Origin of the sequence: Bacillus sp. MMSF_3353, from assembly GCF_030733445.1 — a bacterium.
In the GTDB taxonomy this organism is placed as follows: Bacteria; Bacillota; Bacilli; order Bacillales; family Bacillaceae_G; genus Bacillus_A; species Bacillus_A wiedmannii.
In genome coordinates this window covers 1-51257 of record NZ_JASHJA010000026.1, presented here as the reverse complement: position 1 = coordinate 51257, position 51257 = coordinate 1, and the positions used below count along the sequence as shown (strand labels likewise).

The window sequence follows — 51257 nt, the reverse complement described above, 5'->3', positions numbered from 1 at the left end:
ATTTCGTAGATATTAACTGGATCAATTTCTACACCTTTATCTGGAATTGTAATTTCATCTTCAACTAATAAGAAAAAACGTTGGTTTCGAAAATTGAAAAGAGATCTTGCTCCAATTTCAAATGATGCCACTTTATATTCACCTCCTTTACAACTTTTTTATCGATTTAAAGTTACCTTCATATGGTATGTCAGATCAATAGATTTGGTTACGGCTTGTACTACGCAAATTACTAAATTAAGAGTCTTACCTATGTCTATCAAGTTAAAATTAAAGGATATCCCCAGAACGATAAGATTTTCGTTCTGGGGATTCCTCACATTCTTGTTCCCATTAAAAAAATGTATTAGACTAAACCTAGTTAATTTAAAAGTGTTCCTTATCCCTCATCTTTCTAATTTATTGAATATTAAAATGTAGACTAATCATGAGGTTTCATATTATAAAATAGTTTTTATTAAAATAAAGTATTAGACTCAATAGTAGCTATGCAATTATTTTACAGTTAATAAGAACAATTCTGAGAAGATGTACGTAATAAAATGGGAGAGGGATAATTTGAATCAAAATAAACCAATAGAAACAGAAGAAAAACTATCCACCATACAAAAAATGAAAAAACAACAAACTAACTGTTTTCTTTTACATTAATAGAAAACTACTGCAAAAGTTATAATTATAGTTTTATGTTTTCATATCCCTTTTGGCATTTATCTTTTAATAAGATGAATGCTTTTTTAGTACATAACAAAAAAATAATCAGAAAAACTGTCACAAAATCCGTTTTTCTGGTTTCTCTATAATATAGGCATCAAATTGAAAGTGAGGTTTAAACTAACATGTTAACAATAGAAAATGAAGAAAGTCCTGCTTCTGATATGAATTTTGAAGATTTATTTAAGCAGTACTATGCTTACGCTTTAAAACAGATCATATGGATTGTTAAAAATCAATCTATCGCTGAAGAGTTAGCACAAGAAGTATTTTTACAATTATATCGTAGCGATTGGAAAGTAATTGAAAACATACCGGGATGGTTGATTAAATCTTCTACCTATGTAGCTTATAACCATTTGCGATCTGAAAAAAGGTATCAAGCGAAGATTGATAAAGAAATACAATACCATGAAGTACAAAATGTTTCATCATTAGACGATGATTGGATAAGAAAAGAAGAGATTACAAAGGTCCAAACAATACTAAATAAAATGAATGATCGAGAACGAACCCTTTTACTAATGAAATTCTCTGGTTTTCAATATAAAGAAATTGCAGAAATACTTCAAACTGAAATATCTTCTATTGGAACATTATTAGTCCGAGCCAAAATGAAATTCCGCAAGATTTATAAACAAATAGAGGAGGCGTAACAAATGAAATGTTATGATATCGGATTTATTCAAACATATATTGATGGAGAACTTTCTCATGATACAAGAAAGGAATTCACAAAGCACCTAGATACATGTGAAGCATGCCAAGATTTATTAGTAGAAATCAGTAAATTAAACAACTGGGAAAACATAATGCTAGATGGAGAATCTTCAAATTCACCACAAGAAATCAAAATTGATGTAGAACAAGCATGGAAAACATTTGAAAGTCGTTCCAAGCTAGACAATGTTTCTAATATAAATCATAAAAAACAACAGAAGAAGGGACTATTTACAAACATGAGTAAAAAATCAAAACGTTTCATTTATACAGCAGTAGCTGCAGGAGCACTTTTCACAACAGCAATGATTCCACAAGTACAAGTGGCGGCTACAAATGTTGCCTCATATTTTTCTGATGCAATTACAAATGATAAAGTTGTAAATGAAGGAATAACAGATGAAAATGGTGTCACACAAGATATGATGAAGAATGGTAAATATATTCCTATTGATGAAAAAATTACAGATCAAGGTATTACTGTACATCTCAAAGAATTATATATATCAGATTTACGTATATCAGTTCATTATAGAATGGAAAAAGCTGACGGAAGTTTAGTACCATTTGAATTTGATACATCAGGATTAGAGCTCGCAAATGATGGTAAAATTAATGGGCAACAAGAGGAAAACCCTGAGATTAAAAATGATGGGAGACTATCATTTATCCATGATTCAGATGATCATCTTCCTTTTGAACTTATGGCAGCAGGTAAAAAATTAAATGATATAGGTATTCGTGATAATGATAGACCCGAAGGTGTTTCTACATTTGTTATAGTTAATGAAGGAAGAGACGAGTTTAAACAGCCCCTTACTTTAGATGTAAATATAAATAGAATTGGAAAAGTAATTGGATCTTGGAAAGGTCAATTTCAAATTGATACTTCACATTTGATAAATAAAACTAATTAAAATGAAAAAAAGAATAGAACAATATGTATCTAATGCTCAGTTTATATGTTTTCTTGTTTTCGTTACATTTATTTCTTATACAGTTTTTACTCTATCTTTTATTTATGATTTAAGTTTATAACCTTAAATCATAAATAAAAGATCATTACAAGAAAAAACTCCCTAAAACAGTAGGAAAATAAATAACCGGTTCCTTAACATATAAGGAATCGGTTATTTTGTATCTAAAATATGTCTAAACGTACAATTTTCTTTTTTTGATATGGTGACCCCATCGCCATCAACTTAAGAAAACAAGTCACCACAAAACGAAATTTTGTGCTAACTTGTGACAAAAAAGCTCATTTTTTCGTTTTGGGGTTATTTTAAAATCTTAGCTTGACGGGCATGTGATGGTACCCCTTTATGCGGTTTCAAAAGGAATATTTATCTGTAGCAATACTAAGTAACTATGATGGATTTGACTTTAAAAAATATGCTAACGAAATAGCAAAAATTGTTTTAGGAAAAGTAAAAAACAATAGAGCTTAGTTTTGCAATGATAAATGCTTTTTTTATTAGATAATTACTTTACCAATAATCGAGATGTTTGCGGATACATTTATTTTTGGGATACATAATTATATTTAGAGAATACCCAGTTGCAGTATTTGAGTTTTTAATAAGAAGGGATGCGAAGGAATGAACTCACAGAGACAAGGCTATGCAGGCTGGTGGCAAGGTGGACACGGTGGTTGGCCGGGTGGACACGGTGGTTGGCAAGGCGGACACGGTGGTTGGCAAGGCGGACATGGTGGTTGGCAAGGTGGACATGGGTATTAAAAAGATGCTATAAAATCATCTTTTATACAAGGTTTGTACATTTAGTTTCTTATTAGATTATATATTTTTTAAAAGCACTCTTTGAAAAGGAGTGTTTTTTTATTTTCCTTTGATTTAATTAAATCAAAGAAGTATCTTGTACTCCCTGTTTAACTTTTTCTAAATAGAAGTTTTCTATAAGACAATGAACTTGTCTTCCAAACAAATCGTTATTGTAACGCTTTTATCAAAGAAAAGTTCTTGTGACATTATTTTTATATTCGAAAATATTAATAATATATTGTGTGAAATTTTTGATGATTTAGGTTTAACATCTTTGATATAGGTGTATCACATATTGCATAACAACTAAATAAAGAAATAAAAAATTTAAAGGAGGAAAGATACCATGCACAAGAGTGAAAGGAAACCAATGGTTCATGAATATCAAAATTGATGCTATCCGTACGGACGATGCTACATTGGCAAGGGCCCGCGGATGGGTCGTATCACAGGCAGTTGCAATCCTTACCTACTACACGCCGCAAAACAATCCAATTTTGTACAATGAGGCGAAACCCTGGCTAGACCTAGTGCTAGTTCAAAAGTAATTCAGTGATTTTAAGAGTGAAACATATCTCAGTTATTCATATTCAACGGGCTTATTCAGAAAGCGAGAGAACCATAAAAACCGTTATCCTTTCAAGTATTTCACTGAAAGAATAACGGTTTTTTCATTTTTGGGGAAATTCGTCTCCTTAACTTGATGGGCATGTGGTGCTACCCCATCGCTATCAAGCAAAGGTTTTGAAATACCCCCTAAATAAAAATTTTCTTTATCTACAGGTGATTCCTTTGAAAAGTCTGCTTATTTTTTCTTAAGCTAATGAGGTATGTGGTGGTATTTCGCTATTTAGATATGCAATTAGGCATATTCTATTTATTTTAATTTCTTCTATGATAATATATAATCTGTATATTATCATATTAAATAAATAATGGGAATGATTAATGAAGAAACAGTCTCAATATATGTATCATTTAATTATTAGCATACTATCACTTTTAGCTATACTATTTTTGTTTTTTGGAAACTATAAAAGTACTATTTTTAAGTACTCATTTATCTTTATATGTTTAATTAATATGATAATAAATTTCCTTTCTTATTATAAAAAAAGAAATAATTAGTTCTCCATAAAATGAAAAAATACGCTATTCTTTCTGTAGAATCATAGGAAAGGATGGCGTTTTTTATGTCTGTTTCTGTGTCTGATGAATTACAACTATTTGCTCAAGAGATTCAAAGGTTTTTATCTCCAAATACCTTACGGAATCTTGCTAGAGATGTTGGTTTCGTTATGGGGGTACTTTAAAATCTTAGCTTGATAGACATGCGATAAGACCCCCAATTAAATATAAAAAAGAGCACTGATTTTTAGTGCTCTTTTTGTAAGCATTAAATAATGAAATTTGAAATATTCTTTAGAATAGCGAATAATTCAAATCTGTTTATTTTTAAGATTAATCAATACAGCAATACTTATGCATTTATTATATTTAAAAGGGCTATTTTATTGAAAGCAAATAATAGATAATTCTACTTTACCAATAAGGTTTACTTCTCCTTTTTCAACATCAGCATATATTATCTTCGGTAACCTCAATAATTTCACTCAATTGAATTTGGATCGTTGCTAATTTCCATGTAATTAGTAATTTTTTACATGAATACTTAGCGCGATATAAAAACCTTCCATATTTAAATGGAATTCCCTCTATCCGATTATATAAATCTATACAATTAAGAAAAACTATTCGAACTTTTAAATTCCAATTACAAGTAACGAGGTATTCTTCGAAAAAGAAGATAAAGATAGCTTTGAGTGTAGAGAGAAACTGTAATAAAAGTAAGATAGGGCAAAGACTAGTATTGAAAAATATAAAAGATGGAAGTAGCATAGGGGATTTACGCATAAAGTAAAATTGATGGTAAAGTTAACAAAATTTTCAATTAAGTCAGATAAAAGGGTGGTGTTTTTAACTTATAATAATGTTAATACAATGAAAATACGGCTGCGAATTAGTTGTTTTAAAAATCAAATTTAGATGGGAAGAGGATAATGAAGACCAGAGATAGTTATAAAATTATTGTAATTGGTGCTGGGACTGCAGGAATATCTTCTACTGCACATTTGTTACGAAATGTACCCCTATTGAAAGAAGATATAGCAATTATTGATCCATCAAAAAAACATTATTTCCAACCACTATGGAGTTTAGTGGGGGGAGGAATTGTTTCAAAGGAAAGTACGATGCGTGATCAAGAAGTGCTTATTCCAAAAGGTGCAACGTGGATTCCTAAAAGTGTTGTTAAGTTGTTTCCGGATGAAAATAAGCTGCTTTTAGATGATGGACTGCTGCTTGAGTATGAAATTCTTATTGTAGCAGCCGGTATACAAATAAATTGGAACGGCATTAAAGGCTTAAAGGAATCTATTGGGACTAATGGGGTTTGTAGCAATTACTCTTATAAATATGTTGATTCTACTTGGAGAGAAATTGAAAAATTTAAAGGAGGAAATGCAGTTTTTACCCACCCAAACACTCCTATTAAATGCGGTGGTGCTCCACAAAAGATTATGTATTTAGCAGAAGAGTATTTTTCTAATAGCGGTGTAAGAAACAAAAGTGAAGTAATGTTTTATACGGCGAACGCTAATATATTTCAGGTTCCACGTTATGCTAATACATTAGAACAAGTACTAGAAAGAAAGCAAATTATAACGAATTATAATAAAAACTTAGTAGAAATTATTGCCGAAAAAAGAGAAGCAATTTTTGAAGATACGCAAACACTGAAAAGAGAAACTGTACCATACAGTATGATCCATGTTGTTCCACCAATGGGGCCACCTAATTTTATTAAAGAGAGTGAGATAAGTGATTCTCAGGGGTGGGTAGATATAAGCCCTTATACTTTGCAGCATATACAGTATAAGAATATTTTCGGACTTGGAGATTGTACCAATTTACCCACCTCTAAAACTGGAGCGGCAATTCGAAAACAAATACCTGTCTTAAAACAAAATATTATGGACGTACTTAACGGAAGAGACTTGCATGCTAAATATGATGGATATACATCCTGCCCGATTGTTACAGGTTATAAAAGTCTTATACTCGCTGAATTTAACTATGAACATGAGCCTCAAGAAACATTTCCGTTTAATCAAGCGAAAGAACGATATAGTATGTTTTTACTTAAAAGATATATGTTGCCCTATATGTATTGGAATTTTATGTTGAAAGGGATGCTATAGGAGAAGATAGAAAGCAGTTATACAAATTGAAAAGTAATTTGAAATAACTATTTGGAGGGAATAGCTATGCTTTTAAAATATTTTTATGATGAAAAATTAGCACATGCTTCCTATTTGGTCGGTTGTCAGAAGGAAGGCGTAGCAATTGTAATTGATCCAGATCGCTATATAGAACAATATATAGAATTTGCTAAGAAAGAGGGAATGGAAGTAATTGCTGCGGCTGAAACTCACATTCATGCAGATTTTCTTTCTGGGTCTAGAGAACTTTCTAATCTTTATCATGCAAAGTTATATGTATCTGATGAAGGAAATTGTGATTGGAAATATCAATATCTTAACGAAGGTCGATACAAATTGGTTAGAGAGGGCACAGAGTTTAAAATAGGTCATATAAAATTTAATGTAATTCACACCCCAGGGCATACGCCTGAAAGTATTTCTTTTTTAGTAACTGATACAAGTCAAAATAATTATACGAATGATAAGCCAATGGGAATATTCACAGGTGATTTTATATTTGTAGGAGATATAGGAAGACCGGATTTATTAGAAACTGCTGTAGGTATGAAAAATACTGCAAAAATAGGAGCGAAACAATTATTTAATTCTATACAAAAAATAAAAATACTCCCTGATTATTTGCAAATATGGCCATCACATGGTGCAGGAAGCGCATGTGGAAAAGCATTAGGAGCAATTCCAACTTCTACATTAGGTTATGAAAAGATGTTCAATTGGGCATTTCAGTGTAATGAAGAAAGTGATTTTGTATCGACTTTATTGAGGGGACAACCAGAGCCTCCAAAGTATTTTTCATTAATGAAGAATTTAAATAAGTCTGGTCCTCCAATTCGTAAGAAGAGAGAAGTTATTGCTATTGATACAGTAGAAAAACTTCAAGAAGTTATGAGGAGTGTTCAGCAAATAGTTGATATAAGGGATGTAGAGAGTTTTGCTTCTGGTCACATCGAGAAATCAATTAACATACCTTATAACAATTCCTTTACAACTTGGTGTGGATGGTTACTAGATTATAAAACAGAAACTTTAATCATTCTAGATGAGGAAAAGGTTAGAGTGGAGGAAGTTATTAGAGACTTTGAATCTATTGGGCTAGATAATATTATTGCTTTTGTACCTGTAAAGGTAATACAAAGATTTAATAGATTAGAAAGTTACAAAGAAGACACATCAATCGAATTATATCCGCATATAAAAAGTGGAAGTGTTAAGGTAATCGACGTGCGTAGTAAAAAAGAGTGGGAGGAAGGACATCTTCATGATGCAATACATATCCCTTTAGGAAATCTATTTAAGCAGCTAGATTGTATACCAAAAGATTGCCCAATAGTTTTACAATGTCGAACCGGATTGCGTTCCGCTATAGCAGCTAGTATTTTACAAAGAGCAGGTATAAAGGGAGTAGTGAATTTAAAGGGAGGATTTCTTGCATGGAAAAAAGAAGAGCTTCCTTATATAACATGTAATCGCAATGTGTAGGGAAATAATTTTTATTAATTTATCCGATAAGGAAAATTGCGGATTACATAGGGGTATATCTATATATAGGAGCAATACAGTTAGATAGTGTATTAAAATAGGAGAAATAGATGATTTATTCTATAGACCTGAATTTATTCAGAATTATGCTGATGAGCAAATAGATATAGTTTTATCAGGACACGCTCATGGTGGACAATTTAGGTTACCATTTATCAGCAAATTAGTGGCTCCAAATCAAGGTGTTTTACCTAAATATACAACCAGTTTATATGAAAAACAAAATACGTCTATGGTAGTAAGTATAGGATTAGGCAATAGTATCATTCCGCAAAGAATTTTTAATAGGCCAGAACTTGTAGTCGTACAGTTAAATTGAACTGTACGACTTTTTGTACAGAAAAAATAGGCCATATGCATTTTATACAAGTTAACATTACAGTTTTGTTAAAAATTTTCTACGTTACATAAAGTAACAAAATTTGACCCGGAGAGTTTGTTATAGTGTAAATAATCAAAAAACTTAAAAATTAGTCGAGTGAAAAGTGTGATAAGCAATTCAGTAAAAAACTTAAAGGGGTGTATACATGCATAAAGAATATGAAATTGAAGAGTATACGGCGATTGAGGAACAAATACATTATTATTGTAAATGTTTATTAGTAAGTCATCCTGATCAAATTATAAAGTATTTAGAAAAAAGGTTAGAAAAATATGCAGAAACATTACAATATGCACATTTATATCCTGATACAGTTATTTTACCGTTACAGCAATTAGTTATCGAATATTCTTTAGATGTTGCTAGAATTAGAAAATATATGAATTTAAAAACGTAAAATGAAATATATAATTTAAATGAAACAGAGTCGACTTTAAGAAATGAAATTCTAATGTCGACTCTGTTTCATTGTTTAAGATTGAAAATACATACTAATCAATGAAGTTTGACATATAATTACGCAAGAGTAAAATGAAAGTGAGTACTCACTCATTTTGAAAAGGGGGAAGAATACATGCAGCAACCTGCTATTATTTTACGAACCGTGTCAAAAAGTTTTTGGAAAAAAGAAGTTTTACACAATCTTTCATTGCAAGTTGAAAAAGCAGAGATATTTGGTTTAGTTGGGCCTTCAGGTTCAGGGAAAACGACTCTTATTAAATTGATTGCAGGTATTAATGAGGCAACGAAAGGTGAAGTGCTTGTATACAACACGAACATGCCTAATTTAAATGAAATGAAAAGAATTGGTTATATGGCTCAGGCTGATGCATTATATGAAGAACTATCAGCATATGAAAATGCAGATTTTATTGCAACGATGTATGGATTAAAAGGAAAACATAAAAAAGAAAGAATCGAAGAGGTTTTTGACCTTGTACAATTATCAAAACATATAAGACAGCAAGTGCAGCATTTTTCAGGTGGGATGAAGAAGCGTTTATCATTAGCGATAGCACTCCTTCATGAACCTGAAATATTAATTTTAGATGAGCCAACAGTGGGGATAGATCCACTTCTTAGAAAAACAATCTGGGAAAAATTTTATGATTTGAAAAAGAAAGGCACAACTATTATTGTAACGACGCACATTATGGATGAAGCTGAGTTTTGTGAGCGTTTAGGGTTGATTAGAGAAGGAAAGCTAGTTGCGACTGGAACACCTGAAGAATTGAAAAAACGGGTATCATCAGGACGGATTGAAGATGTCTTTTTGTTGGAAGAGGTGGCCCTATCATGAGAGTTACTGGTGTAATCATTCGTATTATTCGCCAATTTTTTCGAGATAAACGTTCGTTAGCGATGATGTTTGGGGCACCAATGTTATTACTTTGGTTATTGTCTCTAGTGTTTACACAAAAAGACTATGTACCGCATATTGCTGTAGTTGATGTGCCTGCTCCTATTGTAAAAACAATGAAAACTCAAGAAGCCTCAATTTATGAATATGGCAAAGAGAAAGCAATTTCAGAGTTAGAACAGCAAAAGGTAGATGCAGTAATTTATTTAGAGAATGGGAAAATGAATGTTTTATTAGAAGGAAGTGATTCATCAAAAAATCGTGCTGTACTTCAAGTTTTACAAAAGAGTTCAGAAAAGAATGATGTATCAGTTATGAAGCCTGAAGTAAATTACTTACATGGCTCTAAAGACTTTACAATGTTTGATGGGCTTGGCCCCGTATTGATTGGTTTCTTTACATTTTTCTTTGTATTTATATTATCTGGAGTTTCTTTTGTTAGAGAACGTTTAAGTGGTACATTAGAGAGGTTATTGTCCACTCCAGTGAGAAGATGGGAAATAGTTGTAGGATATATTATTGGTTTTGGAATCTTTGCATTTATACAATCAATTATAATCGTGAATTTTTCAGTTTATATTTTAGACTTGTATGTAGCTGGCTCCATATGGCTAACGCTACTTATTACATGTATGCTTTCTTTAACAGCACTAACTTTAGGGACATTTTTATCAGCATACGCAAATAATGAATTTCAAATGATTCAATTTATACCGCTTGTCATTGTGCCACAAATTTTCTTTTCTGGGTTGTTTCCAATTGAATCTATGAATAAGTGGCTACAAATGTTAGGGAAATTATTTCCGCTCACATATGGAGCTGACGCAATGAGACAAGTGATGATTCGAAATCAAGGATTTACAGAGATTGCGTTAGATCTAACTGTATTACTACTTTTTTCTCTATTATTTGCAATAGGGAATGTATTTGCATTAAAGAAACATCGGAAAATATAATGATGATACAAAGGGGTATTATAGATGAAGAAGGATTGGTTGGATGAATTAATTGCCGCAACTAATACGGATAAACGAAATGAACGTCAAATGCGTATTTTAGAGGCAGCTGTTGATATGTTTGGAGAAAAAGGATATGCATCAACTTCTACAAGTGAAATTGCAAAGCGTGCTGGTGTAGCGGAAGGAACAATCTTCCGCTACTATAAAACGAAAAAAGATTTATTGTTAGCAGTCGTCATGCCGACATTAACAAAGTTTGCTGCACCATTTTTCGTACAAGCCTTTGCAAAGGAAATATTTAAATCGAAGTATGAATCATATGAGGGACTTTTACGAGTTGTCATTCATAATAGATTTGAATTTGCTCAAAAGCACTTTCCTATGATTAAAATATTAATTCAAGAAGTACCATTTCAACCAGAGCTAAAAAATGAAATACAACAATTAGTAGAAACGGAACTGTTTTCACATTTCAAAAAGTTGATTGTGAAGTTTCAAGATAAAGGAGAAATTATTGAGATACCACCATCTTCTGTATTACGTCTTACTTTATCAGCTGTATTAGGTTTACTATTAACACGATTTTTATTATTGCCTGAAGAAAAATGGGATGATGAAGTGGAAATTGAAAATACGATTCAATTTATATTGTATGGATTAACGCCACGAATCTAACTATAACAACATTTTAGGGGTTTGATTTTTGGTATTTAAATAAATGTAATTTAATAGGTTTAATCATAAGTAAAAATATGTTGATGTGTGAATTACATATACTATTTTTAAGCAAATAATAAATCGCCTTTAAAAAGGCGATTTATATTCATTATACAATTTTGATAAATAAGTACTTGTTTACGAAAAACATTCTAGATTAACGTACTTCTTTGTCTCTTCTTCTAAGACCTAATAATCCTGCTAGACCTAATAAACCCAGCCAAGCCCAATTATTATTTCTATCATGATTATTATTTAAATCATTTGTCGTATTTACATTTCGAGTTCTCACATCATTATTAACTCTGTTCAAGTTATTATCATTAACTCTGTTCAAGTTATTATCATTAACTCTGTTCAAGTTATTGTCATTAACTCGAGTTGACATATCAGTGTTATTAACTCTATTCATATGATTTCCATCGTATTCAGCTTGGGCAGATGTGCCTAAAAATATAATAGATAGTGCTAAAACACTTAAAATAGATGATAATTTTTTCTTCATAAATTTCCCCTCCTTTCTTATGTATTAATTTCTCCATTGCTTTTGTACATTATTCGTATCACAGTATCTAAATCATAAAGTTAAAATTATTAGAACTATCTTTAATCTCCATTATTAAAAGGACAGGTAAATACAACGAAGCGGTTAACAAAAGTTAACCGCTTACGCCATGTTATGCTTGATCAGATTGAAGAACATGTAAAGGAGGAGGAATAATCCAGCCTTTTTTCTTATTTAACCGTAGTAAGGTAGCACCTGCTTGTGCCTTTTTCATATGGAATTGTCCAAACATCATTCCTACGTCTTCTCGAAGTGATTGTCCCATCGCTTGGCTACATGCTACTAGTCCAGCAGCAAGATCCATAGAAACTTTAGCTGCAATTTCTGCGTCATTAATACGAGCACCAGGAGGGATTGTTTCAATAGATGCAACTGGACGCTCTGGAGGTGCCGGTGGTAATGCCACACCGTTTGATTTTAACAAGTTTTTTAGTTCTTCAACTTCTGATTGGATATCATTTTCTATAAGATTTTCTAAAAACTTTTTTAAGTCCTCGTCTCCAGAATGATTGACAAGAACTTGGTAACCAGCAATTGCACCTTGTGCCCCTGCAAGATAACTCCAAATTGCAAAGACTTCTCCGTAATGCATTGGTTCATTTTGGGGATTACCACTTAATACTCCCATTTTAATATGCCTCCTTAAAATGAATGGATTTTTTGAAATATTTTTTACCAAAGAAAAAATGCTTCTGAAAATGTTCCGTAATAAAGAAAGTAGGTTTCTAAAATTCATTTGGAACACCCTAACTACAAGTAATACTTTCTCAGTCTATAATGTACAAATATAAAGAATATATTCCAAATAACTTGGGATTAAAATTCGTATTAAGACTTATTTTAATTTAAATGTAAAGAGGAGAGGAAAGAATCTGTAACTATGCTAGTAAAGATGGATTGTGTTTAGACAAAAATGTATTAACAAGTTTGTACAAGAACTTGTTAATACATATACGAAATAGATTTGAATTGCAGTTGATATGGCATTGAATTTATAGTTATTATAAAAATAATCAATATAAACAGACTTTGCTTAAGATACTAATATCAGTACAATTTAGATTGTATGGATTGATACCATGGAGGTAATGAAATGCGGCAATTTGCAAAACCAACAATAGTTGTAAGTAAATGTTTAGAATTTGATGCCTGTCGTTATAATGCAGAGATGATACCAGATGTAACAATACGAAATTTGCAGCCATTTGTTACATTTATACCTGTTTGTCCAGAAGTCGAGATCGGATTGGGGACTCCTCGTGAAACGATACGAATTGTAGAAGAAAATGGTGTGAATAGGCTTGTACAGCCGTCGACACGAGAAGATGTAACTGAAAAAATGGAGCAATTTTCATATGTCTTTTTACAAACGGTATCTGATGTGGATGGTTTTATTTTAAAGAATCGTTCGCCGAGTTGTGGTACGCGTGATGTGAAAATTTATTCTGGTTTTGAAAAAGCACCAGCAAAAGGAAAGGGATCTGGCTTATTTGGCGGAGCAGTAATAAAAAATTTTTCGCATCTTCCAATTGAAGAAGAGGGTAGATTGTCGAATTTTATTATTAGAGAACATTTCTTTACAAGGCTGTTTACAATCGCGCATTACAAAATGATTAAACATACTAAAAACATAAAAGAACTCGTATCATTTCAATCAGACTATAAGTATTTATTTATGGCATATAATCAGGTAAAACAAAAGGAATTGGGGCGTATTATTGCAAACCAAAAAAATGAAACGATTGAAGTGGTATTTGAAAACTATGAGAAGACTTTATATGAATTATTTATGCGCACACCCCGCTATACATCGAATGTAAATGTATGTGAGCATATTTTTGGATATTTTAAAACTAAGCTGAAAAAACAAGAAAAAGATCATTTTTTAGATTTGATACAAAAGTATATAGAAAAGAAAGTCCCGCTTAGTAGCTTACTTGCAATTTTAAAATCATGGGCCATTCGATTTGACGAAAAGTATTTATTAAGACAAACATATTTTGAACCTTACCCTGAAGCTTTAGTAGAAATTTCTGATTCGGGAAAAGGTAGAGATTATTAAACAATAAATTACATAATTCGACAAGAAAACTCCTATGTTGTTGTAGAACAATGTAGGAATTTTTTTGTGCATTAGTACAGAATCTGTTTTAAAATTAAGTTATGACAGAATTATAGCAATTGTCTAACTAATATTCGTGTCTTTTAATTCGTAATGTTTGTAGTAGAAACTCGCACGCTGTCGAAACTCAATATTCGATAAGGGGTGTGTAGCGGAATGGAATTTACTCTAACTCGCGAAAAACAAATGATTAAAGAAATGGTACGTGACTTTGCTGAAAAGGAAATCGCACCGAAAGCTGTATATTATGACAAAACTGCGGAATTTCCATATGAAACATTTCAAAAAATGGGCGAACTAGGATTATTAGGAATCCCATTCCCTGAAGAGTATGGAGGTTCAGGTGGCGATACTGTATCGTACGCGTTAGCAGTTGAAGAAATTGGTCGTGCTTGTGGTGGGACAGGATTAAGTTACGCTGCAACAATTTCTTTAGGTGCTTCTCCAATTTATTATTTCGGTACAGAAGAACAAAAACAGAAATATTTAATTCCAATGGCATCAGGTAAAACTTTAGGTGCTTTCGGATTAACTGAGCCGAATGCTGGATCTGATGCAGGTGGTACACAAACGAAAGCTGTATTAGATGGAGACGAGTATGTTATTAGTGGTGAAAAGTGTTGGATTACAAATGCAGAGTATGCAAATACAATTATTGTAACCGCTATCAACGGTGTTGAAGATAATGGTAGAAAGCGTATTTCGGCATTTATCGTACCGACTACAAGTGAAGGATTAACGATTTCAAGTCCTTACGATAAGATGGGTGTTCGTGCTTCTAATACATGTGAAATCGTACTTGATGGTGTACGTGTACCGAAAGAAAATATTCTTGGTGATGTAAATAAAGGATTTAAACAATTCTTATATACACTTGATGGAGGACGTATTTCAATCGCAGCATTAGCAGTAGGTATTGCACAATCTGCATTTGAACGTGCGCTGCAATATGCGAAAGAACGTCAACAATTTGGAAAGTCAATCTCTAATTTCCAAGCGATTCAATTTAAATTAGCTGATATGGCGACTGAAGTAGAACTTGCACGTAATTTAGTACATAAAGCGGCTTGGTTAAAAGATAATGATAAACCTTTCGGTAAAGAAGCGGCTATGGCAAAGTTATTTGCATCTGAGGCTGCTAGTCGTATTGCAAATCAAGCGGTACAAATTCACGGTGGATACGGCTATATGCGTGAATATGAAGTGGAACGACATATTCGTGATGCAAAACTATTAGAAATTGGTGAAGGAACTTCTGAAATTCAACGTCTCGTAATTGCAAGACATTTAGGATGTAGATAAAAAGGAGGAATCACTATGTTTCAAAAAATATTAATTGCTAATCGCGGGGAAATCGCAGTTCGTATTATGAAAACTTGTCAAAAACTTGGCATTCGCACTGTTGCTATTTATTCTGAGGCTGATGAAAATGCCCTACATGTAAAAATGGCAAATGAAGCTTACTTAGTAGGTGGACCGCGTGTCCAAGAAAGCTATTTAAACCTTGAAAAAATTATTGAAATAGCTAAGAAGACAAATGCTGAAGCAATCCATCCGGGATATGGATTATTATCAGAGAATCCATCTTTTCCGGTTCGCTGTAGAGAAGAAGGAATTGTATTTATCGGTCCATCTGAAGAAATTATTACGAAGATGGGAAGTAAAATCGAATCTCGTATTGCAATGCAAGCTGCAGATGTCCCAGTAGTTCCAGGTATTACTACAAATATTGAAACTGCTGAAGAAGCAATTGAAATTGCAAAACAAATTGGTTATCCATTAATGCTGAAGGCATCCGCAGGCGGCGGAGGCATTGGAATGCAGTTGATGGAAACTGAGCAAACGCTCACCAAAGCATTTGAAAGTAACAAAACAAGAGCACAAAACTTCTTCGGTAACGGAGAAATGTATTTAGAGCGCTATATTGCAGATGCACATCATATTGAAATTCAGCTTTTAGCAGATACACATGGTAACACAGTGTATTTATGGGAGCGTGAATGTTCCGTGCAGCGCCGAAATCAAAAAGTAATTGAAGAAGCACCTTCACCATTTTTAGATGAAGGTACGCGAAAAGCGATGGGGGAAGTTGCTGTACAAGCTGCCAAAGCTCTAGGCTATACAAATGCAGGTACAGTTGAGTTTCTTGTAGATGATCAGAAGAACTTTTATTTCTTAGAGATGAATACGAGATTACAAGTAGAGCATCCAGTTACAGAAGAAATTACAGGTTTAGATCTTGTAGAACAACAACTTCTAATTGCATACGGTGAGAAACTATCATTTACACAAGATGATGTAAAACGTAGTGGTCATGCCATTGAGGCACGTATTTATGCAGAGGATCCGAAAACTTTCTTCCCATCACCTGGAAAGATTACAGATTTAACGCTTCCATCAAATGTACGTATTGATCACTTTTTGGAGAATCAAGTCACGATTACACCTTTCTACGATCCAATGATTGCGAAAGTCATTGCTCATGGTGAAACTCGTGAAGAAGCAATTTCAAAATTACATGATGCTTTAGAAGAGTTAAAAGTAGAAGGTATTAAAACGAACACGCCAATGTTACTTCAAGTATTGGAAGACGATGTGTTCAAAAGTGGTATTTATACAACAGGTTTTGTAACGAAACAACTTGTTAAAAAATAAGGTTTAACAATATTAAGGGGGAAAAAATGATGACGAAGGTATATGCATCGATGGCAGGAAATGTATGGAAGATTGTTGTAGGAGTAGGAGATACAGTAGAGGAAGAGCAGGATGTCGTCATTTTAGAATCTATGAAAATGGAAATTCCAATCATTTCAGAAGAAGCTGGCACAGTTATGAAAATTAATGTGCAAGAAGGCGATTTTGTAAATGAAGGAGATGTATTACTAGAAATTGAATAGGGAGATATAGGGGGAAGCGAATTGAAACTACCTAATTTTGCTGTCATTAAAGAAGTCGGGCCACGTGATGGCTTACAAAATGAAAAAAAGATTGTTGGCACAAAAGATAAAGTAAAATGGATTCAACTACTTACAGAGGCGGGATTATCGTACGTTGAAGTTTCCTCATTCGTTCACCCTAAATGGGTCCCTGCATTAGCAGATGCAAATGATGTGTTTTCTGAGCTGAAAAGGGATCCCAATGTTACTTATGCAGCGCTTGTTCCAAATCAAAATGGTTTGGAACGAGCTTTTTTGCAAAATGTAGATGAGGTGAATGTTTTTTTATCAGCAAGTGAATCTCATAATAAAAGTAATATTAATAAATCAATTAAAGAAGCATTAGTTGTAATTGAAGATATAACAAAACAGGCATTATTCGAAGGAAAAAAGGTAAGAGGCTATGTTTCTACTGTATTTGGATGTCCTTATGAAGGGGATATAAGTGCCACAGCAGTTGACGAATTATGTAATCAACTATTTTCATACGGCATTTATGAAGTATCTCTTGGTGACACGATTGGTGTAGCGAATCCACTACAAGTAGAGCGAGTATTAGAACATTTATTAAAGAAATATGATGCTTCGCAGTTTGCAATGCACTTCCATAATACGTATGGAATGGCTCTGGCGAATGTAGTTAAGTCATTAGAATATGGTATTACAACATTTGATAGTTCTTGTGGTGGTCTTGGGGGCTGTCCATATGCACCAGGAGCATCAGGCAATGTTGCAACCGATGACTTAGTTCATATGCTTCATAAGTTAGGGGTCCAAACGAATATTGATGAAGAGAAGTTATTGAAAGCGAGTCAATTCATTCAAAGTAAATTAAATATCCAATTACCGAGTCATGTGTATAGAGCGCTTCAACATAAAACGATAAGTAGGTGAGAAGATGCTACAATTACAAAACATTTCAGTTGATTATGTAACACCTCACGTTGTAAAGATTTCATTATATCGTGAAAGACAAGCAAACTCATTATCTTTAGCGTTATTAGAAGAGTTACAAAACATATTAACTCAAATAAGTGAAGAGTCCAATACTCGTGTAGTTATTTTAACAGGTGCTGGTGAAAAAGCGTTTTGTGCTGGTGCTGATTTAAAAGAACGTGCTGGTATGAATGAGGAACAAGTTCGCCATGCTGTTAGTATGATTCGCACTACTATGGAGATGGTTGAACAATTACCACAGCCAGTTATTGCTGCTATAAACGGAATCGCCCTTGGTGGTGGTACGGAATTAAGTTTAGCTTGTGATTTTAGAATTGCGGCTAAATCTGCAAGTCTTGGTCTTACTGAAACTACACTTGCAATTATACCAGGAGCAGGTGGTACGCAGCGTTTACCAAGATTAATTGGTGTTGGTAGAGCGAAAGAATTAATTTATACAGGCAGACGTATTTCAGCGCAAGAAGCAAAAGAATATGGTTTAGTAGAATTTGTTGTACCAGCTCATTTACTTGAAGAGAAAGCGATTGAAATAGCAGAGAAAATTGCTAGTAATGGTCCTATTGCTGTTCGATTAGCAAAAGAAGCAATTTCAAACGGTATTCAAGTTGATTTACATACCGGATTACAAATGGAAAAACAAGCGTATGAAGGTGTAATCCATACGAAAGATAGATTAGAAGGATTACAAGCATTCAAGGAAAAACGCACACCAATGTATAAGGGGGAGTAAATATGTTAGACCAAAAACAACAATCGAATACATTTGAAGAACGAGTTGAAGCGATTAAACAAGGCGGCGCACCAAAGTATCATGAACAAAACAAAGCAAAAGGAAAACTATTCGTTCGAGATCGCTTAGCTCTTTTATTTGATAATGGTGAATATGTAGAAGATGCATTATTTGCAAATTGTGAACAAACAGGATTACCTGCTGATGGTGTTATAACGGCAACGGGTAAAATACATGGTCGTACTGCATGCGTAATGGCAAATGATTCAACGGTAAAGGCTGGATCATGGGGCGCACGTACAGTTGAAAAGATTTTACGTATTCAAGAAACGGCAGAAAAATTACGTGTTCCGTTATTTTATTTAGTTGACTCTGCTGGAGCGCGTATTACAGATCAAGTAGAAATGTTCCCAGGGCGCCGCGGTGCAGGAAGAATCTTCTACAATCAAGTGAAATTATCAGGTAAAGTTCCTCAAGTATGCTTATTATTTGGACCTTCGGCAGCTGGTGGCGCATATATTCCAGCCTTTTGTGACATTGTTATGATGGTAGAAGGAAATGCATCTATGTACTTAGGTTCTCCTCGTATGGCGGAGATGGTTATCGGCGAGAAGGTAACTTTAGAGGAGATGGGTGGAGCTCGTATGCATTGCTCTGTATCAGGATGCGGAGATGTTTTATGTAAAACAGAAGAAGACGCGATTACACAAGCAAGACAATACATTTCATATTTTCCAAACAACTACTTAGAGAAGACTCCATTGGTTACACCTCAAGAACCGAAACAATTCGAAAAAACGTTAGAACAAATCATTCCAGAAAATCAAAATGCTCCTTTCAATATGAAAGATCTCATTAATAGAGTTATTGATGAAGGTTCTTTCTATGAAGTGAAAAAATTATTTGCTCAAGAACTAATTACAGGCTTGGCACGTATTGATGGTAAGCCAGTTGGTATTATTGCAAATCAACCGCGTATGAAAGGCGGCGTATTATTCCACGATTCAGCGGATAAAGCAGCGAAGTTTATTAATTTATGTGATGCATATCATATTCCATTGTTATTCCTTGCAGATGTACCTGGATTTATGATTGGTACAAAAGTAGAGCGTGCTGGTATTATTCGTCATGGTGCAAAGATGATTTCTGCAATGAGTGAAGCAACTGTACCGAAAATTTCTATCGTTGTTCGTAAAGCATACGGTGCTGGTTTATATGCAATGGCAGGTCCAGCCTTTGAACCAGATTGCTGCCTAGCATTACCGACAGCTTCTATTGCAGTAATGGGTCCAGAAGCGGCAGTCAATGCTGTATATGCAAATAAGATTGCAGCTTTACCAGAAGAAGAGCGTGATAGCTTCATTGCTGAAAAACGCGAAGAGTATAAGAAAGATATTGATATTTACCATTTGGCATCAGAGATGGTTATTGATGGTATTGTTCATCCAAACAATTTAAGAGAAGAGTTAAAAGGACGATTCGAAATGTATATGAGTAAATATCAAGTATTTACAGATCGTAAACATCCTGTTTATCCAGTTTAAAGCCCTATTTAGGGCTTTCTTGCTCAAAAAGTCAAGGAGGGGAAAACATTGAAACAAGCAGTTTGGTTTCCAACAGAAGAATATAAAGAAAAAACGCGTTTATATGGTTGGATGAAATCATTGGGCTATGAAGATTATGAAACGTTTTATAATAAATCTATTGAAGAAACAGCATGGTTTTGGGGAGAAGCTGAGAAAGCGGTTGGCTATCAATGGATGAAGCCTTATACAGAAGTGCTAGATTTAGAAAATGGTACACCGTTTGCACAGTGGTATAATGGTGGAACATGTAACGTTGTAGAATCAGTTTTATCACGCTGGCTTGCGGATGATGAAACAAGAATGCAACCAGCACTACAGTATGAGGGAGAAAATGGAACTTCAAAATCATTTACATATGAAGATCTTGACAACTGGGTAAGTCGCGTTGCAAACGGTTTGAAACATGCGGGTATTGAAAAAGGTGACCGTGTAACAATTTATATGCCGATGATTCCAGAAACAGTTGTTGCAATGCTAGCTGTTATGAAAATCGGAGCAATTATTTCACCAATATTCTCAGGATTTGCGTCTGATGCAGTCATGACTCGTGTACAAGCGGCAGGGTCAAAAATGATTATTACTGCAGATGGTTTTTCACGCCGAGGTAAAGTTGTTTCATTAAAAGACGAAGTAGATAAAGCTTGCGAACATTGTCCAACTGTTGAAAAAGTTGTTATTGTTCGTCATGCAGGAAATGATTTTACACCACATAATTATGATTTCCCATGGAGTGCGCTAGAAAAAGAAAAACCATTTACGCACGCTGAAGAGATGAATAGTGATGATCCGTTAATGCTCATTTATACATCAGGTACAACTGGGAAACCGAAAGGAACAGTACATACACATGCTGGTTTCCCTTTGAAATCTGCATTTGATGCAGGATTTGGAATGAACATCAAACAAGGTGACCGCGTATTATGGGTAACTGATATGGGCTGGATGATGGGACCGTTTTTATTATTCGGCTCTCTCATTAATGGAGCAACGATGGTTATGTACGAAGGTGTTCCAGATTTCCCAGAAGCAGATCGTTTATGGGAGACCGTTGATAAATATGAAATTACACATCTCGGTATATCACCAACATTAATTCGTGCGTTAATGGCAAAGGGTGATGAGTATGTAAATAAACATTCGCTCAAGAGTTTAGAAGTATTCGCATCAACAGGTGAACCTTGGAATCCAGATCCTTGGATGTGGCTATTTGAAACAGTTGGAAAAAATAATGTACCAATTTGTAACTATTCAGGCGGAACTGAAATTTCTGGTGGGATTTTCGGAAACGTCCTTATTAAACCAATTGCACCGATTAGTTTTAACGCATCTTTACCAGGAATGGCAGCGGTTGTGCTCGATGATCAAGGCAATCCAATTCGTGATGAAGTTGGAGAATTATGTTTAGAGAAACCTTGGGTTGGTATGACGAAAAGTTTCTGGGAAGACGATGAGCGTTATGTGAACACGTATTGGTCACGTTTTGAAAATAAATGGGTTCATGGTGACTGGGTGATTTATGATGGTGAGCAATATATTATTACAGGACGCTCAGATGATACGTTAAACATTGCTGGAAAACGTATTGGACCTGCAGAATATGAATCTATTCTTGTGAAGCATAATGATGTCATAGAAGCTGCCGCGATTGGTGTACCTGATGATGTAAAAGGTGAAGTTTGTCATTGTTTTGTAGTATTTAGGGACAATGTAACATTCACAGGAGAGTTAAAGAAAGAATTAATGAGTTTAGTAAACTCTCATATCGGAAAAGCATTGTGTCCAAAAGATATTCACGTTGTAGAAGATTTACCAAAAACACGTAATTCTAAAGTAATGCGACGCGTCATTAAAGCTGCTTACTTAGGAAAAGAGTTAGGAGATTTATCGTCACTTGTAAATCCTGAAGTAGTTCCGTTTATTCAGGGGTTACAGTCTAGCAAACTATAAAATTACGAATGAGCTCTATTTACATAGAGCTCATTTTTAATGTTTACAAAAAGATAAGAGAGAAAAAGTAAATTTAAAGTTAAAAAATCTACTATTAGTGTTAAGTATATCTGTTTGTTTTTAGTTTTTATCAAAATAGGATACTATGGCTGTCTATTCAATGGAGTGATTGAATTTTGTTAAGAATGAAAATTTAGTGAAGAAAAAAGTAATGAATAAAAGGAGAAATCCCTGGGGGACAGGGATTCAATAAGGGAGATATCATTGTCGTTCAATGTCGAAATTTGGCGTATCCGACAAATTAATATTATCACGAATTTTCAGGAGATTGTGATAGTGGATGTGTCAAAAATGTGTACGGGTTTCATATAAAAGTGTTATTTAAATAGGAAAAGGGAAAAGAATTAAGTTCACTGGTTCTTAAGATTTTTCCCTTTTAAATTTACTGTTTGTTCGTTGTTCTATATACATCTGAAATTGGTAAATCTTCGCCATGTAAAGCTTGAGTACTGTCCTTTTTGTTTGAATCATGTGCCTCCTGAGATGTTTCTTGCATTTGCTCTTGGGCCTTACTAGGAGTATTCAGCGCATCTGATGATACATGATCAAGTTGTTGACTTAATAAATCTTTTTTATCCATGTTATGTAGCTCCTTTTTGAACTTAGATATAAAAACGAAGTGCTTTTAAATAGTTACGTGGGTATTATGTATCTTTGAATGGAATTATATACATAAACTATATTGAGAATTTAACTAATTATAAAAATTACTTGTGATGACAAGCTTAAGAAATATAAAGATCATTAGTTCTTAATAAAAGCGTTATTTTAGTAGGGTGTTACGAAATTTTATTTGAAAGGAACATCCCAATGATAAAAAAGAGCACTGTAAATCAGTGCTCATCTTATTAGATATTGCTTAGTCCTTAAAAATAAAACCATTATGGACAATTCACAATGGTAATAGTGACGCTAGCCATTGTTCCAGGAGAATCAAGAAGTGAAGCAGTAACGGTTACTGTTCCAGGCCCATTAGCGGCTAGAAATACAGCGTTAAAGTTACCTGAAGCATTGGTAATGACTGCAAGAGGAACCATGAAAGCAAGAGAAGGGTTACTGAATGAAAAACTGACCACTACTCCTGGAGTAGGACTACCGTTTACTAATACTTGACCCGAAAAAAATAAAGTATTATTTCCTTGAGTGGATACACATGCTGTGGTTTCGTTAGAAGTCAAGGTAATAGAGGCAGGCCCAGCAGGAAGATTAAATCCAGTTGGTCCAGTTGGTCCAGTTGGTCCGGTAGAACCGGTTGATCCGGTTGATCCGGTTGGTCCGGTTGGTCCGGTAGAACCAGTTGATCCGGTTGGTCCAGTTGGTCCGGTAGAACCAGTTGATCCGGTTGAGCCAGTTGATCCTGTAGAACCGGTGGGACCAGTAGGGAATTGAAAGGGTTGAACAGGTGGAAGTGTAGGTCCAATAGAACCCGGATTAAGTGCAGCAAAATATAAAAACTCGTCCATTATTTATCACCTCTAAAAATCGTATTACTAATAGTAAATGTAATGATAGAGCAATGTGAAATGGACAAGCGGTTGTATTTTAATAAATTAAACCAAATAGTTATTTGATAGAAAAAGAAATTAGTATGTTTATTTTAGAAATTAAATATAAAAAGGCGATTATCGTCAAATCGCCTTTTTGGGTAATGCAGTGTAATTTTATTCAGTTATTTGAAATATAGTTTCATTCGGTTTGGAAAATCCATACAGTTTCCTTGCGAATTTTAAAATCTCTTCTTCACTACCTGTTAAAGCCTTAACATCATTTTTAAGGGAATGACCATCCTTCTTTAAAGAAGATAATTTTTGTTGCTCCGTATTAAGCGTGATTTGTTTTTCTTTAATCATTTCTTGTTGGTTATTAAGAGAATATTGAAGGACAAAAATTACAGATAATATAAAAGCCAAAGTAGTTATAATACGGCGTCTTGTTTTTTTATTATTACCTTGTTGGGTGTTAGGGTTCACTTGCTGTGAGGGTATCTTAGGATTTGATTGTTGTGATGATATTTTTGGGATGTTTCCCATTAAAATGCCTCCATTACTGATTGTAGAATTTAAACTGTTTAAAAGTATTATAAATGTTCAATGGGAATTTTAGAAGATAGTTTAATATAGGTGAGTTTTGTAAAGTTTAAACAAAATCCTTATTTAAATAAAAGGAACCCGGATTGTCTGCAGGGCTCCTAAGGGTAATCGTCAAGTAATGACGTACTCGACTAGTTAACGATATCATGAATTTTTTGGTAAATATACTGGTAAATGCGTCCAAATTAATGAGAGCATTATTTGAAACAAAAACGCTATTTTAATAGGGAGGGGAATAATGATGATTCCATGGGACAAGCGAGTATACATTGTATTAAGGTGATCATTTTATTACAGAGGGGACAATTTTAGAGGTTAGTGAAAAGGCGAATAAATCATTATATTGGCTTTGGTGCATGTTAGCTCCAAGCTATGAAAAAGTGTGCGGTAATAGTACAAAGCGACTTCGGTTGATTCGGATAGATGATGATGAAGAATGATATAAAAATTTCATTTTGTAGAGAAATGAGGTGATTAAGGATGGGCATAGAATATGCCATGTTTGTATTAAAAAAGAGCAGAATTTAGCCTATATATAAAGATGTTGGAATTGTTCTAAAGGGGGGAATATCTGAAATATAAATAATTGAGGGGAGTGAACTAATAATGGAAACTAGTACTTTTTTAGGATTGTTTTGGGGATGGATAACGGTTATCGTATCGGGAATACTTTTCGTACGTCCATCGGTACTACGTGAATTGAAAAAATTAGTGGTTGAAGACAGAGGATTTGGTATTATGTATGGTTTTCTATCGATTTTCCTAGGGTTAGGTAGTGTAATCCTACATAATGTATGGGTATTCAATTGGCAGGGGTTCCTAACGGTTATTGCATGGCTTGCATTATTAAAGGGAATCTACATAATTGCATATCCTGAACCCTCCAAGAAAACAGACTTTGAATTAAGGGTACTATCTACACGTATAGCGCTCGCTATCATTGGCGCCTTGGCTTTATGGATGCTTATAGTAATCTATATAAAATAATCCTTTTCTAATAAGAACTATATTAAAATAAATCTCTACGTGTTCATTGACAAAAAGCTGACTAAGTATAGTCAGCTTTTTGTATATTACATTCTAGTATTTATCGGTCACAAAAGACATGTTCTCTCTTTTAAGTCGATATTGAAAATATTACCAATTTTTTCTTTTACAATGACAACAAATAAAGAAACATTTACAACGACACTTATTTCGTTTAGAACTCCAATCATCATCACAATGATTCTTTTCTTTAGATTTCCACCAATCATCATTACAATGCTTTTCCTTAGAACTCCAATCATCATCACAATGATTCTTTTCTTTAGATTTCCACCAGTCATCACAACAATGCTTTTTCTTAGAACTCCAGCAATCATTTTTCCAGGACATTCTTTTATACCTCCCTTCAATAGGATTCATACTATTCTATGTTTTAGTAAAAGAATGGCTTGTTTATTAACCTATTATTTTACCTTTATATGATAGAGTGCTTTCTACTAGATATAGAATTCATACAAACTATGCTAATTTTCAGGAGATAGTTGAGAGAACTACTGGTTATGATATTAATCAACAAACACTTGTTGAAGGAAACGTTAAGATTTTAAATAATATCTTATTTTGGAGTACGCTTTTTTGAATGTATATTTCACAACAGCAAAGGTACTATATTAATGCAAACAAAGCCTATGTATATGGTATATGTGATGTAATAGGAAAAGCTGGGGACTCTTAAAGGAGCTGACTTATAAGAGGTTGTTTAAACTTTAAATTCAGCAGAATTAAATCCAATTCCCCTCATTAAACAAGCTTCAAATTGTTAGAGGCCTGTTTTTATAGTTAATAAAGAAAAGAATGTCTAATACAATTGTTTGTTTTTTCCTTTCTATGTGTTTGTCTCTTACACTTTTAAGCTTGTGGACATACTTTACTAATAGAAAGGATTAGGGGGTGAGGTTTTGGGTTCTCGATTTAATAATTGTAAAAAGAAGTGTACATGTAAACAGGATGATTGTTGGGATGCTTTCGAAGAATGTAAAAAAGAACAAGAAGAACAAAATAAAAAATGCGATTGTTGCTGTGTACAAGGAATTAGAGATGAGCTTAAAAAATTAGTAAACAGAGCCGTGCGAATTACTACAGTAGGAAATAATTATGCAGGAACTGTTTCTTCAGTAACTTGCGATGTTGTAAAGCTTGCTAATAGTGCTGGGGTAGTTACGGTAATTATTTCTGTTTGTAAAATTGAAGCGATTGAACTTTTGTTGACATAGGAAAATAGCATAATTATGCCGTTTTTTGTAAAGCCATTCTTATGAATGGCTTTATTTTAATTTCGTATAAAAGGAGAATATATTCTTTATATAGAAATAGGTTTGAGGCTATAAAGAGTGATGTACGAACGGAGAATGAGAGTGATTAAATTAGTACCCTTTAAAAGATCTGATTTCAAACAATTAATAAATTGGATTAATTCCGAAGAATTTTTAATACAATGGTCGGGAAATGCATTTACATATCCTTTAAATGAACAGCAATTAGAGAAATATACAGAATGTGCAAACACACTGGCATTCAAAATAATGGATGAAGAGACTAAAGCAGTTATTGGTCATATTTCTCTTGGACAAATAGATAATATAAATAAGTCTGCTAGAATTGGAAAAGTGCTAGTTGGTAATACGAAAATGAGAGGGCGTTCTATAGGGAAACATATGATGAAAGCCGTACTTTGTATTGCTTTTGATGAATTAAAACTACATAGAGTAACTCTTGGTGTTTATGACTTTAATAAGTCAGCTATTTCTTGTTACGAAAAAATAGGTTTTGTAAAAGAAGGTTTATTAAGAGAGTCAAAAAGAGTAGGAGAAACGTATTGGAATTTATGGGAAATGAGTATGTTAGAATATGAATGGAGCGGTAAAAAATAATAGTTATCTATAACTATGTTATGTTAATTAAAAGGGGTATGGTGGGAAATTATGAATAAAAAAACGAAAATCATTACAGTTGCAGCTGTTTCAGGAGGAGGTAAAACTACTGTTACAGAAAAATTAACTCAAAAGTTAACAAATTCAAAAGCACTATATTTTGATAGCTATCACTTTAAAAACTGTCCTAGTGATATTTGTAAATGGATTGATGATGGAGCAAATTATGATGAATGGGTACTTACGCCATTAATTCATGATATTCAGCACCTTAAACGAGAGGGTAATGTAGATTATATTATTGTAGATTATCCTTTTGCATACTTAAATAGTGAAATGCGAGAGTTTATTGATGTAACTATATTTATCGATACACCTTTAGATATTGCGATGGCTAGAAGAATTTTGCGAGATTTTAAAGAAGATACAATAGATGAAATACATAATGATTTGAAACATTACATGACATTTGCGAGAAAAGCATATTTAGAGGCAATTCATACTGTTAAGCCGAATTCGGATATTGTATTGGATGGCTCTTTATCTGTAAGTAAAATAATTAATCATGCTGTAGAGGAACTTGGCCTGAGAGAAGTGATTGTCAATGGTTAAATGTATAGAGGAATATGTGCAAGTTGATGATTTTAAAATGTATACGAAAAAGTTTCAAGGAAAGAAGCTGCAGCCAGTTATTATAATGGAGGCAGGTTATGGCGATTATTCAAAGGCGTGGGACCATATTGCTGAAGAGTTGATGGAATATGGGACGGTACTTACATATGATCGAGCGGGATTAGGGAAAAGTGGGAACAGTTCCAAGAGACGTATTAGTTCTGAAATGGTAAAAGATTTAAGAAGTTGCTTAGCGCAACTACAATTGAAACCACCTTATATTTTTGTAGGACATTCTTTTGGCGGTATAAATGCACGTTTATTTGCGACTTCTTATCCCAAAGATTTGTTGGGAATCGTTTTGGTTGATTCGACACCGGAAAATTATAAAGAAGATTTTCTGCCAATCATGTCTCCAGAATTTCAAGAAGCTTACTATAAACAGTTTGTATATGAAAGTTCTTATGAAGAGTTTACATTTAGTTTAAGTGAAGTAGATAGACATTGTAAATCAATGAATGATATTCCACTTGTCGTGTTAGCTGCGGGTAAAAAAGCTTTTTATTCGCCAGATGCACAAATGAAATGGTTACAATTGCAAGAAGAATTATTAAGCCTATCAAGCAATAATAAATTTGTAATTGCAGAGCAAAGCGGCCATTATATTCAAAAAGATGATCCGTATTATGTAATAGGTTCTATTAAATGGATTATTGAGGTAGGGGAGAGATAAAAATGTACCCTTTATTTCAATACAATTGGCAAGTAAGAGATGATTGGTTTAAGTGGTGTGAACAACTTTCAGAGGAAGAATTACTCCGCAAGCGTGTAGGGGGTGTTGGGAGTGTTTTAGAAACATTATTCCATATTGTCGATGTTGAGTACAGCTGGATTAGTGCGCTTCAAGGAAAAGAAGATAATGAACCGCAGTTTAAAGATTATCAATCAATCCAAAAAGTGAAAGCGTTATCTGATTTATATAAACGAGAATTAGAAGATTTTTTACAAGAATGGTCATCTACCGTAGAATGTAAGATATTAAAAGCTTCGTGGACCGATAAAACATATACATACGGTGAAGTTTTAAGACATGTAATTGTGCATGAAATTCATCATATCGGTCAGCTATCTATATGGGCGAGAGAGTTAGATCTTCAGCCTGTTTCAGCGAATTTAATTGGAAGAGGATTATAAATTTAGAAACCGGCTTGCACTGTAAATGCAAGCCGGTTTTTATATAAAAGAAGATTTCCTAGTTGAAATCCTCGGATTTTTTCTGACGTATATGTAAAAACATTAAAATTGTAATGATGAAGAAAATCAACAATGTTTGTATGATCAAATTTTTAAATTGAAGCAAAACTGTCCACGATGTAACAGCATCTTTAAAAGCTTGGAGTGCAGAGTACGAGGAAGGATCAAAACCGTACTGTAGTAACTTTTTTGTTTCAATAAAAGTACTGTTTTCTTCATTGGAGTCTAATATTACGGAAATAAGTCTAGTATCTCCTCGTTTTGCTGTACTAACAAAACTATAATTACCATTAGTTGAAAAACTAGTTTGTAAGCCGTCAACACCTTGGAGTTTAATGTTTTTATTAAGAGAATAAATCATTTTATTTGTGTTGAAAACTTTTGAGTCTTTGAAGGTAAATTGGTAAGAGGTTAGTTTCGTAACATTCAATACATCTGGAAAGTCTTTTACTAATTGTGTCGCTAGTTTAGCTACGTCTATAGCTGTTGTAGTTGATTGTTTATTTGTATCGTTATTCATTCCAGTAGCATTTAGAAACGGGGATGGTTGTGATAACTTTAGTTGTTTTGCTTTCTCATTCATTAAAAGTGTAAAGTTATCTTCGTTTCCAGCAATGTGTTCTGCAATGGCAAGTGCGGAACGATTATTCCCTGTCAAAAACAATGCATGAAGTAAATCACGAACTGTCGTTTTATCTTTCGAAGTTACTTGTATAGGACTCGTTTCTGCTCGGAAAACTTCGTTACTTATTTTTACTAATTCATCTAACTGTATTTTTCCTTCATTCAGTTGTTCCAGTGTGATATACTCTGTCATTAATTTAGATAAAGTGGCTGATTGTATAGGAGTTTCTTCATTTTTTTTATAAACAACTTCACTTGAATTAGCATCTATTAAAATAGCTGATTTAGCTTGAATAATTGGACCATTTACATAGAGGTAAAAATATAAAACGATAAGTGCTGTAATAACAAAAGATAAGAATAAAATTGTGAACTTTTTCAAGAATTGCATAAGCGATCCTCCTACTATGACATCAATAATACTATTGTAAAAAGGAATGCTTAATTAGGAAGAAAGAAAAGGTAAAGAATTTCTAAAGAATTATAAAGGATTATTAAATTTGGATTTTAATGGAAAATAAAAGGTCCAATTTCTTATATGGTAAGAAATTGGACCTAAAATTAAGTTGTATTAACATTTATATGGTTGTAGTTTTACAGTGAAAGTTGTTTTTTTATCATCACTATATACTTCAATTGTTCCTTTATGCAATTCCACAATACTTTTTGCAATTGCCAATCCGAGTCCAGATCCACCAGTGTTCGTAGAGCGAGATTTTTCAACGCGATAAAAACGTTCAAAAATATGAGGTAAATCCGTACTAGGAATAGGTTGGCCGTAATTTGTTATATCTATAGTAATCATGTTATTGCTTTCATAGGCAGCAAGGTCGATATATCCACCGTCGTTTCCATAAGCGATAGCATTTATAATAAGATTTTCAAACACTCGTACTAATTTGTCTCCATCAGCTAGTACCATGAGTTTTTGAGATGGGAAAGAAGGTCGACATTCTATATTAGCTTCTTGAACTTGTATGCGGAATTGAACAGTTAATTGCCCAAGTAGCTCTACAATATCAATGGGAACAGAATATAAACTTAACTCTTTATTTTGAACACGTGTATATTCAAACAAATCATTCATTAATGCGTTAAGACGGGTTACTTTATCGTAAATGACTTGTATATAATGGCGTAATTCCACTTCATCTCTATAATTATCATGGTGGATTAAATTTACGTATCCAACTATAGAGGTAAGAGGAGTACGTAAATCATGCGATACATTTGTAATAAGTTCACTTTTTGCTTGTTCCGCCTGTCTTTCTTCATCAATCGAAACTTTCAATTGTTCAACAATGTGATTAACCCCGCTTGCTAACTCTTCCAGATAATTATGGTTTACGATAGAGACTTTATGATTGAAGTTTCCATTTGCAATATAACGAATTTCTTCTATCATTTTTTTAATACAAGTTTCATAATAAATCTTTTTTTCATGACGATAAAAAATGTATAGGTAGGATGAGAAAATAGAAAATAAAAACAAATAAGATACAATCATCATCCATAGAGATTCCTTTATTCCTTTATATTTTTCATATCCAAAAATTCTAATGAATTCTTTTCCGAGCTCGCTTAACGTAAGTGAACTTTCAATTACACTTGTAACAAGGCGATATATAATTAATTCAGTAATAGGAGTAAGTGTGATGGCTAACATAAACCAAAAAATTAACTTCCATTTTGGGATATCTTTTAATATATCAAATGCTTCATTTCTCAATTTTATAGCCTACTCCCCAAACAGTATGAATAAACTTCTCTCCATTCATTCCTGTTTCAAGTTTATCTCGTAAATTACTAATGTGAACCATTACAGTTTTATTTGAACCATAACCATCTTCGTTCCATACTCGTTCAAAAATTTCTTCGGAACTAAATACTCTTCCGGTATTACTCGCAAGTAAATATAAAATATCAAATTCAATAGATGTAAGTTTAATATATTCTCCATTTACTTTAACAGTATGATTATGTTTGTGTATTTCAGCAGAACGAATACGAATAATACCATCTTCATTTTTGGAGGAAGTGGCATTTTGGAAAGATGATCTTCGTAACAAAGCTTTCACTCTAGCTACTAATTCTAATGGATTGAATGGCTTAATCATATAATCATCTGCACCTGTCATAAGACCTAATATTTTATCCATATCTTCTGCTTTTGCACTCAGCATAAGAATAGGTACAGTATTATTCTCACGAACTTCCTGGCAAACTTCTAATCCATTGCGTTTTGGCATCATAATATCCAAAACCATAAGGTCAACATCATATGTAGAAATCATTTGCAATGCCTCATCGCCATCGTATGCTTTATAAATGTTATAGCCTTCATTTCGCAAATAAACAGCAAGTAACTCAACAATTTCTTTATCATCATCAATAATTAATATGTTTTTATTCATTATGTAGTTCCTTTCCTTACAAATCATTAACATTACTATAATATCAAACATTTATGTATTTTGTAGCAATGATTCACCATAAAATTTCATGTAACGTATAAAAAAGGGATTAAAACATTCATAACGAATACAAATAAAAAGGATATTTAAATACAGCGTTATATTGAAAGTTAGGAAGAAAGGTGACTTGAGATGTTATATAAGGATATATATTCATTTACTCCAACTGGAAAAATTGAAAATGATATAAAATCATTTCTATTAAAATACAATAAAGAACATACTTATAAACATTCAATTCGGGTGACAAAAGAAGCCCGTAAAATTGCGATTACGTATCATGTAAATGAAGAAAAGGCAGCGATTGCAGGATATTTACATGATATTAGTGCAATCTTTCCAAATGAAGATCGGGTTGCAGTTGCTGAAGAATTTGGAATAGAGATATTACAAGAAGAACGAGAATTTCCAATGATTATTCATCAAAAGTTATCGAAAGTAATTGCAAAAGAGATATTTAAAGTGGATGATGAAGAAATCTTAAATGCAATTTGCTGCCATACTACACTACGTAAACTTGCAACGAAAATGGATTTAGTGTTATTTGTTGCTGATAAAATAGAATGGGATCAAAATGGAGCACCACCATATTTAGTAGAAGTAAAAAAAGAATTAGAAAAATCTTTAGAACATGCTGCTTTTGCATATATTTCATATTTGTGGGATAGAAAAGACACGTTGAAAGTTATACATCCATGGCTAGAAGATGCATATTGGCAGTTAAAAGAAATTGTAGAGTAGAAAGGAATTAAGAATGCAATTAAAAGAATATATGAATGAAACATTCCCTGGAGTTACATTAGTACCACATATATACTTTCAATGGGAAAATCATTTGCATTTTCATTTTGGGAAAGGGAAAGACCTATTTGTAGAAAGAACCGACGATGTAAATAGGGAATACTTCACTCAGCTTTATACATAAAATAAATACTTATTTGAAGATATATTTTCAAAAGAAGATGAAGTTTTTTTAGTAACAAATGTTTATCGATTTAAAAAGGAAAATGTGAAAAATCCGCAGAAAATTAATATATATAGACGTTTTATTCATAATAGAGATTTAAAGTATCATATAAGGCAAGAAACAATACCTTTTTTATTTGAAGAAGAAGAAGCTGACTTGTATTGTACTTATCAATTTTCATTAAAATGTTTTGCTTGTGATATAAAGTATACACCGCTTATTCAAGCTGCAAATCATGAAGATTTTCTAGGTCTTTATCCCCGTTTTGGACGCAAAAAAGAAATTTCTTATCCAGATGTATTTCTCATAAATGCAACAAAAGATATTATCATGTTTATTTACGATGATAGAGGATGTGAAGTAATTGCGAAGAATAAAGAAACAATACGAAATTTATATGAGAAATATAAAGAGTGGATTCCAGATTATGAATGAGAAAGTATAGATAAAGTATTTACATGATAACAATAGGGGAAGTGAAGCATGTAATGAAACGTATTGCAATCGTATCCGCATGGGAACCAGAACTTACGTATTTGCATCAATATTATCCAAGTGAACGTATTGAAAAACGAGCAGCTTGGGAATTTCATTTTCATTATATTAATAATATGGAAGTTATCTCCGTAATAACTGGAGTTGGGAAAGTAAGTTGTGCTAGTTGTGTGCAATTATTAATTAGTGAGTTTCAGCCAGATGAGTTGTTTATGACAGGAATATGCGGAAGTCTATCAAATAAGGTGAAAAATGGACATATTGTAGTAGCCCTTAATGCAATACAACACGACGTTACTGCTGCTGGTTCAGGGGAAGATATTTTTAATTTATATAATGGTAGGACAGCACCTATTGAAACAACAAAGTCACTTGTAAGAAGAATAAAAAAGATACGATCTTATGATCCGATTCATTATGGTACATTTTTATCTGGAGATCAACGTATCCGTAGTTCAGAAATGAGATATTTACTCCATACTGTATATGGAGCATTAGCGGTTGATCAAGAAGTGGCAGCTTTTGCTTATGTGTGTCAAATCAATAACAAACCTTTTCTTAGTTTAAAAGCTGCATCAGATCAAGCAAATGATAAAACGAAAGAGGAACAAAAAATCTTTAAAATGTTAGCGTGTGAACGAGCGTGCGAGCATTTAATTGCTTTTTTACGTGTACATGAGATTAATGTAGTAAATAATAGATAGTAAGAGGGGTTAATATTGGAAAGTACAAATAAAATAGCTATTCTGGGTGCAAACGGAAACGCAGGGAAATTCCTTGTAAACGAAGCGTTAGAAAAGGGATATCAAGTAAAAATATTAACAAGAAATTCTAATAATATCAAAATAACAAATGAAAATTTAGAGATTATTAATGGAGATGCACGTGATTTTGTTTCAATACGCAAATTACTTAAAGGGTGTCGAGCTGTAATTAATGCGGTAGGTCAACCAAAAAATGAATCTTATATTTTTAGCACAGTAACGAAGCATATTTTAGAAGCAATGAAAGAATTTGAAATAAAAAGATATATACTAATTTCTGGAGGTTCTTTAGATGTTACAGGAGATCAAAAGGGAATTGTAAATAAAATAGGAGCTACCTTGTTTAAAGTATTTTTATCAAAGATGATGCAAGATAAATATAAAGAATTGCAAACTATTCAAGGTAGTGATGTAGATTGGACAATTGTTAGATTACCATTTGTTATGGAAGGGAAGAGCATTGGAAATATAAAAGAGAGTTTAGTAGATATGCCAGGAATCAAAATTCAAAATAGTGATATTGCACCATTTGTTATAAAACAAATTAACAGTGAGAGATATGTAGGGAAGTGCCCGTTTATTTCAAATTAAATGTTAAAGAATGATGGGTAGAGTGAAACTAGTACATTTTACGTATTTGAATGCTAAGTTTAACACGAGTAAGTGGGGGAGAATTTTATATGATTCAATACAAAAGATGCAGTGAAGTAAGTATAGATTTAGTGTATGAAGCTTTTAAAGATGGATTTTCAGATTACATTATTAAAATGGAAGTTTCAAAAGAAGATTTTATAAAAAGGTTTTTGGGACCAGAAGGGAATTCACTAAAACATTCCTTTCTTGCTTTAGACGGTAACAAATCTGTTGGTGTAATACTTGGCGGGATAAAGGATTATGAAAACATAAAAACAATGCGTTGTGGAACATTAGCGGTTCATCCTAATTACCGCGGTATTGGTGTGAGTCAAAAATTATTTGAACTGCATAAGGAAGAGGCGCTTCAAAATGAGTGTAAGCAACTTTTTCTTGAAGTCATTGTAGGCAATGACCGAGCGATTCATTTTTATACGAAATTAGGCTATGAAAAAGTGTACGATCTATCTTATTATAATTTAAAAGATATGACTAAAATAATAAATAAAGATTGTAAGGGAATTGAAGTAAAACAATTAGAATTTCCAGCTTTTAAAGTTGAAATTCAGAAATGGTTACACTTCCATATAAATTGGCAAAATGATATGGATTATATCGGAAAAACAAACAATACATTTTATGGTGCATATGTCGATAATGATTTAAAAGGTTCTATATGTATGAATGAACAAGGTAAAATTAGTTTTCTTTTCGTAGACAAAGACTATAGAAATCGTGGTATTGGATCAAAATTATTACAAGTAGCAACAGAAAACTTAAATGTATCAAGTTTATCAATTGGGTTTCCAAACAACAATTTACTGGAAGGGTTTTTAAAGAAAACTGGATTTGAAAAGAATTCATTAGCACAATATGAAATGTATGTATTATTATAAAAAGCGAAAGGAGTCATTCTTTCGCTTTTTATTTTTGTGCTATATTGACATTTTACTTTGTATAATATTCTTTTTTTATGTAGAATAGATAGGATGGGAGGGGATGAAATGAATAATGGATTAAAGTTTAAGATTTTTGAATTGCATTGTTTCGTTCAAAAGACTTATTCTGATATTAAAATAGCATGTGATATTGCTATTTATCAAGAAAACACTTCTAAATATTTAATTTCATTAGGATTTTTAAATAAATCATATATGACTTATATAGAAGCAAAAAGATTTTATCGTGAAAATGAAGAACTTATAAGTGTAGAATTTGATAATTTCTTTCATACATATGATAAATTAGAACAAGAATTAAAAAAAGTTATTTCAACTGAAGATAAGAATCCTTCATTGCTACATAGCAGATTTGATCAGTTTCAGCAAAAAGTTGAAAATATAAATGACCTAATAAAAGTATTGCAAAACGCTCGTTAAAGAATACTTTTTCTTTTTCATATAGAAAGTATGCATTAAAAACATATTAGGGATATGACATATTGAAGAGGTGACTTTTGTTGATGACAGAAGTCATCTTTTTATAATACGGTTTTGCGTAATGTGATGTACTTTTTATTTTTTCTATTTTTGATAGGAATACATTTAAGCAGTTTCATATTTTAGGAAATTATACGAGGAAAATAAAATGAAGAATAAAAAAGAAATAGCTATAGTTGTATTAACAACAGGATTAGTTTTAACAAGTGTAGCACCATACGGAGTAGTTTATGCAGAAGAAACGGGTCAAATGCAAGTTGATATTCAAGAGGGTTCGTTCCGTACAGGTGAACTTACACAACCATCACAAAAGACGCCAGAGAATGTAGTGAAAGATGCACTTAAGGAAAAAACCGAGCATGCTTTGTCTCCAAAACAAGTTAGTGGGGACAAAGGGGTAGATTACAACGTTGTTCAAAAACGTGCTTCTTATGATGGGACTACACTTGTACGTATGCAACAAATATATGAAGGTAAAGAAGTATATGGACACCAATTGACTGCTCATGTAGATAAAAAGGGTATTATTAAAAGTATTTCAGGAGAAAGTGCACAAAATTTAACACAAGAAGATTTAAAGAATGCTAGTAATTTATCAAAAGAAGAAGCAAAACAATATATTTATACGAAGTACGGGAACGATATTAAATTTATTTCTGAGCCAGAAGTTAAGGAAGTTATTTTTGTTAATGAAAATCATGGACAGGCTACCAATGCATATCAAGTTACATTTGCCGCTGCAACACCAAACTATGTATCTGGAACTTATGTAGTGAATGCTCATAATGGTGATATGTTGAAAAATATGGTGCAAGAGTCAGATTTAAAAGTAAGTGAAGAGCATGTTGAAGCTATTAAGGAGAGTAAAAAAAGCAATTTTAAATCATTAACCGGAACTGGAAAAGATGATTTAGGAATAACTCGTACATTCGGTATTTCTGAACAAAGTAATGGGAAATATGCGCTTGCAGATTACACAAGAGGGCAAGGAATTGAGACATATGATGTGAATTATAGAGATATTAGTTTTGAAGAAAAATATTATCCTGGTATATTAGCAACTAGCACATCAACAACATTTAATGATCCAAAGGCGGTAAGTGCCCATTTCTTAGCAACAAAGGTATATGATTTTTATAAAGATAAATATAAGCGTAATAGTTTTGACAATAAGGGGAACAAAGTAGTATCAGTTGTACATGCATGGGATTCTGGAGAAACAGATGATCCTAAAAATTGGAGTAATGCATTTAGTGCTAATGTTAACAATGTTAGTATGCTTATATATGGTGATTCAATGGTTAGAGCGTTTGACATAGCGGGCCATGAATTTACGCATGCGGTTACATCTAGCGAATCTAATCTTGAATTTTTCGGAGAATCTGGAGCAATTAACGAGGCGTTATCTGATATTATGGGAACGGCTATTGAGAAATATATAAATAATGGAGAATTTAATTGGACAATAGGAGAACAAAGCGGCTCAGTTCTACGTAATATGAAAAATCCATCTTCAATCAATTTTTTTGATGGAGTACCGTATCCAGATGATTATAGCAAATACAGTAATTTAAACGGAGAAGATAATGAGGGCGTTCATTTCAACTCAAGTATTATTAATAAAGTCGCGTATTTAATTGCACAAGGTGGCACTCATAACGGTGTAACTGTAAATGGTATTGGTGAAGATAAAATGTTTGATATTTTCTATTATGCAAATACTGATGAATTGAACATGACTTCTAATTTCACTGAATTAAGATTAGCGTGTCTTAAAGTTGCAACAAACAAATATGGAGCGAACTCAATTGAGGTTGAAGCGGTCCAAAAAGCTTTTGATGCAGCAAAAATTAAAGGGACAGTGAAAGAAAACGAAAAAACTGCAGAAAACCAAGTCCCTGAATTAACTGTACCGCTTACAATTACACTGCGTGTTGGTGATACGTTTGACCCGATGAGTAATGTAAAAGCTGTTGATAAAGAAGAGGGTGATTTAACAAATAAAGTAAAACATAAAGGCGATGTAGATACTTCTAAACTAGGTACATACATTGTGAACTACTCGGTCGTTGACTCTCAAGGGGGGAATGCAACGGCTACACAGACTGTAATTGTAAAGGGAAATGGAGAAGCATTAGATTTAAACCCTACATTAACAGTGCCTACTGCAGTGACAATTCATGTAGGAGATTCATTCGATCCAATGGCAAAAGTATTAGCTATTGATAAAGAAGACGGTGATCTTACTTCTAAAGTAAAACTTAATGGTGAAGTAGATACCTCTAAAGCCGGTACTTACGTATTAACGTACACAGTTACAGATTCTAAAGGTCATAAAGTAACTGCGGAACAAACTGTAACGGTCAAAGTTAGAGATGAAGTTAAAAATGAAATACCAATACTAAAAGTACCTGCTACAACTACAATTACTGAAGGAGACCAATTCAATCCAATGGCAAAAGTATTAGCTACTGATAAAGAAGACGGTGATCTTACTTCTAAAGTAGCATATGAAGGTATTGGAGATACCACTAAAGCTGGTACTTTTGAAATAATATATAGTGTCACAGATTCTGTAGGTAATGAGGTACATACAATACAAAAAGTATTGGTGAAGGATAAAGATACTAGAAAAGCTAAAGGCGTTGCTAATAACAGTAATATCCCGAACAACAGTAATACCGATAAAAAAGAATCTACATATAAAGAGCTTCCCAACACAGGTGCCAGTACAACTAACAGAGCAACAATGGGCATATGGATGGTTATTGCAGGTACAGTACTCACTTTGGCTCGCAAATTTAGACAGATACAAAAATAACAGTAGGGATTATTTCTCGCACAATAATTATTAGATGAATTTTTTACTTAATAAGATTTTAGTATTTAAGTAGTGTATTTGGCTTCTATAAAACTTTTTGCTTGGACGCTATTTTGCCTACAGACCTACATTACATATAAAGCACGTTACTATTCTCATTCAAATAAAAGAATAGTAACGTGTTTTTTGATTTAAAAATAGCCTAAATTCAAAAGGTTATGAGTGTGGAAGTAATTCAAATCTGCCATTGATAAGTTACTAAAAACACTTTGTTTTAATGAAAGTTTAACTCTATATGACAACATGAGATTTTCGGTATTTACCAGGTGTTTCGTTAGTGAATTTTTTGAAAATTTTAGTAAAATAGCTTTGATCACTAAAGTTGAGCGAAGCACATATGTCTGATAAGGGATAGGTTGTGAAAGTTAATAATTTTTTTGCTTCTTCGATTCGTTCACGTTGAATGTACTCAATTAATGAAATACCGACTTCTTTTTTGAATAATATAGATAAATAATCTGAATTTACGTTTGCAAATTTAGCAAGTTGTTTAACTGATATTTGATTGTAAATATTTTCAAAAATATAGTTTTTGCAAATAGCGATAGTCTTTGAGTATTTCTTTACTTTTTGTGCTTTTACACGGTCTGCAAAAGTACAGAAAACATTTCTTAATAAATCCCAAACAGATTCTGTGTCTTTTAAATCCTCTGTCTTTTGGATGTGTAGATCGTAAATCTTGTAAGCAATCCCGGAAGGAAGTCCTCCTTTTATAGCATATCTAGTAGCAAGTGTGATGGATGAAATACAAATGTTTTTATGACGTCTTAATTGATGGAATGAAGATAAGGATGAAAGGGTATCTTGTTGGAATTCGTAATAATATTTGAGTACGCTTTCTTTATCCCCGTTTTCTATAGCTCCAAGTAGTTGGTTCTCTATATACAAATTATGACAGATAGATTCGTTTTTTTGCATTGAAATATATACATCCTCGTTTAAGATACTGCTATGATTTACATGAAATGAGTCACTGTTATTTGAAAAGGTACGTACATCTGATTTTTTTTTGTAGAGAATGTTATAGAACAATATTGCTATATTTACAAAGAAATTTTGATCTTTGACTGACAATGAAAAATAATAATCTCTTGTTCGTTTATAATTCGAAATAAAATTAAGGTTACTATCCGTTTTACTTGTAGAAAAATTTACATGTGTCAAGGGCCCAATAATAACAGTACCGTTCACCATATAATGACTCTTTATGTGAATTAAAATGAAGTGCCCTAAATATTGGTGAGATCTGAAGATGGGCGAATTATTTGAATCATTTTTTTGAAAAAGCACATGTAACTGTTCTATTTTTGATTTATAGAACGAATGTGATTCATCTTTTGATGTAAATTCTAAAAGAATATTTTTGTTACAATCTAAAAAACAAACTGGAATTTCAAAAGATTGGAAAAACAGATTACAAATGTACTCTATCTCAACTAGACTGAGCTTTTTATTCATATTATTCCTCCTTACAGTTGTGTGTAATAGTTGAATGTTTATATATTCCTTTTTTTCATAAGTAGAAACGGAAAAACTTTATCTATAAAAATTATAAACTTCTAAGAATAATACCATAATTTAACATGATTAGCACATATTATTTGAATATACAGGTAATAGTTTTGGGGAGTAACGTAAAATATGAATTGTCACACTTATTCGTTGTTCATTGTTTATATGTATCAAAAATGATTAAGATTGGATTTTAAATAGGGATAGGAAGGGAGAGATTAATGAATTGAAGTTAAGTTAAGTAATTAATGAAAATTTGCGATAGAAGTTAATATGTAACGATTTTTGAAGTAGAGATATAAGTGCAATTCAGGGGAAAAACTACATATATCATACGGAGAGACAACGTAATAATAGAAAATAAGAAGAGTGAATAAGTGATTGTAAACAATGGATTGTTGGACGACTATGTTTTAGGTTACTCGTTTAAATCTGGTACTTGGCACACTATTACTTTTAAGAGGGTAATAGTAATAAAGAGATTTTTAAAATGATAGAAGTAGTAAAGGGGATAAGAGAAATGAAAAAAATATTTAGTGTGCTTTTAGTATTTTTCTTAACATTTTCTACATGGTCTAGTGTATTAGTAAAGGCAGCTTCACCATCCAAAGGTACTTTAACGATTCATAAATATGAACAAGAAAAAGATGGCGCATCGGGGCTAGAAGGTGATGGCTCTGCAAATCAAGAGGTACCAACAAATGCGAAACCATTAAAAGGTGTAACGTTTGAAGTGAAAAGGGTTGCGTCGTTTGAAAAAATTTCAAACGATGGGAAAATCGTGAAAGAAGATGTGAAGCCTGTAATGGGAGCAACTCCAACTCAAGTAGTAACAGATGATAACGGACAAGCTGTATTAAAAGATCTTCCGCTAGGACGTTATGAAGTGAAAGAAGTGGCAGGACCTCCGCATGTTAACCTAAATCCAAATACGTATACAGTGGATATTCCATTAACGAATAAAGAGGGTAAGGTACTAAACTATGATGTTCATATGTATCCGAAAAATGAGATTAAACGTGGTGCAGTTGATTTAGTAAAAACTGGTGCAAATGAAAAAGCATTAGCAGGTGCAGTATTCTCTTTATTAAAAAAAGATGGTACAGAAGTGAAAAAAGAGTTAGCAACAGATGGTAATGGGCATATTCGCGTGCAAGGATTAGAGTATGGGGAATACTATTTCCAAGAGACAAAAGCGCCGAAAGGGTATGTACTAGATCCGACTAAACACGAGTTTTTTATAAAGACCTCCGGAACTATTAACGAAGATGGAACAATTACTTCTGGTACAGTAGTTAAAGTAGAAGTGCAAAACTATGAAGAACCAAATATTGATAAAAAGATTAACGGGAATTTGGAAGCGTTACCAATCAATCCGTTAACTAATTACAATTATGATATCAAAACATTAATTCCAGAAGACATTAAAGAATACAAAAAATATGTAGTAACAGATACTTTAGACGATCGTTTAATGATTCAAGGAAAACCAGTCGTAAAAATTGATGGAGCGGAAGTAAATGCAAGCATTGTAGAGGTAGCTGTAGAAGGTCAAAAAGTAACAGCCACAGTAAAAGATTTCACAAAGTTAGATGGTAAAAAAGAATTTCATTTACAAATTAAATCACAAGTAAAAGAAGGAGTACTATCTGGTTCGGAAATTTTAAATACAGCAAAAATTGATTTTATAAATAAAAATGATGTAATTGGAGAAAAGGAATCTAAACCTGTAGTTGTTGTTCCGACAACTGGAATTATCGAGTTAACAAAAGTTGATGGTGCTGATAAGAAGAAATTAAAAGGTGCGGAGTTTGTACTTAAAGATAAAAATGGAAAAATAGTTGTTGTGGCAGGTAAAGAAGTCACAGGTGTATCAGATGAAAATGGTGTTATTAAATGGACTAACATTCCGTATGGAGACTATCAAATTTTTGAAACGAAAGCACCAATTTATACAAAAGAAGATGGTATAACAGCTTCATATCAATTATTAAAGGACCCTATTGATGTAAAGATTAGCGAAAATAATCAAACGGTTAAATTATCGATTGAAAATAATAAAAGTGGATGGATTCTTCCTGTAACGGGTGGTATCGGAACGACTCTATTTACTGTACTAGGTCTTACGTTAATGGCTACAGCGGCATTTGTTTTCTTTAGAAAAAAGTTTGCTAATAATTAAGGTTTTAGGAACATGTAACCAAGTGATGTGAAAAGGGGAGAAGCAAAATGCTTCCCTCTTTTCAATATTTTAGTATATACAGAGGTGGAAATATGAAACGAAATCTTGTTTTAGGAGGTATTTTTTTATTTGGATTAGCTATTTTTTTATATCCTACTATTAGTAATTGGTTGGCAACTCGTGCACATTATTCTGAGATTAGCTCCTACGATAAGAAGATCAAAGTACTACAAAAGAAAGAAGTTGAACGTAGGGAAAAAGAAGCAACCGAATATAATAAACAAGTTCAAACTTCCATGAAAACATTTGCAGATCCATTTTCTGAAGAAAAAAATAATCATCAAGCGTATGCCGATGCGTTAAATTTAGGTGATGTAATGGGGTATATTGAAATATCGAAAATTAATATAAAACTGCCAATCTATCAAGGGACCTCTGAGGAAGTATTGAGTCGCGGGGTAGGTCATTTAGATTATTCTTCACTTCCAGTAGGTGGAGAAAATACGCACACTATTTTAACAGGGCATCGTGGTTTACCATCATCAAAATTATTTACAGATTTAGATAAGTTGAGTGAAGGAGATCTTTTTTATATTCATTCTTTAGACAAAATTCTTGCTTATAAAGTAGATCAAATTAAAGTAGTGTTACCACACGAAACGGACGATTTAAAAATTGTGGAAAATAAAGATTATATAACATTAATTACATGTACGCCTTATGGAGTAAACACAAATAGATTACTGGTTCGAGGTGAGCGTGTGGAGTTTAACGAGAAAGAAAAACAAAAAATGGGTAAAGAGATATTTATGTTTAATAAGTGGACCGTAGTAATCTTAATCCTATTATTATGTGTGTTACTAGTCGCAATTTATAAGAAAAAATTAACTCGATAGAATGAATTTATTTATCCTGTATTAATGGGCAGTGGGACCGAAAATCCAGAGATAAGTAAAGAAGGTATATAGGGGATGAAGTAAATCCTCACTGAAAAAAGTTTCACTTTATTCGACTGTAGAAAAAATACGGTAAAGGTGGGAACAAAGGAATTGAGGTTACAATTAAAGTTGGTAAGTATTCATTTTATGGTTTTGTTAATGTTATGTGTAAGTTTTGTCGTATATGCACCAAAAGAAGCATATGGATCCACGACTAACTTAGAAGGTCTAGGGGATATATCGCGTTATAATGCTGTTGTCTTTGGTAACCATATAGCAGTAGGTGGAGACATTGAAGGAGCAATTGCAGTTCAAGGTGATATGGATGCATCTGGTTATACAATTGTAGGTGCAGCAGCGGGAACATCTAATATAGTTGGGGAAAAATGGGATGATGAGGGATATCCATCCTTGTTATTGTCTGGAAAATTTAAAAAATCAAGAGAGGAATCTTTTATCATTCAAAACGGAATAGTCGTAATGACAAAAGAGAGTGATCCAGATCGTATCATACAATCTTCTTATGATCGTATCGTTTATAAAGAAAAACTAGAAATTGACGCGAAATTTAATGAATTTCACAACATAGTGAACCAAGTCAGTAAAAATGCAGGTCAATATAAAACGAATACCCCAATTCCAAATATGAGTTATGGAATCGGAAAAGATATAAACAATCCTAATATTTATGTTTCATCAGAACTGGTAGGGAAAATCAATTTAGATATAAGAGATGTCTTTTTACCTAATGCTAAAGGAAAAGATTTTATCGTTATGTATTCGGATGCAATAGAGGTTACATTTAAAAATGGTGCTATCTTATATGACACGAACAATATTGGTAGGGCTACAGATATAATTCCTACATCACAACCCTATTCTCCTAATTCACCGTTCACTGAGTTATACGGGAAGGTGATTTGGGTTTTTCCTAATGCAAAAAAGATCACAACAGAGGGATATGGTGTCGTTGGGAGTGTGTTTGCTCCAAATGCTGTATTAGAAACAAAAGGCGGTTCGATTAATGGACAAGCATTTGTCGGTGCAGTACAACAAACTGGTGGATTTGAATTTCACAATTTCAAATTTAATTGGCAACATTGGAACAAGCCTAGTACAGGAAAAGTAAAGATAAAAAAAGTAGATAGTAATAATGATAATAAAGAATTGATGGGGGCAAAGTTTCATATTGAAGATTCAAATAAAAAAGTAGTTGGTGAGTTAGTAACAGATGAAAAAGGGGAAGCGATATCAAAAGAATTACCAATAGGTAACTATACTCTTGTGGAAACAGAAGCGCCTAAAGGTTACGACTTATTAAAAGATAAAATAGCTGTAAAAGTAGAAAAAGATGTAGTAGTAGAAAGTAAAATAGGGAATAAGAAATTACCAGATCCAATGGGGAAAATGAAGTTAGTAAAAGTAGATACGAGCGATAAAAATAAAAAGCTAGCAGGGGCAAAGTTTCATATTGAAGATTCAAATAAAAAAGTAGTTGGTGAGTTAGTAACAGATGAAAAAGGAGAAGCGATATCAAAAGAATTGCCAATAGGTAACTATACCCTAGTGGAAGTAGAAGCACCTAAAGGTTATGACTTATTAAAAGATAAAATAGCTGTAAAAGTAGAAAAAGATGCAGTAGTAGAAATTAAAATAGGGAATAAGAAATTACCAGATCCGACTGGGCAATTTGAAATTGAGAAAGTTGATGATAAGGATATTAATTTAAAACTAAAAGGTGCTGTATTTCAAGTATTAGATAAAGAAGGTAAAGAAGTTACTAGATTAACAACGGATGAAAAAGGAAAGGTGATTTCCAACCAGTTAGTACTTGGAAAGTATATGATTAAAGAAATAAAAGCGCCAAACGGTTATATGTTACTTAGAGATCCAATAGAAATAGAAATTACAGAAGCGGTAAGGACACAAAAACTAACAGTGAAAAATGTGAAAAATAATTGGGTAATTCCTAATACTGGTGGCAGCGGAACAACAAGTTTTTACGTGATTGGTTTTGTGCTAATGTTTGGTGTGTTATGCTTATATAAGAAAAATCGTATATAAATAGTATAAAAACAGTTGTGTATTATGAACTGATTCCATAAAGTTAGAAAATCGTTTGGTTAGAAAAATTTCCAGCATGAGTTCGGTATTGTACTGGATTCATGCTATTAAATTTGTTGAAGAAGGAAGGATAATAGTAAACATAGAATATATTAATAAATCAAAATGTTTACGAGGTGAAAGTGATGGCAACAAAACAAGATGAAATTAAAGTAGTAGTCGGCGCTGGTGTGTTTAATAATAATCCAGGTTGGATTCAAACACAAGAAGATGAACTTAACTTATTAGACAAAGCTACGTGGGAAGAAAGATTTGAATACAACTCTATTTCAGCTATTTTAGCTGAGCATGTATGGGAACACCTTACTTTTGAAGAAGGTATAAGAGCAGCTGAAATTTGTTATGAATTTTTAAAGCCAGGAGGGCATATTCGTTGTGGTGTTCCTGATGCATTCTTCCGAGATGAAGCATACCAAAACATAGTTCAAATAGGCGGACCTGGCCCGAAAGATCATCCAGCAGCAAGTCATAAAATTGTTCATAATTATAAAACATTAACGGAAATGTTTAAATTTGCTGGATTTGAGGTAGTTTTACTTGAATATTGTGATGAAAATGGTCAGTTTTATTACAACGAATGGGATGCAAACGACGGTGTTATTTTCCGTTCGAAAAGGTATGATTCTAGAAATAAAGGTGAGAAGCTTGGTTTTCCATCTTTAATTGTTGATGCGATTAAGCGGTAAGTCATTCAATAAAAGCAAGGGTTAATACTATAATTTCATGAGTCGCAAATGCGGCTTTTTTTATTGGTGTGTAAGTCTATATTTAATAAGGAAACGGATATACATGATAATTATTTTTCAACATTATATAACTCGACTTGGAAAATATTTAAGTTTTTCTCATTACCATTAACTTTAAATTAATACTTCGTTGACATAAAGATTTATTTTATATTTATATTCGTGTAAAATAAAGTGAGAACATACATTCTGTATAAAGGGGCAATCAATATGATAGCTGAAATTGGGAAACTAACTAATGGGTATATTGTAAAATTTGAACGCCGATTTCCAAATACAATAGAGGAAGTTTGGTCTGTTTTAACAGAAAACAGTAAGCTTAAAAAATGGATGTCTAATTTACAAATTGAAAGTCTTAAAACGGGTGGAATAATAAAGTTCGACATGATGGACGGTTCATTTATAAATATTGATATTTTAGAGTGTCAAGTAAATTCAGTACTTGAATTTACTTGGGATAAAGATCGTGTCCGATTTGAAATACATAAAGAAGAAAGTGGGACTCTTTTACTTCTTAAAGAGTACATTCATGTATTAACTGATCATACACCGAAAGATATAGCTGGTTGGCATATTTGCTTAGATCTTTTTTCTTCCGTACTAGAAGGAAAAGAAAAAGAATTTTCTAAAGATGAATGGCAACAATGGTTTGAAACATATAAGGATAAGATCCTTGAAGTGAGAGGGTAATTGTATAAAAAGTTATATTCATTATGTAATTATTACACTGTAAAAATGATTTTAAAGAAAAATAAGAATAGAGGTTAATATGAAAGTAAATCAATTAATTGCTAATAACATAAATAAATTAGATACAGTGATTCCATTTAATAAGTCGTTTGGAATCGCTGGTTTATCAGGCTCAGGTAAAACAACCTTTTGTCAAACGATTGGTGAAGAATCAAAAAAACGATTAGTTTCTTTATTGCCAAAGGCTGAATATCAATATTTATTTCCTAACATTATGCAAACGAATTTTAGTGCTATTAAGATAGAAGATATGCCTTTAGTTCTTTTTCTAGGAAAATCATCGATTTCTTCCAATCCACGTTCAACGATCGGTACACATACTGGTGTTTTCACAGAGGTACGTGAAAAACTTGCTGATGTATTTCATCTTTCACCTGAGGTTTTTTCATTCAATAACCAGTTAGGCTGGTGTACTGGCTGTAAAGGCCGAGGTACTACTAAAAATATTGAGTGTAAAAAATGTAAGGGAAAACGTTATAGCGAAGAAATCGAACAACATAAGATAGATTTATTTGCTAAACCACATACAATTTCAAATATTAATGATTTAAGTGTTGAGTCTATTCTTTCGTTAGCGGAAGAGTTAAAAATTAGTGAAGCAAAGCAACATATACTGCAAAATATAATTAATATGAACATTGGTTATTTAACATTAAATCGAATTATGGGTACGTTGTCAGGTGGGGAGTTAACAAGACTATATTTGGCTGAATTTATGGCAGTAAGCGAAAATGCTGTAATTATTATTGATGAGATTTCAGTTGGACTTGATCATGAAACATTATTACAAATATTAGAAGAGATTAAGCAGTTAGGGTGTAAAAATCAAATTTGGCTCATTGATCATTCAGATACTGTACTGGATACAACAGATGAGCAATTGTTCTTTGGACCTGGTAGCGGAAAATATGGTGGACAAATTGTGAAAGAATCGCCAAGACCAAAACCAATACTGTCGGATCTAAATAAAGAAGTACCAACAGAATACTATACATTCCATGAATTATATTGCCGTAATATCCAAATGGCGGAGTTTCAAATCCCTAAAAATAGGCTTGTGACGGTTACTGGAGAATCTGGATGCGGGAAATCTACACTTGTCAATGAATGTTTAGCTACAGATTTCTTGAAACGATATCCAAAAGATAAATTAGTTATGGTAGGACAAGATCGAAATCAATCCATTACAAGTCGATCAACTGTAGCCACTTTCCTAGATATTAAAAAGAAACTCACAAAGTATAGCGAAGAAATTGATGATATTTTTGAGCGTTCGATTGAGGATATTATAGATGAACTTCCAAATGAAGATATTGCGTATAAACGCTTGAGTCTACTAATTAAACTAGGACTTGGTTATTTAACGTTAGAACGAAAAACACAAACATTATCAACAGGTGAGTTTCAATGTGTTCATTTAGTTTCGGAGTTATTTGCAAACACAAGAAATCCACATACATTATTTATTTTTGATGAGCCTTCAAAAGGTTTATCACAAAATATTTTAAACCAATTTATAGATAGTGTTAGAGGGATATTACAAGATGAATCAGTCTCTATCATCATGATTGAACATAATAGTTATATGTTAGAAAGCTCTGATTATATTGTAGATTTCGGGAAAAGACAGCTTGAATCTATAAAACATCTTGATGTAGTAAGTCATGAAGATTATTATCGTCAAAAAAGCAGTGTGAATAATGCTGAGCAAATACATATTTCTTCAGCACTTAAGCATAAAGAAGGCGTTCACTATTTAGAAGAAAATCATATTCACTATTTTAAAAATGCCGAAAACATTTATAAGGGTGGTATTTTAAAAAGTTTATCATCAATGGCCCGTTTAATTTATAGTGAATATGAATCTGATACAATTGCACCTGTTGTTGCTATTGATCTTGAAAGACATTTATATAGTCAATATAGTTTTTTATATGAAATTGGTGGATTAATTAATCATATTGTAGCTGCTCATCCAACTAATAAAGATACGAGAAGTTTTGATTTCTATTTACAGGACAATCATTGTCCATCTTGTTCTGGACGTCTTCAAATTGAAGTTTTCGATAAAGATATTACAATTCAAGATAAAAACGTTCCATTTTGGGACGGTTTATTCGATCCGGAAATCATGAAAGTATTAAAATTTTATCAATATGAAAAAATAGAATTTCTATTTGAAGAAATTAAAAATGAGCTTGGTCACGATTTATCAAAGAGCTATAATGATATGTCAGAAGAAGAAAAGCATACGTTTTGGTACGGATATTTTGAAAAATCATTTTATGATAAAAAAGGAAAGACACGCAGAACATGGGTAGGATTTAATACAATTATTGGTGGATATATTGTTATTTCTAAAGCAGCTATTAAAGAAGAAATTAAGTCTTCTAAAGAAATGATGACATGTCCAATTTGTGAGGGTACGGTTTTAAATCATCATAAACCGCTTAAATTTGCTAACTTCGATATTCGTGAAATTATCAATCAACCAGTTGATGAAGTGTTGAAAATAGTTGGTGATTTACCTGCACTTCATAAATTAAAGTCTATAGTTGGTGGCGATATGAGATTGACAGAAGATGTTTCTTTATTACCAAGGAAAGCACAAGTGGCACTGAAAATGTTTGAATTAGAACAGGCAAGCTTTTCAAACTATGAAATGGTCTTACAAAATGTCTTACCATTCTGGGACGAAATAAAAGGAAATATCGAATCCATTAGTGTTAATAATCAAGTAACTATTTGTGATTTCCCTAATGTTTATGAAACGAGAGAAAATATTATAGATAAGTATTTCACAAATGGTAAATATAAAAAACTTACGTATGTATATGAAGCATTTGGATACAAAAAGTTAGTTACCCAAATTAATAAAATTAAAAAAAGTAATCCATGTCCATTCTGTAAAGGGAAGAAAGTTATTACTGAAGATAATTTGCATGATGGTGTGTTTAAACTAACAATTCCATGTGTAACTTGTAATACAAGTGGTATTAATGATGAAGGACTAAAAGAAGTGGTTGAGGATGTGGATGTACAAACATGGTTAACTGGAAAAGTTAGTGATGTTGTGGATGAGAGCTTATTAACAGAAGCTGTTGCGCAAATACCAATTTTTAATCGTATTCGCGAATTGGATAAACGAGATATGATGGCGGTTTATGAATGTCTTGAGAGTAATCAGTAAAGTTTTATTAGTTTATGTGTTATTAACATAACTTATATAAAATATAAAACGTATATTCTTTATAATGTTTATAATAACGCAGTATGAGTATTATAAGGTAATGAAAGAAGATCCAATTTCTTAATGTGAAAATTAAGAAATTGGATCTTTTAGTATTTTTATGTCCCGTATACTATAGTTCCAACTAGTATGGAGGAGAGATAAAAAATAATAGGGATGAACAGTTGATATATTATGTAATTATTATATTATAAAAATGATGATTAGGGGTAAAAACAGTTTATTAGTTATATCTTTATTCTTGT

Annotated in this window: 46 protein-coding genes and 5 pseudogenes; 40 read left to right on the top strand and 11 right to left on the bottom strand. The window is 32.6% G+C overall.

Translation table 11 applies throughout. The features are described from left to right. Nucleotides 1-131: pseudogene (locus RBB48_RS26600) on the bottom strand (spore coat protein); the annotation flags it as partial. A gap of 708 nt (nt 132-839) precedes the next feature. On the opposite strand from RBB48_RS26600, the gene RBB48_RS26595 reads away from it, so the two are divergent. From RBB48_RS26595 to RBB48_RS26540, 11 genes and pseudogenes are all read left to right on the top strand, one after another. Further along, nucleotides 840-1370 (top strand): RNA polymerase sigma factor SigX, encoded by a 531-nt coding sequence (locus RBB48_RS26595; RefSeq protein WP_088063405.1) that lies wholly within the window; start codon nt 840-842, stop codon nt 1368-1370. 3 nt (nt 1371-1373) lie between these two features. Continuing rightward, nucleotides 1374-2351, top strand: coding sequence for a DUF4179 domain-containing protein (locus tag RBB48_RS26590; protein ID WP_306008375.1), 978 nt, complete (start codon nt 1374-1376; stop codon nt 2349-2351). Between the two features lie 402 nt (nt 2352-2753). Further along, nucleotides 2754-2882, top strand: a pseudogene (locus RBB48_RS26585) (D-alanyl-D-alanine carboxypeptidase); the annotation flags it as partial. A gap of 150 nt (nt 2883-3032) precedes the next feature. Next, nucleotides 3033-3173, top strand: coding sequence for a hypothetical protein (locus tag RBB48_RS26580; protein ID WP_179195152.1), 141 nt, complete (start codon nt 3033-3035; stop codon nt 3171-3173). Between the two features lie 2102 nt (nt 3174-5275). After that, entirely contained in the window at nt 5276-6475 is a 1200-nt protein-coding gene (locus tag RBB48_RS26570; RefSeq protein ID WP_088063508.1) for an FAD/NAD(P)-binding oxidoreductase, read from the top strand. 66 nt (nt 6476-6541) lie between these two features. Further along, nucleotides 6542-7978, top strand: coding sequence for an MBL fold metallo-hydrolase (locus tag RBB48_RS26565; RefSeq protein WP_088063509.1), 1437 nt, complete (start codon nt 6542-6544; stop codon nt 7976-7978). Nucleotides 7979-8093: 115 nt separating this feature from the next. After that, nucleotides 8094-8357, top strand: a pseudogene (locus tag RBB48_RS26560) (metallophosphoesterase); the annotation flags it as partial. Nucleotides 8358-8565: 208 nt separating this feature from the next. Further along, nucleotides 8566-8817, top strand: coding sequence for a hypothetical protein (locus RBB48_RS26555; protein ID WP_000548621.1), 252 nt, complete (start codon nt 8566-8568; stop codon nt 8815-8817). Between the two features lie 177 nt (nt 8818-8994). Then, nucleotides 8995-9720: an ABC transporter ATP-binding protein gene (locus RBB48_RS26550; protein ID WP_048546950.1), complete on the top strand. Its 726-nt coding sequence runs from the start codon at nt 8995-8997 to the stop codon at nt 9718-9720. Beyond that, on the top strand, nt 9717-10736 hold the full coding sequence (locus tag RBB48_RS26545) for an ABC transporter permease (protein ID WP_088063510.1): 1020 nt from the start codon (nt 9717-9719) through the stop codon (nt 10734-10736). The genes RBB48_RS26550 and RBB48_RS26545 overlap by 4 nt, the downstream gene beginning before the upstream one ends. A 24-nt stretch (nt 10737-10760) precedes the next feature. Then, nucleotides 10761-11414 (top strand): TetR/AcrR family transcriptional regulator, encoded by a 654-nt coding sequence (locus RBB48_RS26540; RefSeq protein ID WP_060488911.1) that lies wholly within the window; start codon nt 10761-10763, stop codon nt 11412-11414. A 199-nt stretch (nt 11415-11613) separates the two neighbouring features. Here the strand turns inward: RBB48_RS26540 and RBB48_RS26535 are convergent, their stop codons facing one another. Beyond that, on the bottom strand, nt 11614-11961 hold the full coding sequence (locus RBB48_RS26535) for a WGxxGxxG family protein (RefSeq protein ID WP_088063511.1): 348 nt from the start codon (nt 11959-11961) through the stop codon (nt 11614-11616). Nucleotides 11962-12133: 172 nt separating this feature from the next. Next, on the bottom strand, nt 12134-12649 hold the full coding sequence (locus tag RBB48_RS26530; protein WP_087986148.1) for a DUF3231 family protein: 516 nt from the start codon (nt 12647-12649) through the stop codon (nt 12134-12136). Nucleotides 12650-13114: 465 nt separating this feature from the next. Between RBB48_RS26530 and RBB48_RS26525 the strand changes: the two genes are divergently transcribed. The 8 genes from RBB48_RS26525 to RBB48_RS26490 all read left to right on the top strand — a co-directional run bounded on the left by RBB48_RS26525 (nt 13115) and on the right by RBB48_RS26490 (nt 22299). After that, nucleotides 13115-14083: a YbgA family protein gene (locus RBB48_RS26525; protein ID WP_088063512.1), complete on the top strand. Its 969-nt coding sequence runs from the start codon at nt 13115-13117 to the stop codon at nt 14081-14083. A 216-nt stretch (nt 14084-14299) separates the two neighbouring features. After that, complete coding sequence (locus tag RBB48_RS26520; RefSeq protein ID WP_000397260.1) at nt 14300-15445, top strand: acyl-CoA dehydrogenase; 1146 nt, start codon at nt 14300-14302, stop codon at nt 15443-15445. A 15-nt stretch (nt 15446-15460) separates the two neighbouring features. Further along, nucleotides 15461-16798: an acetyl-CoA carboxylase biotin carboxylase subunit gene (locus tag RBB48_RS26515; RefSeq protein ID WP_000486754.1), complete on the top strand. Its 1338-nt coding sequence runs from the start codon at nt 15461-15463 to the stop codon at nt 16796-16798. Nucleotides 16799-16824: 26 nt separating this feature from the next. Continuing rightward, entirely contained in the window at nt 16825-17040 is a 216-nt protein-coding gene (locus RBB48_RS26510; RefSeq protein ID WP_001987345.1) for an acetyl-CoA carboxylase biotin carboxyl carrier protein subunit, read from the top strand. A gap of 21 nt (nt 17041-17061) precedes the next feature. After that, nucleotides 17062-17973: a hydroxymethylglutaryl-CoA lyase gene (mvaB, locus tag RBB48_RS26505; RefSeq protein WP_088063513.1), complete on the top strand. Its 912-nt coding sequence runs from the start codon at nt 17062-17064 to the stop codon at nt 17971-17973. A gap of 4 nt (nt 17974-17977) precedes the next feature. Continuing rightward, nucleotides 17978-18766: an enoyl-CoA hydratase gene (locus RBB48_RS26500; protein WP_088063514.1), complete on the top strand. Its 789-nt coding sequence runs from the start codon at nt 17978-17980 to the stop codon at nt 18764-18766. A 2-nt stretch (nt 18767-18768) separates the two neighbouring features. Then, nucleotides 18769-20310 (top strand): acyl-CoA carboxylase subunit beta, encoded by a 1542-nt coding sequence (locus RBB48_RS26495; RefSeq protein ID WP_075306983.1) that lies wholly within the window; start codon nt 18769-18771, stop codon nt 20308-20310. Nucleotides 20311-20358: 48 nt separating this feature from the next. After that, nucleotides 20359-22299, top strand: coding sequence for an AMP-binding protein (locus RBB48_RS26490; RefSeq protein ID WP_088063515.1), 1941 nt, complete (start codon nt 20359-20361; stop codon nt 22297-22299). A gap of 442 nt (nt 22300-22741) precedes the next feature. Here RBB48_RS26490 and RBB48_RS26485 read toward each other — a convergent pair whose 3' ends face one another. Continuing rightward, the gene (locus tag RBB48_RS26485; RefSeq protein WP_044440827.1) at nt 22742-22939 is read right to left on the bottom strand and encodes a hypothetical protein; all 198 of its coding nucleotides are present in this window, start codon (nt 22937-22939) and stop codon (nt 22742-22744) included. 317 nt (nt 22940-23256) lie between these two features. Between RBB48_RS26485 and RBB48_RS26480 the strand changes: the two genes are divergently transcribed. Both RBB48_RS26480 and RBB48_RS26475 read left to right on the top strand, forming a co-directional pair. Continuing rightward, a complete protein-coding gene (locus tag RBB48_RS26480) occupies nt 23257-23472 on the top strand; it encodes a hypothetical protein (protein ID WP_242475704.1) in 216 nt (71 codons plus the stop codon). A 45-nt stretch (nt 23473-23517) separates the two neighbouring features. Further along, nucleotides 23518-23748 carry a hypothetical protein gene (locus tag RBB48_RS26475; protein WP_306008374.1) on the top strand — a complete coding sequence of 77 codons (231 nt, stop codon included), beginning with the start codon at nt 23518-23520 and terminating at the stop codon, nt 23746-23748. 17 nt (nt 23749-23765) lie between these two features. Here RBB48_RS26475 and RBB48_RS26470 read toward each other — a convergent pair. Both RBB48_RS26470 and RBB48_RS26465 read right to left on the bottom strand, forming a co-directional pair. Beyond that, nucleotides 23766-23822 (bottom strand): annotated as a pseudogene (locus RBB48_RS26470) (exosporium leader peptide-containing protein); the annotation flags it as partial. A 198-nt stretch (nt 23823-24020) separates the two neighbouring features. After that, on the bottom strand, nt 24021-24389 hold the full coding sequence (locus RBB48_RS26465) for an FtsB family cell division protein (RefSeq protein WP_002200443.1): 369 nt from the start codon (nt 24387-24389) through the stop codon (nt 24021-24023). Nucleotides 24390-25055: 666 nt separating this feature from the next. Here RBB48_RS26465 and RBB48_RS26460 point away from each other — a divergent pair. After that, a complete protein-coding gene (locus tag RBB48_RS26460) occupies nt 25056-25436 on the top strand; it encodes a hypothetical protein (RefSeq protein WP_002127497.1) in 381 nt (126 codons plus the stop codon). Between the two features lie 107 nt (nt 25437-25543). On the opposite strand, the gene RBB48_RS26455 is transcribed toward RBB48_RS26460, so the two are convergent. Beyond that, on the bottom strand, nt 25544-25846 hold the full coding sequence (locus RBB48_RS26455; protein ID WP_172798757.1) for a hypothetical protein: 303 nt from the start codon (nt 25844-25846) through the stop codon (nt 25544-25546). 549 nt (nt 25847-26395) lie between these two features. On the opposite strand from RBB48_RS26455, the gene exsK reads away from it, so the two are divergent. The 5 genes from exsK to RBB48_RS26430 all read left to right on the top strand — a co-directional run bounded on the left by exsK (nt 26396) and on the right by RBB48_RS26430 (nt 29173). Next, entirely contained in the window at nt 26396-26710 is a 315-nt protein-coding gene (gene exsK, locus RBB48_RS26450; RefSeq protein ID WP_000535565.1) for an exosporium protein ExsK, read from the top strand. A 141-nt stretch (nt 26711-26851) separates the two neighbouring features. After that, nucleotides 26852-27367: a GNAT family N-acetyltransferase gene (locus tag RBB48_RS26445; RefSeq protein ID WP_142291743.1), complete on the top strand. Its 516-nt coding sequence runs from the start codon at nt 26852-26854 to the stop codon at nt 27365-27367. A 51-nt stretch (nt 27368-27418) separates the two neighbouring features. Further along, entirely contained in the window at nt 27419-27979 is a 561-nt protein-coding gene (locus RBB48_RS26440) for a nucleoside/nucleotide kinase family protein (RefSeq protein WP_088063519.1), read from the top strand. After that, nucleotides 27972-28712: an alpha/beta fold hydrolase gene (locus RBB48_RS26435; protein ID WP_088063520.1), complete on the top strand. Its 741-nt coding sequence runs from the start codon at nt 27972-27974 to the stop codon at nt 28710-28712. The genes RBB48_RS26440 and RBB48_RS26435 overlap by 8 nt, the downstream gene beginning before the upstream one ends. 2 nt (nt 28713-28714) lie before the next feature. Further along, the gene (locus RBB48_RS26430) at nt 28715-29173 is read left to right on the top strand and encodes a DinB family protein (protein ID WP_088063521.1); all 459 of its coding nucleotides are present in this window, start codon (nt 28715-28717) and stop codon (nt 29171-29173) included. Nucleotides 29174-29231: 58 nt separating this feature from the next. On the opposite strand, the gene RBB48_RS26425 is transcribed toward RBB48_RS26430, so the two are convergent. The 3 genes from RBB48_RS26425 to RBB48_RS26415 form a co-directional block, all read right to left on the bottom strand. After that, complete coding sequence (locus RBB48_RS26425) at nt 29232-30248, bottom strand: D-alanyl-D-alanine carboxypeptidase family protein (RefSeq protein WP_088063522.1); 1017 nt, start codon at nt 30246-30248, stop codon at nt 29232-29234. A 180-nt stretch (nt 30249-30428) separates the two neighbouring features. Next, nucleotides 30429-31586: a sensor histidine kinase gene (locus RBB48_RS26420; RefSeq protein ID WP_097890895.1), complete on the bottom strand. Its 1158-nt coding sequence runs from the start codon at nt 31584-31586 to the stop codon at nt 30429-30431. Further along, nucleotides 31576-32271, bottom strand: coding sequence for a response regulator transcription factor (locus tag RBB48_RS26415; protein WP_087986134.1), 696 nt, complete (start codon nt 32269-32271; stop codon nt 31576-31578). Before RBB48_RS26415 ends, RBB48_RS26420 begins: the two co-directional genes overlap by 11 nt. A 192-nt stretch (nt 32272-32463) precedes the next feature. Between RBB48_RS26415 and yqeK the strand changes: the two genes are divergently transcribed. The 7 genes and pseudogenes from yqeK to RBB48_RS26380 all read left to right on the top strand — a co-directional run bounded on the left by yqeK (nt 32464) and on the right by RBB48_RS26380 (nt 39450). After that, on the top strand, nt 32464-33072 hold the full coding sequence (gene yqeK / locus RBB48_RS26410; protein WP_088609791.1) for a bis(5'-nucleosyl)-tetraphosphatase (symmetrical) YqeK: 609 nt from the start codon (nt 32464-32466) through the stop codon (nt 33070-33072). Nucleotides 33073-33085: 13 nt separating this feature from the next. After that, nucleotides 33086-33733, top strand: a pseudogene (locus RBB48_RS26405) (DUF3885 domain-containing protein). Between the two features lie 26 nt (nt 33734-33759). After that, complete coding sequence (gene mtnN / locus RBB48_RS26400; RefSeq protein ID WP_137015065.1) at nt 33760-34497, top strand: 5'-methylthioadenosine/S-adenosylhomocysteine nucleosidase; 738 nt, start codon at nt 33760-33762, stop codon at nt 34495-34497. Nucleotides 34498-34512: 15 nt separating this feature from the next. After that, nucleotides 34513-35148 carry an SDR family oxidoreductase gene (locus tag RBB48_RS26395; RefSeq protein ID WP_098133522.1) on the top strand — a complete coding sequence of 212 codons (636 nt, stop codon included), beginning with the start codon at nt 34513-34515 and terminating at the stop codon, nt 35146-35148. Between the two features lie 89 nt (nt 35149-35237). Then, nucleotides 35238-36086: a GNAT family N-acetyltransferase gene (locus RBB48_RS26390; protein WP_088609788.1), complete on the top strand. Its 849-nt coding sequence runs from the start codon at nt 35238-35240 to the stop codon at nt 36084-36086. Between the two features lie 108 nt (nt 36087-36194). After that, entirely contained in the window at nt 36195-36569 is a 375-nt protein-coding gene (locus RBB48_RS26385) for a hypothetical protein (RefSeq protein WP_088063527.1), read from the top strand. A 208-nt stretch (nt 36570-36777) separates the two neighbouring features. Next, on the top strand, nt 36778-39450 hold the full coding sequence (locus tag RBB48_RS26380; protein WP_306008373.1) for a M4 family metallopeptidase: 2673 nt from the start codon (nt 36778-36780) through the stop codon (nt 39448-39450). 291 nt (nt 39451-39741) lie between these two features. Here RBB48_RS26380 and RBB48_RS26375 read toward each other — a convergent pair whose 3' ends face one another. After that, nucleotides 39742-40968, bottom strand: coding sequence for an AraC family transcriptional regulator (locus RBB48_RS26375; RefSeq protein WP_142293549.1), 1227 nt, complete (start codon nt 40966-40968; stop codon nt 39742-39744). Between the two features lie 574 nt (nt 40969-41542). Between RBB48_RS26375 and RBB48_RS26370 the strand changes: the two genes are divergently transcribed. The 6 genes from RBB48_RS26370 (at nt 41543) to RBB48_RS26345 (ending at nt 50952) form a co-directional block, all read left to right on the top strand. After that, nucleotides 41543-43204, top strand: a complete 1662-nt coding sequence (locus RBB48_RS26370; RefSeq protein ID WP_148666419.1) for a SpaA isopeptide-forming pilin-related protein — start codon at nt 41543-41545, stop codon at nt 43202-43204. Nucleotides 43205-43296: 92 nt separating this feature from the next. Next, on the top strand, nt 43297-44100 hold the full coding sequence (locus RBB48_RS26365; protein WP_179952844.1) for a class C sortase: 804 nt from the start codon (nt 43297-43299) through the stop codon (nt 44098-44100). A 153-nt stretch (nt 44101-44253) separates the two neighbouring features. Continuing rightward, nucleotides 44254-46206: an MSCRAMM family protein gene (locus RBB48_RS26360; protein WP_306008372.1), complete on the top strand. Its 1953-nt coding sequence runs from the start codon at nt 44254-44256 to the stop codon at nt 46204-46206. Between the two features lie 185 nt (nt 46207-46391). Further along, nucleotides 46392-46952 carry a class I SAM-dependent methyltransferase gene (locus RBB48_RS26355; protein WP_088063530.1) on the top strand — a complete coding sequence of 187 codons (561 nt, stop codon included), beginning with the start codon at nt 46392-46394 and terminating at the stop codon, nt 46950-46952. Between the two features lie 270 nt (nt 46953-47222). Next, nucleotides 47223-47702 (top strand): SRPBCC family protein, encoded by a 480-nt coding sequence (locus RBB48_RS26350; RefSeq protein ID WP_000559859.1) that lies wholly within the window; start codon nt 47223-47225, stop codon nt 47700-47702. Nucleotides 47703-47781: 79 nt separating this feature from the next. Further along, entirely contained in the window at nt 47782-50952 is a 3171-nt protein-coding gene (locus RBB48_RS26345; protein WP_306008371.1) for an ATP-binding cassette domain-containing protein, read from the top strand. Nucleotides 50953-51257: the final 305 nt, after the last annotated feature.

Bases quoted from the DNA above. Each gene is read 5' to 3' on its own strand.
- RBB48_RS26480 (WP_242475704.1), top strand. From the start codon at position 23,257: ATGGTAATAGTGACGCTAGCCATTGTTCCAGGAGAATCAAGAAGTGAA.
- RBB48_RS26580 (WP_179195152.1), top strand. From the start codon at position 3,033: ATGAACTCACAGAGACAAGGCTATGCAGGCTGGTGGCAAGGTGGACAC.
- RBB48_RS26370 (WP_148666419.1), top strand. From the start codon at position 41,543: ATGAAAAAAATATTTAGTGTGCTTTTAGTATTTTTCTTAACATTTTCT.
- RBB48_RS26570 (WP_088063508.1), top strand. From the start codon at position 5,276: ATGAAGACCAGAGATAGTTATAAAATTATTGTAATTGGTGCTGGGACT.
- RBB48_RS26460 (WP_002127497.1), top strand. From the start codon at position 25,056: ATGGAAACTAGTACTTTTTTAGGATTGTTTTGGGGATGGATAACGGTT.
- RBB48_RS26555 (WP_000548621.1), top strand. From the start codon at position 8,566: ATGCATAAAGAATATGAAATTGAAGAGTATACGGCGATTGAGGAACAA.
- RBB48_RS26525 (WP_088063512.1), top strand. From the start codon at position 13,115: ATGCGGCAATTTGCAAAACCAACAATAGTTGTAAGTAAATGTTTAGAA.
- RBB48_RS26345 (WP_306008371.1), top strand. From the start codon at position 47,782: ATGAAAGTAAATCAATTAATTGCTAATAACATAAATAAATTAGATACA.
- RBB48_RS26385 (WP_088063527.1), top strand. From the start codon at position 36,195: ATGAATAATGGATTAAAGTTTAAGATTTTTGAATTGCATTGTTTCGTT.
- RBB48_RS26430 (WP_088063521.1), top strand. From the start codon at position 28,715: ATGTACCCTTTATTTCAATACAATTGGCAAGTAAGAGATGATTGGTTT.
- RBB48_RS26465 (WP_002200443.1), bottom strand. From the start codon at position 24,389: ATGGGAAACATCCCAAAAATATCATCACAACAATCAAATCCTAAGATA.
- RBB48_RS26545 (WP_088063510.1), top strand. From the start codon at position 9,717: ATGAGAGTTACTGGTGTAATCATTCGTATTATTCGCCAATTTTTTCGA.
- RBB48_RS26495 (WP_075306983.1), top strand. From the start codon at position 18,769: ATGTTAGACCAAAAACAACAATCGAATACATTTGAAGAACGAGTTGAA.
- RBB48_RS26485 (WP_044440827.1), bottom strand. From the start codon at position 22,939: ATGGATAAAAAAGATTTATTAAGTCAACAACTTGATCATGTATCATCA.
- RBB48_RS26530 (WP_087986148.1), bottom strand. From the start codon at position 12,649: ATGGGAGTATTAAGTGGTAATCCCCAAAATGAACCAATGCATTACGGA.
- RBB48_RS26535 (WP_088063511.1), bottom strand. From the start codon at position 11,961: ATGAAGAAAAAATTATCATCTATTTTAAGTGTTTTAGCACTATCTATT.
- RBB48_RS26415 (WP_087986134.1), bottom strand. From the start codon at position 32,271: ATGAATAAAAACATATTAATTATTGATGATGATAAAGAAATTGTTGAG.
- RBB48_RS26500 (WP_088063514.1), top strand. From the start codon at position 17,978: ATGCTACAATTACAAAACATTTCAGTTGATTATGTAACACCTCACGTT.
- RBB48_RS26510 (WP_001987345.1), top strand. From the start codon at position 16,825: ATGATGACGAAGGTATATGCATCGATGGCAGGAAATGTATGGAAGATT.
- RBB48_RS26375 (WP_142293549.1), bottom strand. From the start codon at position 40,968: ATGAATAAAAAGCTCAGTCTAGTTGAGATAGAGTACATTTGTAATCTG.
- RBB48_RS26435 (WP_088063520.1), top strand. From the start codon at position 27,972: ATGGTTAAATGTATAGAGGAATATGTGCAAGTTGATGATTTTAAAATG.
- RBB48_RS26350 (WP_000559859.1), top strand. From the start codon at position 47,223: ATGATAGCTGAAATTGGGAAACTAACTAATGGGTATATTGTAAAATTT.
- RBB48_RS26520 (WP_000397260.1), top strand. From the start codon at position 14,300: ATGGAATTTACTCTAACTCGCGAAAAACAAATGATTAAAGAAATGGTA.
- RBB48_RS26515 (WP_000486754.1), top strand. From the start codon at position 15,461: ATGTTTCAAAAAATATTAATTGCTAATCGCGGGGAAATCGCAGTTCGT.
- RBB48_RS26380 (WP_306008373.1), top strand. From the start codon at position 36,778: ATGAAGAATAAAAAAGAAATAGCTATAGTTGTATTAACAACAGGATTA.
- RBB48_RS26565 (WP_088063509.1), top strand. From the start codon at position 6,542: ATGCTTTTAAAATATTTTTATGATGAAAAATTAGCACATGCTTCCTAT.
- RBB48_RS26355 (WP_088063530.1), top strand. From the start codon at position 46,392: ATGGCAACAAAACAAGATGAAATTAAAGTAGTAGTCGGCGCTGGTGTG.
- RBB48_RS26590 (WP_306008375.1), top strand. From the start codon at position 1,374: ATGAAATGTTATGATATCGGATTTATTCAAACATATATTGATGGAGAA.
- RBB48_RS26540 (WP_060488911.1), top strand. From the start codon at position 10,761: ATGAAGAAGGATTGGTTGGATGAATTAATTGCCGCAACTAATACGGAT.
- RBB48_RS26425 (WP_088063522.1), bottom strand. From the start codon at position 30,248: ATGCAATTCTTGAAAAAGTTCACAATTTTATTCTTATCTTTTGTTATT.
- RBB48_RS26440 (WP_088063519.1), top strand. From the start codon at position 27,419: ATGAATAAAAAAACGAAAATCATTACAGTTGCAGCTGTTTCAGGAGGA.
- yqeK (WP_088609791.1), top strand. From the start codon at position 32,464: ATGTTATATAAGGATATATATTCATTTACTCCAACTGGAAAAATTGAA.
- RBB48_RS26390 (WP_088609788.1), top strand. From the start codon at position 35,238: ATGATTCAATACAAAAGATGCAGTGAAGTAAGTATAGATTTAGTGTAT.
- RBB48_RS26550 (WP_048546950.1), top strand. From the start codon at position 8,995: ATGCAGCAACCTGCTATTATTTTACGAACCGTGTCAAAAAGTTTTTGG.
- RBB48_RS26365 (WP_179952844.1), top strand. From the start codon at position 43,297: ATGAAACGAAATCTTGTTTTAGGAGGTATTTTTTTATTTGGATTAGCT.
- RBB48_RS26595 (WP_088063405.1), top strand. From the start codon at position 840: ATGTTAACAATAGAAAATGAAGAAAGTCCTGCTTCTGATATGAATTTT.